This window comes from Planotetraspora mira, assembly GCF_016863275.1.
GTDB lineage: Bacteria > Actinomycetota > Actinomycetes > Streptosporangiales > Streptosporangiaceae > Planotetraspora > Planotetraspora mira.
The window spans coordinates 1-57387 of record NZ_BOOO01000040.1 but is presented as its reverse complement, the minus strand read 5'-3'; the positions used below and the strand labels follow the sequence as shown (position 1 = coordinate 57387).

53 protein-coding genes and 2 pseudogenes are annotated in these 57387 nt (G+C 67.2%); 37 read left to right on the top strand and 18 right to left on the bottom strand.

Annotated elements, in window-relative coordinates:
- Positions 1–887 precede the first annotated feature (887 nt).
- The 6 genes from Pmi06nite_RS33895 (at position 888) to Pmi06nite_RS33870 (ending at position 5603) form a co-directional block, all read left to right on the top strand.
- A complete protein-coding gene (locus tag Pmi06nite_RS33895) occupies positions 888–1760 on the top strand; it encodes an NADP-dependent oxidoreductase (RefSeq protein ID WP_239114387.1) in 873 nt (290 codons plus the stop codon).
- A 64-nt stretch (positions 1761–1824) separates the two neighbouring features.
- Positions 1825–2094, top strand: a complete 270-nt coding sequence (locus Pmi06nite_RS33890; protein ID WP_203957268.1) for a hypothetical protein — start codon at positions 1825–1827, stop codon at positions 2092–2094.
- 73 nt (positions 2095–2167) lie between these two features.
- Positions 2168–3112, top strand: coding sequence for an NADP-dependent oxidoreductase (locus Pmi06nite_RS33885; protein ID WP_203957267.1), 945 nt, complete (start codon positions 2168–2170; stop codon positions 3110–3112).
- A 65-nt stretch (positions 3113–3177) separates the two neighbouring features.
- Positions 3178–3651 carry a GNAT family N-acetyltransferase gene (locus Pmi06nite_RS33880; protein ID WP_203957266.1) on the top strand — a complete coding sequence of 158 codons (474 nt, stop codon included), beginning with the start codon at positions 3178–3180 and terminating at the stop codon, positions 3649–3651.
- Between the two features lie 101 nt (positions 3652–3752).
- Entirely contained in the window at positions 3753–4133 is a 381-nt protein-coding gene (locus tag Pmi06nite_RS33875; protein WP_203957265.1) for a nuclear transport factor 2 family protein, read from the top strand.
- A 108-nt stretch (positions 4134–4241) separates the two neighbouring features.
- Positions 4242–5603: an MFS transporter gene (locus Pmi06nite_RS33870; protein WP_203957264.1), complete on the top strand. Its 1362-nt coding sequence runs from the start codon at positions 4242–4244 to the stop codon at positions 5601–5603.
- A 295-nt stretch (positions 5604–5898) separates the two neighbouring features.
- Here Pmi06nite_RS33870 and Pmi06nite_RS33865 read toward each other — a convergent pair whose 3' ends face one another.
- Positions 5899–6567, bottom strand: a complete 669-nt coding sequence (locus Pmi06nite_RS33865) for a sigma-70 family RNA polymerase sigma factor (protein WP_203957263.1) — start codon at positions 6565–6567, stop codon at positions 5899–5901.
- An 856-nt stretch (positions 6568–7423) separates the two neighbouring features.
- On the opposite strand from Pmi06nite_RS33865, the gene Pmi06nite_RS33860 reads away from it, so the two are divergent.
- The gene (locus tag Pmi06nite_RS33860; RefSeq protein WP_203957262.1) at positions 7424–8095 is read left to right on the top strand and encodes a response regulator transcription factor; all 672 of its coding nucleotides are present in this window, start codon (positions 7424–7426) and stop codon (positions 8093–8095) included.
- A gap of 179 nt (positions 8096–8274) precedes the next feature.
- On the opposite strand, the gene Pmi06nite_RS33855 is transcribed toward Pmi06nite_RS33860, so the two are convergent.
- Positions 8275–10344, bottom strand: coding sequence for a sensor histidine kinase (locus Pmi06nite_RS33855; protein WP_203957261.1), 2070 nt, complete (start codon positions 10342–10344; stop codon positions 8275–8277).
- Between the two features lie 160 nt (positions 10345–10504).
- On the opposite strand from Pmi06nite_RS33855, the gene Pmi06nite_RS33850 reads away from it, so the two are divergent.
- From Pmi06nite_RS33850 to Pmi06nite_RS33840, 3 genes are all read left to right on the top strand, one after another.
- A complete protein-coding gene (locus Pmi06nite_RS33850) occupies positions 10505–11149 on the top strand; it encodes a hypothetical protein (RefSeq protein ID WP_203957260.1) in 645 nt (214 codons plus the stop codon).
- Positions 11150–11548: 399 nt separating this feature from the next.
- A complete protein-coding gene (locus Pmi06nite_RS33845; RefSeq protein ID WP_239114386.1) occupies positions 11549–12427 on the top strand; it encodes an FHA domain-containing protein in 879 nt (292 codons plus the stop codon).
- A gap of 14 nt (positions 12428–12441) precedes the next feature.
- A complete protein-coding gene (locus tag Pmi06nite_RS33840) occupies positions 12442–12813 on the top strand; it encodes a hypothetical protein (protein WP_203957259.1) in 372 nt (123 codons plus the stop codon).
- Between the two features lie 67 nt (positions 12814–12880).
- Here Pmi06nite_RS33840 and Pmi06nite_RS33835 read toward each other — a convergent pair whose 3' ends face one another.
- On the bottom strand, positions 12881–13270 hold the full coding sequence (locus Pmi06nite_RS33835) for a hypothetical protein (protein ID WP_203957258.1): 390 nt from the start codon (positions 13268–13270) through the stop codon (positions 12881–12883).
- Between the two features lie 458 nt (positions 13271–13728).
- On the bottom strand, positions 13729–14448 hold the full coding sequence (locus Pmi06nite_RS33830) for an IclR family transcriptional regulator (protein ID WP_203957257.1): 720 nt from the start codon (positions 14446–14448) through the stop codon (positions 13729–13731).
- 129 nt (positions 14449–14577) lie between these two features.
- On the opposite strand from Pmi06nite_RS33830, the gene Pmi06nite_RS33825 reads away from it, so the two are divergent.
- From Pmi06nite_RS33825 to Pmi06nite_RS33760, 14 genes are all read left to right on the top strand, one after another.
- A complete protein-coding gene (locus Pmi06nite_RS33825; protein WP_275409630.1) occupies positions 14578–16017 on the top strand; it encodes an aldehyde dehydrogenase family protein in 1440 nt (479 codons plus the stop codon).
- Positions 16014–17498 carry a sugar ABC transporter ATP-binding protein gene (locus Pmi06nite_RS33820; RefSeq protein WP_203957255.1) on the top strand — a complete coding sequence of 495 codons (1485 nt, stop codon included), beginning with the start codon at positions 16014–16016 and terminating at the stop codon, positions 17496–17498. Before Pmi06nite_RS33825 ends, Pmi06nite_RS33820 begins: the two co-directional genes overlap by 4 nt.
- Complete coding sequence (locus tag Pmi06nite_RS33815; RefSeq protein WP_203957254.1) at positions 17495–18505, top strand: ABC transporter permease; 1011 nt, start codon at positions 17495–17497, stop codon at positions 18503–18505. The genes Pmi06nite_RS33820 and Pmi06nite_RS33815 overlap by 4 nt, the downstream gene beginning before the upstream one ends.
- A gap of 104 nt (positions 18506–18609) precedes the next feature.
- Entirely contained in the window at positions 18610–19590 is a 981-nt protein-coding gene (locus tag Pmi06nite_RS33810) for a substrate-binding domain-containing protein (RefSeq protein WP_203957253.1), read from the top strand.
- Positions 19591–19636: 46 nt separating this feature from the next.
- Positions 19637–20626, top strand: coding sequence for a sugar kinase (locus Pmi06nite_RS33805; RefSeq protein WP_203957252.1), 990 nt, complete (start codon positions 19637–19639; stop codon positions 20624–20626).
- Between the two features lie 267 nt (positions 20627–20893).
- Positions 20894–23563, top strand: coding sequence for a DUF5107 domain-containing protein (locus Pmi06nite_RS33800; RefSeq protein WP_203957251.1), 2670 nt, complete (start codon positions 20894–20896; stop codon positions 23561–23563).
- A gap of 338 nt (positions 23564–23901) precedes the next feature.
- A complete protein-coding gene (locus Pmi06nite_RS33795; protein WP_203957250.1) occupies positions 23902–25323 on the top strand; it encodes a PepSY-like domain-containing protein in 1422 nt (473 codons plus the stop codon).
- A 361-nt stretch (positions 25324–25684) separates the two neighbouring features.
- Entirely contained in the window at positions 25685–26653 is a 969-nt protein-coding gene (locus tag Pmi06nite_RS33790) for an ABC transporter ATP-binding protein (protein WP_203957249.1), read from the top strand.
- Positions 26653–28008 (top strand): ABC-2 transporter permease family protein, encoded by a 1356-nt coding sequence (locus tag Pmi06nite_RS33785; RefSeq protein ID WP_203957248.1) that lies wholly within the window; start codon positions 26653–26655, stop codon positions 28006–28008. The genes Pmi06nite_RS33790 and Pmi06nite_RS33785 overlap by 1 nt, the downstream gene beginning before the upstream one ends.
- 4 nt (positions 28009–28012) lie before the next feature.
- Positions 28013–30760 carry a bifunctional YncE family protein/alkaline phosphatase family protein gene (locus Pmi06nite_RS33780; RefSeq protein ID WP_203957247.1) on the top strand — a complete coding sequence of 916 codons (2748 nt, stop codon included), beginning with the start codon at positions 28013–28015 and terminating at the stop codon, positions 30758–30760.
- 168 nt (positions 30761–30928) lie between these two features.
- Entirely contained in the window at positions 30929–32728 is a 1800-nt protein-coding gene (locus tag Pmi06nite_RS33775; protein ID WP_203957246.1) for an NHL domain-containing thioredoxin family protein, read from the top strand.
- A gap of 351 nt (positions 32729–33079) precedes the next feature.
- Positions 33080–33337, top strand: coding sequence for a hypothetical protein (locus tag Pmi06nite_RS33770; RefSeq protein WP_203957245.1), 258 nt, complete (start codon positions 33080–33082; stop codon positions 33335–33337).
- Positions 33338–33431: 94 nt separating this feature from the next.
- Positions 33432–34121 carry a hypothetical protein gene (locus Pmi06nite_RS33765; protein WP_203957244.1) on the top strand — a complete coding sequence of 230 codons (690 nt, stop codon included), beginning with the start codon at positions 33432–33434 and terminating at the stop codon, positions 34119–34121.
- Between the two features lie 191 nt (positions 34122–34312).
- On the top strand, positions 34313–34855 hold the full coding sequence (locus Pmi06nite_RS33760) for an RBBP9/YdeN family alpha/beta hydrolase (protein ID WP_203957243.1): 543 nt from the start codon (positions 34313–34315) through the stop codon (positions 34853–34855).
- Between the two features lie 157 nt (positions 34856–35012).
- Here Pmi06nite_RS33760 and Pmi06nite_RS33755 read toward each other — a convergent pair whose 3' ends face one another.
- Both Pmi06nite_RS33755 and Pmi06nite_RS33750 read right to left on the bottom strand, forming a co-directional pair.
- Complete coding sequence (locus Pmi06nite_RS33755) at positions 35013–35765, bottom strand: oxidoreductase (RefSeq protein ID WP_203957242.1); 753 nt, start codon at positions 35763–35765, stop codon at positions 35013–35015.
- A 142-nt stretch (positions 35766–35907) separates the two neighbouring features.
- Positions 35908–36522, bottom strand: coding sequence for a TetR/AcrR family transcriptional regulator (locus Pmi06nite_RS33750; RefSeq protein ID WP_203881039.1), 615 nt, complete (start codon positions 36520–36522; stop codon positions 35908–35910).
- Positions 36523–36713: 191 nt separating this feature from the next.
- Between Pmi06nite_RS33750 and Pmi06nite_RS33745 the strand changes: the two genes are divergently transcribed.
- The gene (locus tag Pmi06nite_RS33745) at positions 36714–37610 is read left to right on the top strand and encodes a polysaccharide deacetylase family protein (protein ID WP_203957241.1); all 897 of its coding nucleotides are present in this window, start codon (positions 36714–36716) and stop codon (positions 37608–37610) included.
- A gap of 238 nt (positions 37611–37848) precedes the next feature.
- On the opposite strand, the gene Pmi06nite_RS33740 is transcribed toward Pmi06nite_RS33745, so the two are convergent.
- Complete coding sequence (locus tag Pmi06nite_RS33740) at positions 37849–38061, bottom strand: hypothetical protein (protein WP_203957240.1); 213 nt, start codon at positions 38059–38061, stop codon at positions 37849–37851.
- A 523-nt stretch (positions 38062–38584) separates the two neighbouring features.
- On the opposite strand from Pmi06nite_RS33740, the gene Pmi06nite_RS33735 reads away from it, so the two are divergent.
- Positions 38585–39859, top strand: a complete 1275-nt coding sequence (locus Pmi06nite_RS33735) for an SMI1/KNR4 family protein (RefSeq protein ID WP_203957239.1) — start codon at positions 38585–38587, stop codon at positions 39857–39859.
- 341 nt (positions 39860–40200) lie between these two features.
- On the opposite strand, the gene Pmi06nite_RS33730 is transcribed toward Pmi06nite_RS33735, so the two are convergent.
- Positions 40201–40806 carry a DUF6461 domain-containing protein gene (locus tag Pmi06nite_RS33730; protein WP_203957238.1) on the bottom strand — a complete coding sequence of 202 codons (606 nt, stop codon included), beginning with the start codon at positions 40804–40806 and terminating at the stop codon, positions 40201–40203.
- Positions 40807–41026: 220 nt separating this feature from the next.
- On the opposite strand from Pmi06nite_RS33730, the gene Pmi06nite_RS33725 reads away from it, so the two are divergent.
- From Pmi06nite_RS33725 to Pmi06nite_RS33715, 3 genes and pseudogenes are all read left to right on the top strand, one after another.
- Positions 41027–41470 (top strand): hypothetical protein, encoded by a 444-nt coding sequence (locus Pmi06nite_RS33725; RefSeq protein WP_203957237.1) that lies wholly within the window; start codon positions 41027–41029, stop codon positions 41468–41470.
- Between the two features lie 275 nt (positions 41471–41745).
- Positions 41746–41925: pseudogene (locus Pmi06nite_RS33720) on the top strand (class I SAM-dependent methyltransferase); the annotation flags it as partial.
- Positions 41922–42194: a hypothetical protein gene (locus Pmi06nite_RS33715; protein ID WP_203957236.1), complete on the top strand. Its 273-nt coding sequence runs from the start codon at positions 41922–41924 to the stop codon at positions 42192–42194. The pseudogene Pmi06nite_RS33720 and the gene Pmi06nite_RS33715, both read left to right, overlap by 4 nt.
- An 11-nt stretch (positions 42195–42205) precedes the next feature.
- Here Pmi06nite_RS33715 and Pmi06nite_RS33710 read toward each other — a convergent pair whose 3' ends face one another.
- Together Pmi06nite_RS33710 and Pmi06nite_RS33705 are read right to left on the bottom strand one after the other, a co-directional pair.
- Entirely contained in the window at positions 42206–42658 is a 453-nt protein-coding gene (locus tag Pmi06nite_RS33710) for a GNAT family N-acetyltransferase (RefSeq protein WP_203957235.1), read from the bottom strand.
- 147 nt (positions 42659–42805) lie between these two features.
- Positions 42806–43696 carry a LysR family transcriptional regulator gene (locus Pmi06nite_RS33705; RefSeq protein WP_203957234.1) on the bottom strand — a complete coding sequence of 297 codons (891 nt, stop codon included), beginning with the start codon at positions 43694–43696 and terminating at the stop codon, positions 42806–42808.
- 136 nt (positions 43697–43832) lie between these two features.
- Between Pmi06nite_RS33705 and Pmi06nite_RS33700 the strand changes: the two genes are divergently transcribed.
- The 3 genes from Pmi06nite_RS33700 (at position 43833) to Pmi06nite_RS33690 (ending at position 45774) form a co-directional block, all read left to right on the top strand.
- A complete protein-coding gene (locus Pmi06nite_RS33700; RefSeq protein ID WP_203957233.1) occupies positions 43833–44294 on the top strand; it encodes a nuclear transport factor 2 family protein in 462 nt (153 codons plus the stop codon).
- Between the two features lie 37 nt (positions 44295–44331).
- Positions 44332–44874: a YceI family protein gene (locus Pmi06nite_RS33695; protein ID WP_203957232.1), complete on the top strand. Its 543-nt coding sequence runs from the start codon at positions 44332–44334 to the stop codon at positions 44872–44874.
- Between the two features lie 150 nt (positions 44875–45024).
- A complete protein-coding gene (locus Pmi06nite_RS33690; RefSeq protein ID WP_239114385.1) occupies positions 45025–45774 on the top strand; it encodes an SDR family oxidoreductase in 750 nt (249 codons plus the stop codon).
- 83 nt (positions 45775–45857) lie between these two features.
- Here Pmi06nite_RS33690 and Pmi06nite_RS33685 read toward each other — a convergent pair whose 3' ends face one another.
- Positions 45858–46289, bottom strand: a complete 432-nt coding sequence (locus Pmi06nite_RS33685; RefSeq protein ID WP_203957231.1) for a response regulator — start codon at positions 46287–46289, stop codon at positions 45858–45860.
- 154 nt (positions 46290–46443) lie between these two features.
- On the opposite strand from Pmi06nite_RS33685, the gene Pmi06nite_RS33680 reads away from it, so the two are divergent.
- Together Pmi06nite_RS33680 and Pmi06nite_RS33675 are read left to right on the top strand one after the other, a co-directional pair.
- Positions 46444–46824 (top strand): helix-turn-helix transcriptional regulator, encoded by a 381-nt coding sequence (locus tag Pmi06nite_RS33680; RefSeq protein ID WP_203957230.1) that lies wholly within the window; start codon positions 46444–46446, stop codon positions 46822–46824.
- 216 nt (positions 46825–47040) lie between these two features.
- On the top strand, positions 47041–49182 hold the full coding sequence (locus tag Pmi06nite_RS33675; RefSeq protein ID WP_203957229.1) for a serine/threonine protein kinase: 2142 nt from the start codon (positions 47041–47043) through the stop codon (positions 49180–49182).
- A 6-nt stretch (positions 49183–49188) separates the two neighbouring features.
- Here Pmi06nite_RS33675 and Pmi06nite_RS33670 read toward each other — a convergent pair whose 3' ends face one another.
- Positions 49189–50148 (bottom strand): Lrp/AsnC family transcriptional regulator, encoded by a 960-nt coding sequence (locus Pmi06nite_RS33670; protein WP_239114384.1) that lies wholly within the window; start codon positions 50146–50148, stop codon positions 49189–49191.
- A gap of 129 nt (positions 50149–50277) precedes the next feature.
- Between Pmi06nite_RS33670 and Pmi06nite_RS33665 the strand changes: the two genes are divergently transcribed.
- The 3 genes from Pmi06nite_RS33665 (at position 50278) to Pmi06nite_RS33660 (ending at position 53311) form a co-directional block, all read left to right on the top strand.
- Positions 50278–51663 (top strand): MFS transporter, encoded by a 1386-nt coding sequence (locus Pmi06nite_RS33665; RefSeq protein ID WP_239114383.1) that lies wholly within the window; start codon positions 50278–50280, stop codon positions 51661–51663.
- A gap of 179 nt (positions 51664–51842) precedes the next feature.
- Entirely contained in the window at positions 51843–51926 is an 84-nt protein-coding gene (locus Pmi06nite_RS43065) for a putative leader peptide (RefSeq protein WP_373317351.1), read from the top strand.
- A 95-nt stretch (positions 51927–52021) separates the two neighbouring features.
- Complete coding sequence (locus Pmi06nite_RS33660) at positions 52022–53311, top strand: dicarboxylate/amino acid:cation symporter (protein ID WP_239114382.1); 1290 nt, start codon at positions 52022–52024, stop codon at positions 53309–53311.
- A gap of 157 nt (positions 53312–53468) precedes the next feature.
- Here the strand turns inward: Pmi06nite_RS33660 and Pmi06nite_RS33655 are convergent, their stop codons facing one another.
- The 6 genes and pseudogenes from Pmi06nite_RS33655 to Pmi06nite_RS33630 form a co-directional block, all read right to left on the bottom strand.
- Positions 53469–54338, bottom strand: coding sequence for an LLM class F420-dependent oxidoreductase (locus Pmi06nite_RS33655; protein WP_203957226.1), 870 nt, complete (start codon positions 54336–54338; stop codon positions 53469–53471).
- 129 nt (positions 54339–54467) lie between these two features.
- The gene (locus tag Pmi06nite_RS33650) at positions 54468–55148 is read right to left on the bottom strand and encodes an alkylmercury lyase family protein (protein WP_203957225.1); all 681 of its coding nucleotides are present in this window, start codon (positions 55146–55148) and stop codon (positions 54468–54470) included.
- A gap of 146 nt (positions 55149–55294) precedes the next feature.
- Entirely contained in the window at positions 55295–55621 is a 327-nt protein-coding gene (locus Pmi06nite_RS33645) for a tautomerase family protein (RefSeq protein ID WP_203957224.1), read from the bottom strand.
- Positions 55622–55674: 53 nt separating this feature from the next.
- A complete protein-coding gene (locus Pmi06nite_RS33640) occupies positions 55675–56166 on the bottom strand; it encodes a helix-turn-helix domain-containing protein (protein ID WP_203957223.1) in 492 nt (163 codons plus the stop codon).
- 305 nt (positions 56167–56471) lie between these two features.
- On the bottom strand, positions 56472–57017 hold the full coding sequence (locus Pmi06nite_RS33635) for a hypothetical protein (protein ID WP_203957222.1): 546 nt from the start codon (positions 57015–57017) through the stop codon (positions 56472–56474).
- A gap of 152 nt (positions 57018–57169) precedes the next feature.
- A pseudogene (locus tag Pmi06nite_RS33630) lies at positions 57170–57387 on the bottom strand (hypothetical protein); the annotation flags it as partial.

Genomic DNA, 57387 nt, shown 5'->3' with positions numbered 1-57387 from the left:
AGGACATCAGAGCGATTGCCTGACGTCTTCATCCATCGTGGCAATCGCGCGAACATGGCCCTCGTCGGCCGAGCACCGCCGCGCTCACGTAACCGGGCGCCAACGTAGGCCGCCAGCTCGTTGACGTGCTCCTCGTTGTAGGCCCAGAGAATTTGGCCGACACTACGGGTCTGCAGCCACAGAGGTCGACGGAAGAACGGGTCCTCAGTGCCGCCCAATGCCACGCCGACCAACCCGGTCCCCCGCAGCTCGGGTGTCCAATCGGCGACGGCGCCGCACTCCCCGCAAGTCAGACGGCGCGGCCGGTACAACAGCTCACTGAAGAATCTGAGTTCAGGAAGACCCGGCCGGGGAACGACGACGGCACACCCACCGCACCGCGGGCACACTACGAGGATTCGGCCGGCGAACCGAGCCAACCACCGTCCCGAGTCGTGGTGGCGGTCCGGATCGATGCCCGGCTCAAGCTCCATGGCGGACACCATGACAAAGCAACCAGCCTGTCCGCAACCAAGTTGCGTGCCCGCGCACATTCCACCTTCCTGATCACCCCGTGTGCCGTCGACCCGCCCGCAGGGGAAGCGGGCCAAGGCGACCTGGTGGCCTCGGTCCGCAGGCAGTAGCGCTGGACCTCTATGTCCCCGGAGAACTCTAGGCACGAAGCTCTGCAGGGTGCAGTAGAACGGGCTCTTCGCACACGAGCGCCTACGGAGGCGCATAGGCAACGACGCTCTTGCGCCACAAGCCCTATCGATCAGCGTAAGAAGCCGCGGTCTAGGTGCCACGAACACTGGTGAACCAAAAATGTCATGCAGGCGAGGATTGGATACAGGGGGCGCCGGATGAAGGCGATTGTGGTGACGGATCAGGCCGCGGGGACGGCCGGGATGACGCTGGTCGAGCGGCCCGAGCCGGAGGCGGCGGTGAACGATGTCCTCATTGAGGTACATGCGTCGGGATTCACCCCCGGCGAGCTGACGTGGCCCGGAACCTGGACCGATCGCCTCGGCCGCGACCGCACGCCGTCGATCCCCGGCCACGAGGTTGCCGGTGTGGTCAGCGCGCTCGGCTATGGCACGAGGGGGCTGTCGGTGGGACAGCGGGTTTTCGGCCTCGCGGACTGGACTCGGGACGGCACCCTGGCCGAGTACGTAGCCATCGAGGCGCGCAACGTTGCGCCGCTGCCGGGCGATGTCGACTTCACGGTGGGCGCGAGCCTGCCGATCTCCGGCCTGACCGCGTGGCAGGGACTATTCGTGCACGGCCGCTTCCAGGTGGGACAGAGCGTCCTCGTGCACGGCGCGGCCGGCGGAGTCGGCTCTTTGGTGACCCAGCTCGCCAAAGAGGCCGGTGCCCATGTCATCGGCACCGGACGTGCCGCCGATCGGCAGACCGCACTCGACTTCGGCGCGCAGGAGTTCGTCGACCTCGACAACGACTCGCTGGACGACGTCGGGGGAGTCGATCTGGTCTTCGACGTGATCGGCGCCGACATCGGGAAGCGGTCCGCGAGCCTCGTTCGAGCCGGCGGAATGCTGGTGACCATCGCCGGCCCGCCCGAAGCGCAGCCGGCGGAGGGTTTGGCGGTCGACTTCGTCGTCGAGGCCGATCGCGCGCAGCTGGGTGAGATCGTCCAGCGGATCCGGGATGGTCGGTTGCGGACCAACATCGGCACCGTCGCGGCGCTCGACGACGCCGTCGCCGCCTTCAACCCGACCGAGCGGATCAAGGGAAAGACCATCATCCGCGTTCGTCCATAAGGACGCGGAGGCCACAGCCGATTTTCTAAGGCCACCTATTGGCTCCCCGACAGAAACCGTGACAATGACGATCAATCTCGGGGTCGAGGCCGCCACCCGCGAAGAGAACAACGCAGCGCTCACCGCTGCTCTGGACCAGACAGGTGCTCACCGCCTTCGAGCACGACCTGACGTAGCCGTCCGGCGTTCAGACGTAGCTCGAGTTGTTCAGCGGGTCCGGGATGGTCGGCTGCGGACGAACATCGGCACCGTCGCGGCTCTCGACGATGCCGTCGTCGCCGTCAACCCGACCGAGCCGGTCTGGGGCAAGGGCATCATCGGCGTTCGCCGATAAGGACGCGGAGACAACACAGACCCTCATTACGACGTGGCGGGTGTCTGTGAGCACTGTTGCAGAGAGGTATTCAATGAAAGCGATCGTGGTGACGAACCGGTCCGCGGGAACGGCCGGGATGAAGCTGGTGGAGCGGCCTGATCCGGATGCGGCGAGGCTCGCCAGTCTTGAGGGCGCGAACTACGGCGATGTCGTCGTTGAAGTTCATGCGTCGGGATTCACAGGGAATGAGCTGGAGTGGCCCTCGACCTGGATCGATCGCCTCGGCCGTGACCGCACGCCGTCGATCCCCGGACACGAGGTAGCCGGTGTGGTCACCGCCCTCAGCTATGGCGCCACCGGCCTGTCGGTGGGACAGCGGGTGTTCGGCCTCACGGACTGGACTCGCGACGGCACCCTCGCAGAGTACGCAGTCGTCGAGGCACGCAATCTCGCGCCGCTGCCGGACGATATTGACTTCACGGTCGGCGCAGGCGTCGCGATGACCGGCCTGACCGCGTGGCAAGGTCTGTTCGAGCACGGCCACCTTCAGGCCGGCCAGAACGTCCTCGTGCACGGCGCGGCCGGCGCTGTCGGCTCGATGGCAACCCAGCTCGCACGTGAGGCCGGCGCCCACGTCATCGGGACCGGCCGCGCCATCGGCCGGCAGACCGCGCTCGACTTCGGCGCGCACGAGTTCGTCGACCTCGACAGCGACACTCTGGAAGATGTCGGCGGAGTCGACCTGGTTTTCGATGTCCTTGGCGGCGACATCCAGAAGCGGTCTACAGGTCTGATTCGAGCCGGGGGAACGCTGGTGACCGTCACCGGACCACCGGAAGCACGGCCTGCGGACGGCCTGGCGATCGACTTCGTCGTCGTGTCCGACCGCTCTCAACTGAATGAGATCGCCCAGCGGGTGCGGGACGGACGAGTGCGAACGAACATCGGCACCGTCGCGGCCCTGGACGACGCCGTCGCTGCCTTCAACCCGACCGAGCGGATCAAGGGAAAGACCATCATCCGCGTTCGTCCATAAGGACGCGGAGGCAACACCCGTTGCCCAAAGCCCACTTCTTGGCTCCCCCGACAGAAAGCGCGACAATGACGATCAATCTCGAGGCCGAGGCGGCCACCCGCGAAGAGAACAACGCAGCGCTCATTGCTGCTCTGGACCAGACAGAACCCAGCGAGGTGGAATCCAGCTGGGAGCTCGATGTCATCAACGACACCGAGCACGGCCGATGGATCGCCACCCTCGGCGCCGACACGATCGCCGAACTCACGTACCGGTTCGTGGGCGGCCGTGTTGTGCTGCTGACGACCTGGGTCGACCCCGCGTACCGCAGAAATCGGGTGGCCACGGAGCTCGTAGCTCGCGTGCTGGACGAGATCCGCGAGAGCAGGAAGAAGATCACCATCATCTGCCCGTTCGTGGGGGAGTTCATCGACCGCAACCCCGAGTACGCCGACCTCATCGACAAGGTCCGTCCTGGCTCCGGCGCCCACCCCAAGCATGAACCCGCGGAAGTCGGTCACGACGAGGAGCTCACCGCGTTCCAGCGCGACCTGGCGTAACCGTCCGGCGGCTCAGCATCCTTAGCTGCACCGCGTACACGGCACCGAAACGACAACCCACCTGCAGCGAACGCCGAAACGCATATAGAAGGAACAAGAAAATGAACGACACCAAGCAGTCCACCGAAGATCTGGCGATCCTCGAGCAGCTTAACCTCGACTACAACCATGCGGATCAGGCCAGCGATGCCAAGCGCTTCAGTGAGTTTCTTGCTGACGATTTCATCGTGCAGACACCGGGCGTCACCCGCAACCGCGACGAGTACCTCGAGTACATCGCTAAGCCGCGCCCTTTCAAGGATCTCGCACTGCGCGAAGCCAAGATCCGCATCCTCGGCGATGTTGCGCTCATCCACGGCCGCGCCGCATACACCATGATCGCCGATGGAGTGGAGCAAGAAGCGCTGTACACGGACGTGTACCAGAAGCGTGAGGGCGCCTGGGTCTGCGTCTCCGCCTGCGCGATCGCCCCGGGCGCCTGACCCGAACAAGATCAGCGGAATCGACACCCCCAGGACGCGCTCAAGCAGGCCGGAGCGTCCACGACCGACATCGGCTCAGAGCGGACCTGGCTCACCGACACCTCCACGGTGCGCAGCTACGTCGACGTGCGCAATCCGAAGCCTCCAGAGACTCCGGGGTGGTTCAGAACAATGGAAAGGCACGGCTCGATGCAAAACGGGGCACCAGCGCTCAACCAGGCTCGTCGGGGCAGAACGCTCCGGCTGGCATTCGTATCTGCGGTCCTCTCCCTGGTGGCCGCGTTTGCCGCGGTGGGCTCGACGATCCCGCTTTTCAACATCTACCGGGCCGAGGACGGGTTCACCAACGCCGGTATCTCGATGACCGTCGTCGCCTACTCCGCTGCCACTCTCACCACACTGTTGATGATGGGACGGCTGTCAAATCATCTGGGCCGCCGACCCACCTCGATCGCGAGCCTCGGCCTTCTTGTGCTGGGCTGTCTGCTGCTGCTGAACGTGCACGACATCGGCATCCTGATCGCCGGCCGGCTCCTGATGGGCCTCGGTGCCGGGCTGGCCAGCAGCAGCCTCACCTCCTACATCGTCGATGCCGCACCGGCCAGGCCGGCCTGGTTGGCCTCCGTCGCCTCCAGCCAGACAGTCATGCTCGGCCTCGCCGTCGGCGCCATCGCGTCCGGAGCCCTGGTCCAGTTCGGCCCCTGGCCACGCGAGCTCATCTACCTGGTTGCCGTCGGCTTCCTCCTCCTGTCTGCCGCACTCGTCGCCGTAAGCCCGGAGACGGCAACTCCGTCGCCGGGCGCTTGGTTGTCACTGCGTCCCCGGGTCCGGCTACCGGCCCGGGTCAGGCATCTGCTCCCTGTCGCTGCGGCGGTGTTCCTGGCCACCTGGGCGACCGGGGCCTTCTACCAAGCTTTCGTGCCCGCACTGGTCGAAGATCAACTCCATACCCACAGCTCGCTCATCCTCGGGCTGGTGTTCGCCGCCTACATGGCTCCCAGCATTCTCGGTGCTCCCCTCGGCGGCCGGTTCACATCCGCGGCCGCCCAACGCCTCGGCATGAGCATCTTCCTGGCCGGATGGATCGGCATCATCACAGCGATCGCCACCGGCACACTGGTGCTGTTCATCGCCGCAACCATCGTCGCGGGCGCCAGCCAAGGCATCGCCATCAGCGCCGCCACCCGCGGCCTGCTGCACGGCAGCACCCTGGCCGACCGGGCACCGATCTTCAGCGCGATCTACCTCCTCTGCTACAGCGGCGCTGCCTTCCCCAGCCTCATCTCCGGGGAACTCTCGAGAACCTTTTCGCTACCGCAGCTCGCCCTCGGTTACGGCGGCCTTGCCATCGTCGCCACCCTGTTCACCGTCCTCGCTGCACGCAACCCGCACCCCGACACGAGCGGAATCAGCCGGCACGTGAGTAATCATGACGAACCTCACCGTCATCCAGACCTCACTCGACCCTGAGCAGAGCCCCGCCAGCGCTCGTCGATCGCCCGCCGGGGGTGTGCATCACGCGCTATCTCCGTAGCGGCCGCGGGCCGGTGTACGCATCTGTCGCGATCGGCGATGCCTGCACACGCACCGTCCACGACCTCAGGCACCGGTGCTCGCCTTCACCCTGGGTCCGGCGGCCCGATGGTCGTCCGCCACGTCGGCGCGATGCCCATCAGGCCCGGCTCCGACGCATGTGCCGCCGAACCGACGATCCGGGCCAACGGCGCTACCCGTGGCCCTGCAACCACGTCATCGCTCGCGATGACTACGCGCTCGACCCATCGGACAACGGTGTCGAGTCGCGTGCGGTCATCTGTGGCGTAGGGGGCAGGTAGCCACTCGCCACCAGCGCAGCGCGGAGCTTCTTCCGGGCGTCGAAGAGCACCTTGTACAGCGCGTTGTGGGTCGAGCCCAGCTCGTCAGCCAGGACATCCATCGGCATGCCGTTGAGGACCGTCGCGACGAACACAATGCGCTGACGCTCCGACAGATTCTCTTCGACCGCGGTCGAGACCGCCGCCGCGAACTCCCGGACTTGCGCCTCGTCGTCGGGGCCCACGTCGAACCTCGAGGCGATCCTGGACCAATCCTCTTGATCGTAGGGGACCTCGTGGCGACGCCAGAAGTGACGATTCATCTTGGTGGCCACGTTAAAGATCACGAATTTGCTCGCCCACGTGGTGAACCTTGCCTCACCCCGGAACCTATCCAGACGCTCGCCGATGGCCATCAACGCGTCAGCGGCGGCCTGGTGAGCAATGTCCTCGAGCTCCGGGCCGTCCAGCTCTAGGACCGGCGCACGCCGACGTGCCTCAGACTTCGCGACGCGAAGCAGCAACGGATACAGCTCCCTGCATGCCGCCTCTCTGACGGGGCCGGCAGCAGCGAGATCACGCACCCATCGGCGGTTCTCCCGATCAGTCTCTGGGTCCACTGCCTCCTCTTTCGCCAGAGCATCACAAGCCGCGCACACGCTGGTCAGGTCACTCCCACGCGGCACCTGAGCAACAAACTGGACGATTCAGTCCATCGATCGCCGTCGGGCGACAGCTGGCCGTGCTTACGCGGGGTGCACACCAGATAGCGGACCAGTTCTCACGGACGAACACTGATGATCGTCTTTTCCTGATCGTTACAGCGAGTTGTTGTAACGAAATCCGCTAGGCATTAGCATAGTGGACGCAATCGTCCAATCTCGCCAATGGGGCGGCTGTTCGTGGAGTTGTGCAGCCGGCTTGGCTTACCCCTCACGTCGAGGTGATGTACACGCTCAGCGAGACCATCAGGCTCCACGCCCTTCCGGTAGGCCTCAAGGGTGCTGATCAAACCGGCCCGGGACTGGGCGTTGAGGTGATACGGACGCCCGGGTGACATGCGTTCCCAGCGTTCGACGTGCGGTGCAGGTGCGACCCGCCATCGTGGCGTCGTTCCCGCTTGTCCGGAGTGAGCTACGACGATCTCAACCCGCCGTATTTCGGGGATCTCGACACCGAAGGACGGCTTATGCTCGCCGCGGCGCAGGTGCTGGAGCAGACGCTCTAAACGTCACGGATTAGTCCGGCATCTCGTGCCATGGCAACGACTGGGAACCTGTTCTCGCAGTTCAGGATGCTCGCTAAGTACCTTGCGTCACCCCGGCCGGTGGGAGTCCAGCACATCGGAGCGGCCAGTCACGTTAAGAACCATGATCACGTGACCTAAGTGCCACTTTTCGTTCCGATGTTCCTCAACCCCCATAACGAGCCCAACGAACTCAAGGGTTATTTCTTAGTACTACGGTGTTGCCTATTATGCGGATCCGCATCGTGGTAGCCGAGGACAGCTACCTCATCCGTGAGGGCCTGCGGCTGCTGCTCGCCACCCAGGACTACGTCGATCTCGTCGCCAGCGTGGCGAACCTGCCGGAGCTGACCGCAGCCGTCGACGAATATCTTCCCGACGTCGTCGTCACCGATGTGCGGATGCCGCCCGGCGACCAGGACGAAGGGATCCGGTTCGCTGAGGGGCTGACCCACTCGCATCCCCAAATCGGCGTCGTGGTGCTGTCCCAACACCTCGAACCGGAATGGGCGCTGAGACTGTTCGCCGCTCGAGCCTCCGGACGGGCGTATCTGCTCAAAGAACGCGTCGGTGACGCCGCACAGATTCGCAACGCCATCGAATCCGTAGCAGCCGGCGGTTCCTTCCTGGATCCGCATGTCGTGGACGCACTCGTGCAAACCCGCACTCGGCAGGCGTCGTCGCCATTGGCTCGGCTGACTCCACGCGAACGGGAAGTCTTAGCTTTGATCGCCACTGGCCTCTCCAACGCCGCAATCATGAACAGGCTGGTGCTCACCGAACGAACCGTGGAAAAGCACATCACCTCACTACTGGCCAAGTTCAACCTCGACCCCGACGACACCCGGGTACACCGTCGAGTCCAAGCCGTCCTGCTCTACCTCTCGTCACAGAACCCGTAACGGAGCCGCCATTCTCCAGAACACGGGAGAGCACACCCCTGCCGGGGAGTACGAACACCGAGAGAGGCGAGCCCTGGGCGAGGCCACGGGCAGGCGGTTACGACTACGGCGACAGCAGTGCGCGGCACACCGTATTGCCACCAGGGCCAGAGCAACCGTCATGAACACGCCGCAGCGTCTTAGGCGCCGGTGAGCGCCTGTGCGGGGATGGCGCCGTTGACGCGGGTGCCACGGCCGGGTCTGGAGTGGATGTGTGCCTGGCCGCCCAGGGCGGATAGTCGGTCGTCGATGTTGGCGAGGCCGGTGCCGGCGAGCGTGCGGGTGGGATCGAAGCCGATGCCGTTGTCGCCGACTTGGAAGCAGAGCCGGCTGTCGTCGGCGGTGAGGTCGATGGTGATGGTGGTGGCGCTGCTGTGGCGGATGGCGTTCTGGATGGCTTCGAGGCAGCAGAAGTAGGCCGCTGCCTCTATGGCGCGGGGGTAGCGGTCGACCCCTCGCGCGGTGACCGATACGGAAACGGGCAGGTCGCGGGCATGGGCGCGTAACGCGGCGGTAAGCCCTGCCTGTTCGAGCAGGGGCGGGTGGAGTCCGCGGGCGAGGGCGCGGAGTGATCGCACGGCTGCGTCGACATCGTTGCCGATGTCGTCGAGCTCGGTCGTGAGCCGGAGGGTGTCGCTGTCTCGGTCGAGATGGGCGCGCAGTGTGGCGAGGCGTATCCGTAGGGAGATGAGGCGGGTTTGGGCGCCGTCGTGGATGTCGCGTTCGAGTCCGCGGCGTGCGTGGTCGTGGGCTTCGACGAGGCGTCGGCGTGATGCCTGCAGTTCGTCGAGTTGGGCCTGGAGTTGGGTGGTGAGCCGGTCGTTGCGCAGGACGATGCCGAGGGTGTGGGCGACGTCGTTGAGCAGTTGCGGCGCGTCGGGGACGAGGTCGGCCCGCGCGGTCGCGTAGAGGCGTACCTCGCCGAAGGTCTCGCCCTGGTGCTGCACGGCGGCCCGAAGTACCGGCAGTTGGGAAGCGGCCGCGGTATCCGTCGATGGGGGATACGGGTCGGCCGCGAGGTGTACTTCGGCTCGCGCGGCCCCGGTGCTGCGCACGAGCAGCCCGGTCACCTCGGCCAGGACGTCGGCCGCGGAGGCCGCGTTGGCGTGGGCGGCCAGGCGCGACATCACCTCGGTGCGGTCGGCGCTTCGGCGGAAGATCAGCTGGTCGACCAGCTTCCGGGTCCGCCGGCGGGCGGGCTCGACGAGCAGCGCCGCGGCGGCCGCGGCGGCCAGCGTCAGCAGTCGGCTGTCGACGCGCTGGCCGACCAGGCTGGTCGCGCCGATCAGGACTGTGGCACAGACTGCGGCGACCAGCAACGAGACTACGGCAGCCACCGCTGCGCGGCCGAGTACTGGTTCCAGGTCGTGCAGGCGGTATCGGGCCACCGCGAGGGCGTAGCCGACGATCAACAGATTGAAGCTGACGAGGATGGCGGGGATCCATATGTGCTGCCAGGGGTAGGTGAGGACGGCGATGGCCGCGAACCCGATGGCGGTCACGCCCGCCACCCGGAACGGTTGCCGCTGTGTGCCGCCCGCCCGCCGCCACCGCCGCAGGAGGCTGCCGATGCTGGCGGCGACCGCGACGGCGACCAGCAGTCCTCCCGGGGCGAGCAGGATACGCACGATGGCCGGCGCCCCCTCTGGAGTGGTCCAGCCGGCCGTCGGCCACCTGTCGATGGCGAATGCCACCATGAGCAGACCCCCGCCCGTGGTGGCTGCCCCCACGATGGGCCGCCAGGCCCGGCCGGAGAGCGTGCCGTCGGGGAAGGCGAGCAGTAGGACGGTGGCGGCCAGCACGGGGGCCGGCACCCACAACCAGCCGGTCACCCACAGAGGGATCGCCGCGGCCGGCGGTAGATCCGCGGGTGCCAGCCCTTCCGCGATCTGGGTCACCGGTGCCGTGAACCCGGCCGCCACCAGTTCCATGTCGGCCCACACCGAGACCACCGTATGCAGTACTTGGATGACGCCGATGGCGACTAGAACCCACCCTGCGATGTTGCGCTGCTGCCGGCGCAGCACCAAGCGGCCCATCCACAGCAACACGACCGCCGACGGCCCGTTCTGGAACAGGAAAAGCCCGTACTGCACCTCGACCGACCGCTGCCGCAGCAGCATCGCGGTGAACGCCGCCACCACCACGGCCGTACCGGCCACCGCGACAGCGGTCACCGCCCGCAGCCACCGCACGTCGCGCTGCTCCATCCCCCGAGTATCGGCGCTCGCGCGTCGGTCTGATAGAGGAGCCGACCGCACCATCGGGGTACGGCTGGCCGCACCAACGGTTGGTCGGTCAGCCCCGCTGGTCGGCCCGTCCTGCGGCGGCGAGGCTGATGGACATGGGCACTACACACAAGGAGCAACCATGAGCATCGATGTCTCAGGCATCCTGAGCCCGGCCGCGTCCCGCGTTTTCGGCCTGGCCACGGTCGCCGGCCCCCTGCTGCTGCTCGGCAGCACCATCGCCTTCCTCACCGAGAACGGCATCAACGATGGGGTCGTCGGCGGGATGATCGGCATCTGGTCGACCTTCGCGCTGGCGATCGCGTTCGTCGGCATCTACCGGATGGTCGAACCGAGGGCACCCCGCATCGGGCCGATCTTCGGCGCCATCGCCGTCATCGGCTTCACCGCCGGTGCCCTGTTCAACCTTCAGGCCATGTACCTGGCCGTGTACGGAAAGGACCTGCTCGCCGACGTCATGGAGGGCGCGCTGCCGGACGTCTCGGCGGTCACCTTCTTCGCCTTCCTCCCGTGGGGCTGGCTCGTCCCGGTCTCGTTGGTCGCCACCGGGATCCTGCTCTGGCGTACCCGCATGGTGTCGACCTGGTCCGCGGCGCTGCTCGTGCTCGGCGGAGTCCTGTTCATCGCCTCCCGCCCAGCCCGCATCGAATCTCTGGCCGTCGCCTGCGACATCGCCCTGGTACTCGCCCTCGTGCCGATCGGCTGGTCCATGCTCGCCCGCCGTCGCACCGTCGCCGACGTGCTCCCAGCAGCATCGGACGCCTGAACACCGTTGGCGACGACGCCTCCACCATCGGCAGGCTGACCCTCATGGCCTGGATGCGCGCTTCGCCGCGCTAGGCCTGGCTTTCAGCCGCCGATGTTCGGGCTCGGAGCTGGCTGGGGTTTCATCTACGGGACGGCAAGGGAAAGGATTTCCCGTTCCCGGGCTTCACCTCCGCTCGGTCACATCGCGCCTCGTGGTGCACTACAGCAACCGATACAAGCAACATCGCCTTACTCGATCACACGATCGCGGGAATCGTTTCCGGATTCGCGACAGAAATTCCGGCAACCCCGCCCTCCCCGGTTCCGGAAAACTCTTTCTCCGGAACGACCAAACCGAGAGAAACTGTCGCGAAGCCGAGTCTGAAAAGGCTGGCGGAATGCGTTCGGACGACGCACCATGGATTTCGCCGCCGGTCGCCGAGGAGACGGCATGACAATGTCATCAGATGATCCCCGACTGGTCGTCATCCATCCGTCGCAGCTTGCGGGTACGGTGCTTCCTGTGAGCCCCGGACGGCGGTCGCTCGGCCGAGGGCAGGCTGCCGATCTACGGCTCGACGATCCTTATCTCAGTTTCATCCACGCCGCGCTGAGCCAGACGGGCGGCCAGACCAGTGTTGAGGACCTGGGATCGCGCAACGGCACGTCGGTCAACGGCGAACCGGTACGGCGGCCCCGGGTCCTGCACGACGGCGACGTGGTCCAGTTCGGCATGGTCCGCGCACGGTACGAGGTGCCTGGGAGCACCGGCATGATCCCGCCCGCCCGGCCCGCGCAGGAGCCGCCGGTCCGCTTCGACATCGACCGGCAGGCAGGCGGCCAGATCAACAACGTGGGCCGCGACCAGTACAACCACTATCCCCAGCAGCGGGAGAGCTTCCTCAGGGAGGTCGCGGCGGCTCGCACCCGTTCTCTGCGGTTGATCTGGCTGAGCCTAGCGCTGACGTTCAGCGGAGGCTTGGTCTACCTCTGGGGGACACACCTTGAAGATCAGGCCGTGAGGATCGCCGCCGATGCGTCCATTGAAGGTTGGGACTCCCTTAGGACTTCAGGGCCTGACCATATACCGGACATACCGGACCTCGGCAAGGGCTACGGCCCTGCAATCGAGGCGATGAGAAACGCATCGTCGGTCGAGAGGATCGGGTACGTCATCGTGGCGGTCGGCGTAATGCTCTTCTTGCTTGCATTGATCATGCACATCATCGCCGCCGCGCGTGGCAAGAAAGTGGACAGCGACCCACGGCACAGCTGGAACTCGGTTCAGCGCGGATGAGTCGGAGGACGGAATTGACTTTCAATATCGGCAACCAGCAGGCCGTCAACATCAACAACGTGGGCGGCGACCAGACCATCCAGGGCGGCCAGCAGGGCACGTTCCTCGGCGGGGAGCCCAGTGAGTGGGCCGCGTCGCTGGTAACCCGGCTCCATGCCCTCGGTCTGCCGTCCGAAGCGGCCGAGGCAGAGGCCGTACAGACCGAACTGGACCGCGCACGACCCGATCGTCAGAGCATCGCAACCCGCCTGGCCCGGCTGACCGAGGCCCTGACCTCGGCGGGGGCGATCGCCGCGATGGGGGAGTCCTTGCGCGGGCCGCTGATGGCTCTGGCGGGCTGGCTGGGGGCGCTCGGAGCTCCCATCCTGCACATGCTCGCGGATTGAGTCCAATACCAGCGAGGTGCCATCGCGGATGACGCGGGTCGTGCCGATTCGAGACGGTTTTCAGCATTTAGCCGAACTGCTCGGTATCAAAGTAGCGGGCCTTAGGAATTGGCCGGGCAAGTTCGTTCGCAATGCTTATCTTGCCCGTGCCGAATGTCCCGTTCAGGGGCCGAACTTCAATGCTGTCGGGGACTCGTCTCCGCGCGAACGCGCACCTACCCGCATTGAGGCTCTGGCTGCGTAGCCAGTCGGCGAGGGCGAGCAGGGAGACGGTCAGCGTGGGCTCGGTTGGGAACGCTGCGGAGATCGTGTCGAGCACCTCGAATGGTTCCCCGTCCGCCCAGATCGGCTCGTTCTCTACTGTCTCGTTGGCTAGAGCGTCCGCGATGAGCTTCGAGTATTTCGGACCCGTGAGCTTCGGGAGGATGGGCCTTGAAAGCGATATTTCCGTGGCCACGAGGAATTCGATGTTGGGCCAGAAGTTGCTTCAGCCGTTGCCCCTGGATCATTGCCATAGAGCTTCATCTATTCTGAGCGTCGAGGTGTCGAATCAAATTTCGGCACGCTCCCTGAACCGCGCGTTTGGTCTAACCGCATCTCGCATCACGGGGTTTCCATACGAAACTGCCGGCCCCCTGCTATCGGGGATCCCGGCAGTGGCTCGGACCGGATTCACATCGGCAAGCGATGGCGGGCTTACGAAGATACAGGTCAGTCGCTGTCACGGAGGCGGCTTCAACTCCTGCGCCGCTGGGCGCACGAAAGACGTTCAGCGTCACCTGCGCAAGATGGCTCCTGACCTGTGCTGCGGTGCTGAGTGAAGTTCCAAGCACGCCAATGGCGCTGCGCGACCATTGGGCCTTCACGGTCGAGTCTCGGTGGCCGGCGCTTTCCCTGAATGTGTTTGCGCTGCGATTAGAGAAGGTTCGTGAGAGAGGCGACAGCCGTTTGCAGGACGGGTGCGAAGGTGAGCAACTCCTCGCGGGGCAGGAGAAAGGCGACCGTCGAGATGCTGACGCCGCCGACGACGGCACCGGTGCGGTCGAAGACGGGGGCGCCGATGCACCGTATGGTCTTCTCGTTCTCCTCGTTGTCGATGGAATAGCCCTGTTCGCGGATTTGCGCCAGCTCTACGGACAGCCGCTTGAGGTCGGTGATCGTCTCGGACGTCTTCGCGGGCATTCCCGCACTGGCGACGATGGACACCAGTTCGTCCTCCGGCAGGTGCGCCAGGATGCATTTCCCGATGGCCGTGCAGTGCAGGGGCAGGCGCATGCCGACGCGGGAGGCCATCCGGTAGGGCTGGTCGGCCTCGACTTTGTGGACGTAGACGGCGTGGTCGCCGCTGTGCAGCGCGAGGTGGACGGTCTGGCGCACATCCCGGGAGAGCCGGGTGAGGACGTCGCCGATGCCGGTTGCGCTGGCGGCCTTGACCTCCTCGGCGAGGGCGAGCATGCGGGGGCCCGCGCGGTAGCTGCCGCCGCCCTCACTGGTGATGAAGCCGAGGTCGGTGAGTGTCGCGAGGATGCGATGCACGCTGGCTTTCGGCACGCCTGATTCGACGCAGATATCGGCGAGTCGGCGCGGTCCCTGTCCTGCGACGGCGGCCTCCAGCACGTTGAGCGTCTTGGTCACCGCGTTGCCAGCCGATGAAGCCCGGCCGCTGTGACGCACGTTTTCGGCTGGTTCGTAACCCATTGACAGCCCCTTTCCTTCCGTTTTACTGTGCTGACAATTCCACCATACGAAGTGTGATTCTACATAGTGGAACGACCGGCAAGGAGCTATACGTTGACAAATCCGTTGACCGACGGACGAGCTTTACCTGTTCACAACCCTGGGAGCGGCGCCGTGCTGGGCGAGATGCCGGTCGCGACCGAGGACGAGGCGCGCGCGGCGGTCCGGACGGCCCAGGACGCCCGGACCGCGATGGCCGCGACCCCCTCGCACGAGCGGGCACGGCTGTTGGCCAAGGTCGCAGACGGGATCGAGGCGCGGGCCGAGGAACTGGCCCGGGATCTGGCCGCCGAGAACGGGAAGCCGATCCGGCAAACCCGCGAGGAGATCGCAGCCGCGGTCCGGATCTTCCGCGGGTTCGCCGGGGAGGCGACCCGGATCTTCGGCCGGCAGATCCCGCTGGACGCCGTCCCCGGTCTTGAGAACCACTTGGCGGTAACGGTCCGGGAGCCGATCGGGGTGGTCGCGGCGATCGTCCCGTTCAACTACCCGGTCGAGCTGTGGGCGCACAAGGCCGCAGCGGCATTGGCGGCGGGCAACGCGGTGATCGTGAAGCCGCCGGAGAAGTGTCCGCTCACGTTGATGGAGATCGGCCGGATCGTCGAGGCGGCCGGGTTCCCCGAGGCGGCGCACCAGATCGTCCCCGGCGGCCCGGAGCTGGCGCGGTTCCTCGCGTCGGCCGACGGCGTGCAGATGATCAGCCTTACCGGCAGCACCGCCGCGGGCAAGGCCCTGGCCGAGCTCGCCGCCGGGACACTCAAGCGGACCCATCTGGAACTCGGCGGCAACGACGCGCTGATCGTGTGTGCGGACGCCGACGTGGAGCGTGCCGCCGAGGCCGTCGTGCTCGGGCGGCTGGCGCGCGGCAACGGACAGATCTGCTGCGCCGTCAAGCGCGTCTACGTCGAGGACGGTGTGTACGACGCGTTCGCTGAGGCCCTGGAAGCGCAGGCCGGAAAGCTGGTCGTGGGCGACCAACTGGACGAGGCCACCGACGTCGGCCCGCTGATCACGGAGCCTGCCGCCGTCGCCGTGGACCAGGCGATTCGGGCAGCCGTAAATGACGGCGCACGCGTCGTGGTCGGCGGACCCCGGGACGGGGCGTTCGTGCCGCCGACCGTGCTGGTGGACGTCGCACCACATGCGGAGGCCGTGGCCGAGGAGATCTTCGGGCCCGTCGCACCGCTTTTGCGGGTGACCGACGCCATGGAGGCGGTGCGACTGGCCAACGAGTCCGCCTACGGGCTACAGGCGGCGATCTTCACAAGGGACATCGGACGGGCCTTCTCGGTGGCCCGGCGCCTCCAGGTCGGGGGCGTCGTGATCAACGGCTCCACGGCACTGCGCGCGGAGAACCTTCCGTTCGGCGGCGTGAAGCTGACCGGCGGAGCCCGCGAGGGACTGCACGACACTCTGCTCGACATGACCGAGCAGAAGACCATCATCGTCATGGACGGCCTGGCATGAAGCTGGAACTGCGGGGCGTCCGCAAGAGATACGGCGGCGTCGAGGTCCTGCACGGCGTCGACCTGACCGCCGAGGGCGGGCGGGTTCTCGCCATCGCGGGCGCGAACGGCGCGGGCAAGTCGACCCTGATCAAGGTGCTGGCGGGGGCCGTGCCGCTGGACGACGGAGAGATCCTGCTGGACGGCGAGCCGCTCACCCTGCGCGGCCCCGAGGACGCGCAGGGTCTGGGGTTCCGGACCGTCTACCAGGAGCTCAGCCTCGTGCCCCAGATGACGGTGACAGAGAACGTGTTGCTGGGGGCGCTGCCCACCAAACGCGGCCTGGTCGACTGGTCGGCGGCGCACGCGCGGGTGCGGGCGCTGCTGGAGGAGATCGGGTTCGCCGACATCGATCCGCGCGTGCGTGCCGGCAGGCTGTCGGTCGCGCGCCAGCAGATGGTGGAAATCGCCAAGGCGCTGGCGGTCGAGCCGCGGATGCTCGTGCTGGACGAGCCGTCCGCCGTGCTGGCAGGCACCGACCTCGACCGGCTTTTCGACCTGATTCGCAGGCTGCGGGAGCGTGGCGTCGCGATCCTGTACGTCTCGCACCGGCTGGCCGAGGTGATGGAGATCTCCGACTCGATCACCGTCATCAAGGACGGCCGCGTGGTGGATACGCTCACCCCGGCCCGCACCAGTGAGGACGAGATCATCGCGTTGATGGCCGGGCGCCGGCTGGAGCAGATCTACCCGGACCGGGTGCCCGAGCCTGGCAAGCCGTTGCTCAGCGTGCGGGGCCTGAGCCGGGACGGAGTGTTCGACGACGTTTCGTTCGATCTGGCAGCGGGCGAGATCGTCGGCATGTTCGGACTGGTCGGCAGCGGCCGCAGTGAGGTCGCTCGGTGCGTGTTCGGCGCCGACCGGCCGACGTCCGGGACGGTTGAGCTGGACGGCGCCGTTACGCGGTTCCGCACACCCGGCGACGCCATCGGCGCCGGGGTGGCGCTTGTCACCGAGGACCGCAAGCACAGCGGGCTCGTCCTCGGCATGGACGTCACCGACAACACGACGTTCGCGACGATGGCCCGGATCTCACGCGCGGGCCTGCTGGACACCAGGCGGCGGGCCGCGAACGTTCAGGACATGATCGAGCGGCTGGGCATCCACCCGCCACGTCCGGAGATGCCGGTCCGCCATCTCAGCGGCGGCAACCAGCAGAAGGTCGTGCTGGCCAAGTGGCTCCTGACGCGGCCGCGGGTGCTGATCCTGGACGAGCCGACCCGCGGGGTCGACATGGCCACCCGGGTCGACATCTACCGCATGATCGACGAGCTGACCCGGGAGGGGGTCGCGATCCTGTTGATCTCCTCCGACCTGACCGAGGTCCTCGGCGCCACGGATCGCGTGCTGGTGATGCGCGGCGGACGGCTCGTCGCCGAGGTCGGCTCGGCGGATACGACCGAGGACGAGGTCCTCGCGCATTCGGTGGGAGTCGCGGCATGACGGAGCAGCAGACATCAGCGGTGCTGGACACGGTTTCGGGTGAGGCGGCGGGGGTCACGGCACCGGCGTCCGCCCGGTGGCGCGCGGCCGTCCCGTCGCCGACCGTCCTGGTGCTGATCGGCGCCGCGGTCGCGATCGTCGTGGTAGCGGGCGTCACCAATGACTCGTTCCTCACCGAGGGGAACATGACCAACCTGCTCCGGCAGATGGTCTCCACCGGACTGCTCGCCCTCGGCATGCTGCTGGTGATCCTCACCGGAGGGATCGACCTGTCGGTCGGATCCGTGGTCGCGCTGACGGGCATCATGTCGGCCGGCCTGGTGAGCGGGCTGCCGTTGCCGCTGGCGATCCTCGTGGCGATCGTCGTCGGCGTGCTGTGCGGAACGGTCAACGGCGTCATGGTCGCGCGGTTCTCGCTGGCCCCGTTCGTGGTGACCCTCGCGTCCATGACGACGTTCCGGGGCCTCACCTACGTCTACTCCAAGACCCCGATCACCCCGACTTCGCCGGACTTCCTGACTCTCGGCTCGCAGAATGTCGGCCCGATCCCGATCGCGGCGATCATCACGCTGGTGATGTTCGCGCTGGGCTGGGTCCTGATCAACCGGACGTCGGCGGGCCGGGCGCTGCTCGGCATCGGCGGCAACCGGGAGGCGGTGCGGCTCGCGGGCGTCAAGGTGCAGCGTCACCTGGTGCTCGCGTACGCGCTGTCCGGGTTGTGCGCCGCGGTCGCGGGCGTCATCCTCGCCTCCCGGGTCGGCATCGCGCAGCCGAGCGTCGGCCAGGGCTTCGAACTCGACGCCATCGCCGCCTGCGTGATCGGCGGAGCCAGCCTGTCGGGCGGACGCGGCACCATCGGCGGCACCCTCGCAGGTGTCGTTCTGCTCGGGCTCATCGACAACCTGCTCAGCCTCTACGACGTGCAGAGCTACTGGCAGCAGGTGCTGAAGGGGCTCATCATCGCGGTCGCGATCCTCGTGCGCCGAGGCGAACGGCAGAACACCTGACTCCTCCGCCGCACCGGTCCCTCACACTCTCCTCTCTTACGCCCTCATCCCCGTCGCCTCGTTCGCCATGTCGTGAGGCGTCCAATCCCCCCGAAGGAAGAACCATGAAGAAGATCGCCGGTTGTGCCCTCGTGAGTGCGCTCGCATTGTCGCTCGCAGCGTGCGGAGGCTCCGATGGCAGCGGAGGTGACAGCGGCGGAGGCGCCGCGAAGAAGACCCTGACCATCGGCATTGCGAACTACAGCCTCCAGGCGCCGTATTTCATCGCGATGGCCAAGGCCATCGAGACCGAGGCCAAGACCTACAGCAACGTCAAGGTGATCAGCACGGATGCGCAGGGGGACGCGGCCAAGCTGACCACGAACGTCAACGACCTGCTCACCCAGAAGGTGGACGGGATCATCATCTCCGGCGGCCCGCTGAACGCCGCGCCCGCCGCGATGAACGCCATCGAGCAGAAGAAGGTCCCGTCGATCCTGGTGGACCGCAAGTTCGCCGGCGGCCAGTACACCAGCTGGATCGGCCCCAACAACACCCAGATCGGACAGGGCGACGGCCAGTACATCGCCGACCGGCTGAAGGGCAACGGCACTCTCGCCGTCATCACGGGCGGCCCGGCCGACAACACCATCGGTCTGGACCGGACGAACGGCCTGCTCGGCGTGGTCAAGCAGTCGCCCGGCATCACGGTCGTGACCGCCCCGGACTTCGGGGGGTGGAGCTCCGACGGAGGCCTGAAGGTGATGGAGAACCTCCTCGCCAAGAACAAGCACATCGACGCGGTGTTCTGTGAGAACGACGCGATGTGCCTCGGCGCGCAGAAGGCGATCTCTGACGCCGGGCGGACCAGCGAGATGTTCCTCGTCGCGGCCGACGGCCAGAAGGAGGCGTTGGCCGCCATCAAGAGCGGCTCGAACTACGCCGCCACCGCGGTCAACAACGCCGACACGATCGGCCGCGCGGGCCTGGACCGGATGATGGCCGTGCTCGCGGGGGCCGAGCCGAGCAAGGACACCCCGTTGGAGGCCCCGCTGGTCACCGGGGACAACGTGGACCGGTACAGCAACCCGGACAGCATCTTCTGATCCGCTCGCCGCTGTGCCGTACCGAATCGGGAGTGAGGAAGCCGGCGTGATCCAAGACAACACCGATCCCGCGAGCAGCGAAGGGACGCCCGTCCTCGTCGCTGTGGGCGAGGGGCTGCTGGAGGTGGGAGTGCGTGACGACCTTCCCTCCGACTACCTCGGCCGGGGTATCGGCGGGGACGTCGCCAACGTGGCCGTCATGGCGGCCCGGATGGGCACCCGAGCCAGGTTGCTGACTCGCCTTGGCGCGGACACCCCGGGCCGCCTGCTGCTGGACTTCTGGCGGCGTGCGCACCTGGACGTCGACCGGGTCGCCGTCGATCCGTCCGCTCCCACCGGGCTGTACGTCAATGCGGTGCGGCACGGAGGGCACACCTTCGACTACTACCGGTCCGGCTCGGCGGCGACGCGGCTCAGCGCGGCGGACGTGGACGAGCGCCTGCTGGACGGCGCCGGGGCGCTGCACGTCAGCGGGATCTCGCTGGCGATCTCCGGCAGTGCCGCCCGGGCCGCCGAGCGGGCGGCCGAACTGGCTCGCGACAGTGGCGTCACGGTGACCTTCTGCGTCAACCACCGCCCGATGCTGCGCCCCGACACCGACCAGAACCTCGCGTTCGCCCGCGCCGCCGACATCGTGATCCTGTCCAGTGAGGACGCCCGCGCGATGCTCGACACGGACCGTCCCGACCGGATCAGGGCCGCGCTGGGGGAGGGGCCGCAGGAGATCGTGCTGACCGACGGCCCGGCCGGGGCGGTGGTGCTGACCGACGGTGAGATCCATCGCGTCGCTGCGCCACAGGTGGTGGTCGTCGACACGGCGGGGGCCGGCGACGCGCTGGCCGGCGCCTACCTGTCCGGACGGCTCGCCGGTACGGCGCCGCCCGACGCGCTCGAACTGGCCGTGATCGCTGGGGCGCTGTCGTGCCGGTGGGCCGGCTGCGCCAGGTCCTATCCGAGCGCGGAGGAGGTGATGCGGGTGCGGGCGGGCGCGTCCCCGGACGTCGAGCCACAGCCCTCCTCCAGCGAATCCGCCTGACCGCCGCAGCGTCCTCCGTCCACCGGCCGCCCGTCTACCCAACTGTCGGCTCTGATCCGTATCCCCTAGGTCGAACTTCTTCAGCGGAAGTGCTCGGCTCCGGTGCCTGCCAGGTCTGGGCGACGCCCTGCCGTCGTGATTCCCGCCCACTCCACACAAGGACAGACGCGGACATCAGTCCACATTCCGAAGAAGTCGGCTGAAAAAGCCACCGGAGCCCGGTCTGCACACCGGGCTCCGGGACCACCCCTCATAGGAGAGGACTACATGAACACGCAGTTTAACCGGACGCGCCCACGTGGCGCTGCCCTCGCCGTGGCGCTGGCCTTGACCACGGTGGGCGGCGCGGTCGTGTCGCTGCCCCAGCCGGTATTGGCCCAGTCCCAGCACTCGGCGCAGCCGTCTCTGCGCGTCAGCAAGGTGTCCTCGGTCGACGACAAGTCGATCGACATCACCTTCAACAAGGCGCTGGGGTCGGACATCCTGCAGTTCTCCGCAGCCAACCTGGCGTACGCGGCGCAGTACATCAAGGTCAGCGGCGGCGTCGCCGGCGGCGCGGACGCGGCGCTCGACGGCCGGCCGCTCTCGCAGGTCGCGGGCACGACCGTCCGTCCCGTGGACACCCCTGACCATCGGACGCTGAGGGTGGTGCTGGGCGCCGGCGCCACGCTGGAGGGCCACACCTACGAGCTGTGGTTCGACGGCGGGAGCGACAAGCTCGGCGACCTGTTCTTCCGATCCGCGGACGGCGGCGTGCTGCCCGGCTCGTCGACGAAGCAGTCCAAGTTCCGCGGCACCACCCAGGACGCCGCGCTCGCAAGCGTCTCGTCCGCCCAGCAGGTGGACTCGCGCACGGTGGACGTCACGTTCGCCGGGACGGTCTGGTCGGGGATGCCGACCGGCGCCTACACCGGATCGGACATCACGCTCACGAGCGGCGACTCGTCCGTCCACCCGGTGTACGTGGAAAGCCTCACCGGGACCAACCAGCGCAGATACCGGCTGTACTTCGGCGCCGACCTGAACACCGACGCCTCGTACCAGTTGACTCTCGGCACCCGCCTGAAACTGACCACGAACGCGGGATCGGCCACCGCCGACGTCGGCGCGACCGTCGCGGGCGGCGGAGGCGCCTACGCGGCTCCGGGGATCGCCGGTGCCGAGGTCGGGGAGTCCGGCGACAGGATCGAGATCCGGTTCAACCATCGGATCGCCAAGGCCGGCGACCTGGCGGTGAAGGAGACCAAGACCGGCGTGAGCGGCACCAACGTCACTGCCGACCAGGTCCGCGGACTGCTGCGCTTCACCGGCCTCACCACCACCTCGGGCAAGGACGTGAACCAGGCGCTGCGCGACGACGCGGCGTACTTCTCCGACGCGTCCACCCTCGTGATCAAGCTGGACAGCGGGCAGACCTTCAAGGCCGGCGCGCGCGGCTCGGTGGCGCTCGCCCAGGGGGCTGTCACCGACGTCACCGGCACCGCCAGCACGGGCACCGCGTCCGTGTCCGTCCAGGCCCCGAGGCACTTCACCTCGCCGGGTGCCGGCTTCAACTCGAACGGCCCGGATTACCTCAAGGTCGACACGCACGCCACCACCGTCTTCGAGCGCTACGACTACAAGGTCAGCGACGACGGTGTGTCCGTCCGGTCGGACGGCGTGGCCAACAAGGTGGTCGGGCAGACCATCAAGACCATCGAGGTGGAGAACAAGTACATCAAGGCGACGTTCGCGCCCAGCTACGGCGGCCGTCTCCTCTCGATCATCTACAAGCCGACCGGGCACGATCTGCTGTACACCAACCCCGTCGGCACCCCGTACGGGTTCTCCAGCGCGGCGCCCGGGACCCCCGGCAACTCGCCGTTCTACCAGAACTGGCTCATGGTGTACGGCGGTGTGTTCCCGACGCTCACCGAAGCCGAGCACGGCAAGTACTGGAATGTGCCGTGGGACTACAAGATCGACCAGCGTGACGGCAGGTTCTCGCTGACCATGACCAAGACCGACGACGTCGACTACCCGTTCAAGCCGTCCAAGTACGTGCACGGCGCCACCGGCATCAAGACGTCCGTCACCTACTCCGTGGACGCGGGCAAGCCGACCGTCGACATGGCGGTCAGCCTGAACAACCCGAACGCGGAGGACAAGCAGTTCGAGTACTGGACGTGCACGACGCTCGCGCCGGGCGCCCCGTCGAACTCGGGATCCCCGACGATGTCGGTCGTCTCGCCGGTCAAGACGGTCTACCGCGACCCGGGCTACAAGTGGATGGAGAGCGTCGAACAGCCTGCCGGACCCGCCGGCTCCGGCCTGCTCAAGCTGGACAAGCTCAAGCAGATGTCCAACTGGACCAACTCGGGCATCGCCTACGGCCAGGACCTGGCCACCATGCAGCAGGGCAACTGGTGGGGCGTCGTCAACCATGAGAACGACGAGGGCGTCATCCGGGTCGGCGACAACACCAAGACCCCCGGCATGAAGTTCTGGGAGTGGGGCCAGAACGGCTCCTTCGACACCAACGTCTACAGCAAGGGCAACTCGGCCCGCCCCTACATCGAGTTGTGGGCCGGCGCGTCCTTGAAGTTCTTCACCCCCGCCACGCTCAAGGCCGGGCAGACCCTGTCGTGGACGGAGACGTTCCTGCCGACGATGGACCTCGGCGACGTCACCAACGCGAACACCGACGGCGCCGCGGACGTCAAGGTGGACGCGTCGGGCAACGTCACCAGCAGGCTGTTCTCGACCAAGATCGGGCAGCGGCTGCACGCGACCCTGGTCGACGCCGCGACCGGCAAGACGCTGGACAAGAGCGCCTTCACCGGGACGGTGAACACCGCGGTCAAGCTCAAGGGCAAGGTCGCGCCAGGCGCCCAGGCCCGCCTCGTACTCACCGACGCCAAGGGCGCCACCCTGCTCACGGCCGAGTCCGGCACCTGATCGCAGTCGCCCGCCGGCGCGATCCGCGGCGGGCGACGCATCGTCTGAATCTATGCCGTCACCAGGGTGAACAGCGCCGACCAGATCGGCCGCCTCGGGCTCGACCAGGCCATCAAGGTGCTCTGACGGCGAGGAGGTGGACAAGGACACGCTGGTCGAGTCGTCACAGACCACCAAGGAGCACGCAGGAGCACATCCACAAGGGCACGTTCCGACGGTTGCGCCGGACGGGGCGGCAGTGACTGCGCCGGCAACGATCCGGCGGAACGGGCCCTGAGCAAGGCAAGCACCTGAACCTGGGCTTGTACGACAACAAGCAGGATTTCTAGGAGATGCCAATGCGTAGTAAGCGAACACTGAGGACCGGTATCGCCGGACTCGTCATCGCGGCGACCGCGATCCCGGGCGTGAGCGTCCCGGCCACGGCGGCCACGCACAGCGAGTCGGCGGCGGCCGCCACCAAGTGGAAACTGAAGTACTCGGAGGATTTCCAGGGCCACGAGAAGAACCTGAACACGGACTCGAGTCCGTGGATCCGCTTCACCGGTGACCAGCCCTTCGACACGATCATGGACGACTACGGGGACTGGTGGAAGAACGACTACGGCCCCGGCATGCAAGCTGCGCTGAGCAGCTACGCGACGTACCGCAAGCAGGTGCCGTTCGGCAAGGACGGCTGGCTGACCGCCTCATTATCGGCCCGCGACTGGGACAAGAACGGCACTCCGGAGCGGCCGCCGACAATCTCGACCGAGAAGGCGAAGGGCGGCAACGTTCTCAAGATCAATTCACCGGATTCCTACGACGGCGCGCTCATCACCACCACGCAGAAGCTGCCAGCCGAATACCGTCTCGAGTACCACCTCAAGACGCTCGACTTCGGCGGGGAGCGCAACGGCAGCGTCATCTACGACGGCAAGGAGAACGGCTACTCGACAGTGGCCGGCGAGTGCAAGACGCAGTTCCCGTACGCGGAAGGCATCGGGACCCGTGGGTGGAACAGCGAGATCACGACAGATCCGTGTGACTGGCAGAGCGTGACGAACGGTCCCTTCGGATATAACGCCTTCCACCTGCTCGGCATCGTCGACTTCTCGAACCCTCAGCCGGCGAACCTGCACTTCTGGCACTACCGGCGGAAGATTCTCATGGACTCGTTCGCCCAGCACCCCGACCGGATCGGCACGGGTAGCGGCGGGCGCGTCTGCGACCCGACGACCAACACGTACTACCCATACCGCGACAGCACCAAGAACGTCGTGGACATGTGGATCAACGGCCTGCCGAACTTCCACCCTGGCAAGGGCGGAATCACCGGCAACTCGCAGTGGTTCATGACCACCTGTTCCGACGGCGTGGCCTCGGCGCAGGTGTCGCCGTCCGCGGCGGCGGAGATGGTCCCCGAACTGATGCCGAACAGCGACTACGTCTTCGCCGTCGAGCGGGACAAGACCGGCTACACCGAAGAGGTCACCGGAACGTTCCTGCACGGCGGGCACCAGACGATCCGCTTCCACCGGGACTTCGTCGTCGACAACGTGCCCATCTGGCACTACAACAACACGCCCGATCAGTACGACGGCCGCTACAACGCCACCCTCGTACAGAACGGCGTCTACGACCAGCAGGAGTGGCCGGACCAGTGGCCGTCCGGCTCGGGTTACCCCGACTTCCCCGTGATCGGCGACCCGTACACCGACGCTGGTGAGGGCACCGCGACGATCGACTCGATCAAGCTGTACGTCCCCAAGCAGAAATAGCCCCAACGAGGAAATCGAGCAGGAGGGTCGGGTCGCCCGGCCCTCCTCTCATGCCACCGGGCAAAACCCGACGCGCGGAGGGGGTCCAGATCAATAGGGACCGGGCGCGGTCGTCGGGGGAGCGGTCGAGGCTTGTACCCGCGACTCCCTGACTGAAGGTCGTGATGGCGGCCGTGTCACTCCGTGGAACGCCTGCTAATCGTTGCCGTGGGCTGCCGTCTAAGTGGAAAGGTTATCGCCCGGTTAAATGGCAAATGGCAGGTTAATCAGCATTGTTCCAATGTTTGACTGCATGCCTTACTGAGGCAAACCGTGATCTCTAGGTTCTTCTTGCTGCTGATCAAGCAAAGAGGAGACCGACATGGACAGGAGCCCCGCAGTCCGGGGTCGCGGGATCAGGAAGTCCTTCGGTGACGTGGTCGCACTCGACGGCATCGACCTCGACGTGGGGGGCGGACAGGTCCACGGCCTGGTCGGCCCGAACGGCGCGGGCAAGACGACGCTCCTCGGTCTGCTGCTGGGCCTGGCGGTCGCGGACAGCGGCAGCCTCGAGATCCTGGGTACGCCGGTCGGGCGGACGCTCGCCGTCCCCGACGGTGTCGCGGGCTTCGTGGACGGCCCCGGGCTCTATCCCTCGCTCACCGCGCGGCAGAACCTCTCGGCCCTGGCCTCATTGCGCCGGTACGACGCCGGCCGAACCAGCGGCGTCGACGACGCACTGGAGCAGGTCGGGCTCACCGACGTCGCCGACGACCGTGTCCGCGGCTTCTCCCTGGGAATGCGCCAGCGGCTCGGGCTGGCCGCCGCGCTGCTCACCACACCGCGGCTGCTCGTTCTCGACGAGCCGGCCAACGGCCTGGACCTCGCCGGCAAGCAGCATGTGCACCGCGTCATCACCGGACTCGCCGCGGAAGGGACCGCGGTGGTCCTGTCCAGCCACCGGATGGACGACCTCGCCGCGCTGTGCTCCGAGGTCACCATCCTCGCCACCGGACGGGTCGTCTTCTCCGGGCCGCTGAGCAAACTCGCCGCCGAAAGCGGCGAGCTCGACTACCGGCTGCTCACCTCTGATCAGGAGGCCACCCGCCGGCTGGCAGCAGAGACACCGGGGCTCCGCGTCGTGCCCGGCAGCGACCCCGGTCAACGGGCGGACGCCGACATCGTCGTCCGCGGACCGGTGCCGGCCCTCGACGAGCTGGTCGTGCGGCTCGTGCAAGCCGGCGTGGCGCTCCGAGAGCTGGGGCCCGTGATGACGCCGCTCGAGGCCGCGTTCCTGGCCCTGACCGGGACCGGCACCGAGCCCGCGCAGACCGACCAGGAGGACCTGTGATGACCGCGACCGTCACCCGACCCCGGGCCGACGCCAGGCCGGCGCCTGTGCTGCACGGCTACCGGTTCGAGCTGGTCAAGCTGCTCTCCCAGTGGCGGATCCGCCTGCTGCTGCTCGCCTGCTGGATCGCCCCGGCGGCCTTCGTGGCCGTGGTGAGCCTGCAGAGCTCGCTACCCGCCGACACGGTCTTCGGCCGCTGGATGAACGCGACCGGCTGGGCGGGGTCGCTGGTCGTGCTGGACTTCTCGTGCAGCTGGGCGCTTCCGCTGCTGACGGCGCTGGTCGCCGGCGACGTCTTCGCCGTCGAGGACCGGCTGGGCACCTGGCGCCACCTCCTCGTGGCGGTCCGGTCCCCGCGGCGGATCTTCGTGGCGAAGACCCTTGCCAGCCTCACCGTGATCCTGTTGCTGGTGGCCGGGCTGACCGCGTCGGGCATCGCCGGTGGTCTGGCCGCGGTCGGCAACCGACCGCTCGCAGGTCTGGACGGCCATCTCCTCGCCCCGGCGGACGCGGCCGGCACGGTCCTGCTCGCGTGGGCCTGCGCGTTGGCGCCGACGCTGGCGTTCGCCGCGGTCGGCCTCCTCGGCTCGGTCGCCCTGGGCCGCTCTCCGATGGGGCTGCTGATGCCCGCGCTGCTCGCCTTCGTGCTTCAGCTCGCGCAGTTGCTCCCGCTGCCGGTGGCCGTACAGCTCGCCCTGCCGAGCCACGCGTTCCTCGCCTGGCGCGGGCTGTTCACCAGCCCGGCGCAGGCGGGCCCCCTCCTCATCGGCCTCGTGGTGAGCCTCGTGTGGGCGGTCGTCGCCACCGTGCTGGCCTACCTGCTGTTCCTGCGCCGCGACTTCACCGACCTGACATACGACGGGTCGGGCCGGCGGGCCCTTGTGGCGGGGGTGTTGCCGCTGGCGGGCGTGGTCGCCCTCACCATCGGCGTGATCGCCGTCGCGACCCCCGCGACGGGCTCGGGGATCGAGAAGGTGAAGCTGCAGGACTCGCTCGCCACGGCGTACTCCCACCTCTACCGGCTGCAGACGCAGGAGCTCCATCGCCCCGACGTCCCCGAGGCCCAGCTGCAGGCCACCGCGTCCTGCGACAAGGGCGACTCCCGGGACCTCGACGAGGGGCCGGGCAACGACTGGCGATGCGTCGTCACCTGGCACGTCCCCGGCGCGACCGCCGTGGGCAACGCCATCTACCAGCTCGACGTCACCGCGGACGGGCGGTACGTCGCCGACGGAGACGGGCCGAAGGAGGTGAACGGCTACTTCCAGGTGCGCACCCCGAACGGGGACGCGCCCAACCCCCTGTGGCAGTTCGACGGGAACGTCGACCTGCTCACAAGCACCACGAAGGAATAGTTTCATGCACGTCACGCGCCAGCGCGTCACAAAGGACCGTTTCGGACTCCGACCCACCGGGCGCCGGGTTCAGCTCCTCGCGGCCGCCACCGCCGCTCTCGTCGTCGCCGGCGGGGGCATCGCCTACGCCTCGACCGGCATGTTCGGCACCGACCAGGTCGGCCAGACCACCGACAAGGGCCTGGTCGTGTCCGGCGACCAGTACATCAAGCCGATCGGTGACCGGCTCGTCATCAACAACGGCAAGATCATGTCGTCCACGGTCAGCCCGGACGGCACCCACCTCGCGGCCGCGGTCACCGACGGTGGGGCGGCGCTCGCCATCGTCGACCTGAAGACCTACACGGTTCAGCAGGTCGTCAGCAACGCCGCGTCGTCCACCCCGCGCCTCAGCGGCGCCGACGTGGGCCAGGAAGGCCCCACGTACTCGCCCGACGGCAAGCACCTGTGGCTGGGCCGGACCGACGGCTACACCCGGCTTGACGTGAACGCGGACGGCAGCGTCACCAACCCGGTCGACATCAAGATCCCGGCGGACGGCTCCAAGCACGCGCTGTCGGCCGCGGCGGTCTTCTCGGCGGACGGCTCCACCGTGTACTCGGCGGTCAACGGCCAGAACCGCGTGGTCGCGCTCGACGCGGCGACCGGCGCCATCAAGCAGAGCTGGGCCGTGGGCAACGCCCCGCGCGGCATGGTCCAGGTCGGCAACAAGCTGTACGTCAGCAACGAGGGCGGCCGCCCGGCCAAGCCCGGCGAGACCACGATCAACTCCTACGGCACCCAGGTTCCGGCCGACCCGAAGACCGGTGCCACCACCACCGGCACGGTCAGCGTCATCGACCTGGCGAACCCGGCTGCCGCCCCCGCGAGCATCGACGTCGGTCTGCACCCGACCGCCGTGTACGCCAAGGACGGCGCGGTGTTCGTCACCAACACCGCCACCAACGGCGTGTCGGTCATCGACACCAAGCGCGACAAGGTCGTCCAGACCATCGCGACCCAGCCGTGGCCGGAGGCCTCGGTGGGCTACGAGCCCGACGCCGTGACGCTCACCCACGACGGTCACCTGCTGGTGACGCTCGGCCGCGCCAACGCGGTCGCCGTCTACCGCTACACCAAGCCGCAGGAGCCGGTCAGCTACGTCGGCCTGCTCCCGACGGACTACTTCCCCGCGGAGATCACCACCGTCGGCGACGACGTGCTCGTCTCCAACACCCGTGGCATCGACGCCCGCCGCCCCACCACGGCCGCCGGGCACGGCACCCACGACACGACGTCGAGCCTGACGCGGTTCAAGCTGCCGTCCGACAAGGAGATCGCCAAGTACACGAACACGGTCTTCGAGCAGAACGGCTGGGGCAAGAACGACCTCAAGGAAGCCCACGGCAACAAGCAGAAGGCTGAGGCGGTCCCGAAGCGCCTCGGTGACCCGTCGACCATCAAGCACGTCTTCCTGCTGGTCAAGGAGAACCGGACCTACGACCAGGTCTTCGGTGACATCCCGCAGGGCAACGGCGCCCCGGCGCTGGCCCAGTACGGCGAGAACGTGACGCCGAACCAGCACGCGTTGGCTGAGCAGTTCGGTCTCTACGACAACACCTACGACATCGGCACGAACTCCGCCGAGGGTCACAACTGGCTCATGCAGGCCGACAACCCCGAGTACACCGAGTCCTCGGCCGGTGAGTACCTGCGCAGCTACGACACCGAGGACGACGCTCTCGGCCACCAGCGGACCGGCTTCATCTGGTCCGGTGCGCAGGCGGCGGGCAAGACCGTGCGGGACTTCGGTGAGTTCCAGCAGTTCCTGACCAAGCCGGCCGGCGCAAGCTGGCAGAACCTGTACTGCGACACCAAGAACATGCAGGCGACCGGGCAGAACACCGCCTACACCCTGGACTCGTCCTCGCCGATCCCGTCGCTCAACGACGTGTCCGTGCACGGCTTCCCGAAGTTCGACACCAGCGTCCCGGACATCTACCGGGAGGAGATCTGGAAGCAGGACTTCGAGAAGAACGGTCCGGCGAACCTCAACATGTTCTGGCTCTCCAGCGATCACACCGGTGGTCCGGTGAACGGGGCCGCTCAGGTCGCCGACAACGACCTGGCCGTCGGCAAGATCGTTGACGAGATCTCGCACAGCAAGTACTGGAAGGACTCCGCGATCTTCGTGGTCGAGGACGACTCCCAGGCCGGCACCGACCACGTCGACGGCCACCGTGCCCCGGTCCAGATCATCAGCCCCTGGGCCCAGCACGGCAAGGTCGACAGCCACTACTACACGCAGATCACCATGGTCCGCACCATCGAGCAGATCCTCGGGATCCACCCGATGAACCAGAAGGACACCGCCGCCACCCCGATGACCGCGGCCTTCACCAACAAGCCCGACTACACGCCGTTCACCGCCCTGCCGAACCGCACCTCGCTGACCCTGGGTCTGTCGACCGCGAACCTGCCGTCCTGCGGTGCGGACGTCCCGGCGCCGCAGGACCCGGCCGCCGCGGCCGCGCCGACGGCGAAGGTGCCGGCGGCCGAGCAGGGGACCGCGGCGAAGTGGGGGGCCTGGAAGTCGCAGCAGAAGTTCACCGGGCCCGACGCCAGGGCCGACTCCGCCAGCCCCGAGCAGATGAACCGCTTCTCGTGGTACGAGGCGCACGACTTCAAGAAGCCCTACCCGGGCGAGACCGAGATCTACACGCCGGACCAGGTGCCGGGCGCCTACATCCCGTCGTCGGAGAACGACGGCTGACCTCCGACTAAGTCACCATTTACACGACGGCCCGCCGGGATCCCGGCGGGCCGTCCGCCTCTACCGTCAAGGTGCCCGCCGTTCGCACCGGTCACTTGAACGGCATGGTCACGAGTAAGCCGACCTCCGGCGTGATGAGCGGTCACATGCGAGTGGCATCCTTGCGTCATGAACGACGCAGCACCCGCTCCCCGCCGTGCCCGGCTCCGTGCCCCCGAGCTGACAGGCAGGGGCGGCTGGCTGAATACCGGCGGCAAAGAGCTGACTGTCTCCGACCTGCGGGGATCCATCGTCATCGTTGATTTCTGGACCTTCTGCTGCATCAACTGCCTGCACGTTCTGGACGAGCTGCGCGAGCTGGAGGACAAGCACCGCGACACCGTCGTGATCGTCGGCGTGCACTCGCCGAAGTTCGTGCACGAGGCGGAGCACCAGTCGGTGGTCGACGCGGTGGAGCGGTACGGGGTGCGCCACCCCGTGCTGGACGATCCCGACCTGGCCACCTGGAAGCAGTACGCGGTGCGCGCCTGGCCCACGCTTACCGTGATCGACCCCGAGGGGTACATCGTCGCCCAGCACTCCGGGGAGGGCCACGCGCACGCGCTGGAGGCGCTCGTCGCGCAACTGGAGGCCGAGCACGGCGCCAAGGGGACGCTGCGGCGCGGCGACGGCCCGTATGTGCCGCCGGAACCAGTGGCGACGAATCTGCGGTTCCCGGGGAAGGCGCTGCGGCTGCCGTCCGGCAACCTGCTCGTGTCGGACTCGACCCGGCATCAGCTCGTGGAACTGGAGGCGGACGCCGAGACGGTCGTGCGGCGGATCGGCGAGCCGGGTGACTTCAACGAGCCGCAGGGGCTGGCGCTGCTTCCGGACGGAAAGGTGATCGTCGCCGACACGGTCAACCACCGGCTGCGGATGTATGACCCGGCGGACGGCGCGATCGAGACCGTCGCCGGCACCGGGCGGCAGTGGTGGCAGGGTTCGCCGACGGCGGGGCCGGCCCTGGAAGTGGACCTGTCCTCGCCGTGGGACGTCGCCTGGTGGGACGGCAAGGTGTGGATCGCGATGGCGGGCGTCCACCAGCTGTGGACGTACGACCCGCAGGCCGGGACGGTGGGACTCGCGGCAGGGACGAGCAATGAGGGGCTGGTCGACGGCCCGGCGGCCGACGCGTGGTTCGCCCAGCCGTCCGGTCTCGCCGCCGCCGGCGACCGGCTGTGGGTCGCGGACTCCGAGACCAGCGCGCTGCGCTGGGTGGAGCAGGACGGTGACGGTTACACGGTCCGGACGGCCGTCGGCCGCGGCCTGTTCGACTTCGGGCACCGGGACGGCGCGGCCGGACAGGCGCTGCTGCAGCACCCGCTAGGGGTGACCGCGCTGCCCGACGGCTCGGTCGCCGTGAGCGACACCTACAACCACGCGCTGCGCCGTTTCGACCCGGTGGCCGGCGAGGTCGCCACGCTCGCCACCGATCTGCGCGAGCCCTCCGGCGCGGTGCTGGACGGCGCGGACATCGTCGTCGTGGAGTCCGCCCGGCACCGGCTGACCAGGCTTCGGCTGCCGGAGGAGTCCGTACGAGTTGAGGGCGCGGCCCACCGCACTCAGCGGCCCGCCACCGCTGTGGCGCCGGGGGCCGTGCGACTGGACGTGGTCTTCACCGCCCCCGCCGGCCAGAAGCTGGACGGGCGCTACGGGCCGTCCACCCGGCTGCTGGTCGGTTCCACCCCGCCCGAGTTGCTGCTCCAGGGTGAGGGCAAGGGCACGGATCTCTTTCGGGATCTCGTTCTCAACGGCGAGGTCGCCGAAGGGGTGCTCCACGTGTCGGCGATGGCCGCCTCATGCGACGACGACCCGGACAACGAATATCCCGCCTGCCATGTCCACCAGCAGGACTGGGGTGTTCCCGTCCGCCTGAGCGGTGACGGGGACACCCGCCTGGCCCTGGTTCTGGCGGGTATGGACGCCTGACCCGCGAGCCCCGGCGCCTCGCGGCGACAGGACCGGCCTGATGGGACGGGCGCGCACACCGCCCGTCACCGAGGCCCGAGCCATTCGGCGAATGCCGTCCAATCTGGTCACCGACGTCGTGAGGAGGCTCGGGTACGGTCCGACGTATGCACGATGAACGCATGCGGGCCGCGCAACTGCTGGACGCTCAGGCCAAGGCCGTCGAGTTGTTCGCCGAGGTGGGTGAACGCGGCCTGATCTCACCGGGAGAGAGCGAACCTGGCCGAGTACTGTCCCGAGCTCGTCGCCGCCGAGCGCCGTCGATACCCCGAGATCGACTGGATCGCCGAACAGATCGGGACGACGAGCCGCGTGGAGACGGTCCCGATCCCACTCGACTGCGTGGACGGATTCACCGAGGCCTACTACGGCCGTCCGGAACGCTTCCTCGAACCCGAAGTGCGCAGATCCCAGTCGGCCTGGGGTTTCGTGGACCACGACGCCGAACAGTGCGCCGTTGACCGCCTGCGCGCCGACCTCGAAAGCGGAGCCTGGGACGCCCGCTTCGGCCACCTGCGCGACCAACCCGAGTTCCACGGTTCCCTACGCCTGGTCATCGGCCTTCCCTGACCCCTGCGGCCATGAACGGTGAAGGATCGGGCGACTCTAGACGCGCCGCGCGGCATGGGATTTCCTGTGATCATCGACAGCCGAAAGGGATCCGATGCCGCCGAAGACCGCCAAGTCCAGCTACACGCCCACCCGGCCCATCCCAACTCCCAAAGGGAGCGGAATCCGCAAGCTTTGGCTGGTCATCGGCATCGTTCTGGCCTTCGCCATCGGTGTCCCCGTGGGAATGGTCGTCGCCAACGCGGGAACCGGCGACTCAGACCGAGCGGTGGCGGAGATGGAGCGGGCTGAAGCTCGCCGAGACGCTGCTCAGATCACTGAATTGACTTCCCTGGCACGCGAAACCAAGCAGGCGCTCGCGCCCGTCGTCGACGGCTTGGGCAAGGCGGCGCCCGGCGACGGGACAGCAAGGCAACCCGCGACGGACGCCCAGCTCGCCGACTGGAAAAAGATCATGGAGCAGGAGCGGCAACGGTACGCGGAGACGGTCTCGGGCTCCACGGGAACCAATGTCGCGCGGAACGCCCTGCGGACTGCCGTGAACCTGTTGTCCACCGCTTTGGACACCTACACCACGGCCGCAGTTCTGCCGGAGGAACGGCGACCGATGGTGATCGAGTTGGCCGGCCGTCAGAGGTTGCTCGCAATCGACACCTGGTCGGTCGCCGCCACCCAGCTTGACCAGCTCAACGTCGACTCAGGCAACGGCCATCAGCATGTGTACATGACCGATGCCGAGAGCGCTGTGATGGATGACGGGGTACCGGAAGGTTCGCAGGGCTGAACGGCGAGGTCATGACGGTCCACGTCGCTCAGACAGGCACTCCGACGTGTGGACTACTCCCATGCCGTCCCGTGTGAGCTCAAGCCTCCATCCCGACGGCAACGGTGGCCGTCTACGGCGGCGGTCGCTCTGGCCGTCTCCAGCTGTGGGGTATTCGACGACGGTGAGGCGGAGGCATTACCGTCTCCGCCATGGGGAACATGATCGTCGTGCCGGGCTTGGGCGGTTCCGGGCGTGACCACTGGCAGTCCTACTGGCTCCGGGAGCGGCGCGGTGCCGTTCGGGTCGAGCAGCGGGACTGGGAACGGCCGGACCGGGATGAGTGGGTTGCCGAATTGCACGACACGGTCCAGCGGGCCACAGGACCGGTCGTGCTCGTGGCACACAGCCTCGGCTGTCACACCGTCGCCCATTGGGCTCACCGACACGACGCCCAGGTCCGTGCGGCGCTGTTGGTGGCGCCGCCCGATATCGACTACTCGGCATCCCGTGGCGCGCCGATCGCCGGCTTCGGCCCGCCCGCAGCGAACCCGTTGCCGTTCCCGACTGTCCTGGCGGCCAGCAGCACCGACCCCTGGGCAGGAATCGACTGGTCCCGCCTACTGGCCAAACAGTGGGGCGCAAGGTTCGTGAACCTCGGCGACGTCGGCCATGTCAACACCGAAGCCGGCTTCGGTCCATGGCCCCAGGGCGAGGAACTGCTCCGAGACCTCCTCGCCGAGACCGCCGATTGAGGTCACACTCGTTCGGGTGCCGGCTTCGCTGCCATGATCACCCTTTTGACTCCGCACCCGGAGGCCGGCCACCGATCACCCGCGTCAACAACCCTGCGGGTCAATACAGCTAGGGCGCGCGGCGCGTTGATGGCAAGGCCTTCGGAGGCGCTGAGCATCAGGCTCCTCCGTTGATATGGAGGTCGGCCCCGGCGATCCACTGCGCTCGGTCGGAGGCGAGGAATGCGACGGCCTCGGCTACGTCTTGGGGGGCGCCCACACGCCCCAGAGGAATGGCGGAGTACGCCTGTTCCACACCGGCTCCCATGGCTTCCATCACCGACTGCAGCAGTTCGGTGCCGCCGGGCGTGGCCACCATGCCGAGCGTGACGACGTTGACTCGAACGCCGACCGGGGCGAGCTGAGCGGCCAGGCCCTTCGACCAGCTGGCCAGTGCGGCCTTGGCGGCTCCGTAGTGGAGCAGGGGCGCGGGCGGATTGGCTGCGACGCCGCTTGAGATGTTGATGACGGTGGCTCGGTCGGCCTCCTGCAGCGCCGGTAGAGCCGCGTTCGTCACGCGTACGGCGGACAGGAAGTTGATGGCGAGGGAGTCTTCCCACTCCGCGTCGGGAATCTGGCCGAAGTGTGCGCGTGCGGCTCCTGCATTGTTCACCAGGATGTCCAGTCCGCCGAGTGCCTCATGGGCGGCGTGGACCAACTGGCGTGCGCCGTCGTCCGTCCGGATGTCCGCGCTGATGAACGTGGAGTTCTTGGGGGTTTCGTCGTGCGAGCTCCTAGCGCTGGTGACGACGGTGGCGCCGCCATCGATCAGGCGTTGGGCAATGGCGGCTCCGACTCCTCGCGAGCCGCCGGTGACGAGCGCTCGCCGCCCGGCGAACTCTCCAGGGATGGAGGTGGTGGGGATGTACATGGTCTTGCCTTCCCGGACGTGATGCCGACCCCTCTGGTCGGCGGCAATGCCGAGTACTGGCATGCGCGATCCAGAATTGCTCGCGAGGATTGGCATCGCAATGCCAATCCTCAGCCGACGAGCCGGAGCGTTCGGGGGATGCCTATGGCACGGTCAGGGATTCGATGTAGGCAAGCGTGGAGTCGAGCGCCACCTCAAGAGGCCTGGTGTCGCGGTTGAGCTGCGTTATCAGCATCCCGCCCTGCAGCGAGGCCAGGAGTGACAGTGCCAGCGCCTCGGGGTCGGCGTCGGGATGCAATCTGCCGGCTGCATGCATGGCGGCCAGTCCCGAACGGAGGCCGGCCGACCAGCGCGCGAAACTGTGGGACAGCTGGAGCCGCGCTGCCTCGTCGTGCTCGGCGAGCTGGCTGGTCAGCGAGGCGATCGGGCACCCACCGCGGCAGTTGAGCTCGCGTTGGCGGGCGACTGCGAAGTTACGCCACTCGCGCAGGCCATCCAAGGTGTCCAGCCGGGCAAAGAGCTGCTCCTGGGGCTCGATGACGGCGTCCGTCTGGTACTCGATCACCGCACGCACCAGGGCGGTCTTGTCTGCGAAGTAGTGATAGACCTGCGAATTGCTCACCTGGGCCAGCGTGCGGACATCCTCGATGGTGGTGTCGGCCACGCCGCGCTCGAACATCAGCTGGGCAGCGGCGGCCACGATGCGCTGCCTGGTCTCCTGCCCCTTGGCGGTCATCGTTCCTGGCTTGATAGGCATGCCCACAGCCTACGAAGTCTGGCATGGGCGCTCCACTCCTCGATCGGGGCGGACGTTGGGCTGGTCAGAGGGCCGAATAGGGCCGCGTAGGCAGGGGATGGCCTGTGTATGAGGCAGCGCTCCAGAAAGAGCCCGCAGATCGGGCCGCGTCCGAACGGGACCGCCGAGCAGGCGCACAGGGGGACGAAGCCATGACAACAGCGAACGCCTTCTGGCCAGAGGGGGCGCGGCTGGCCTTCTCGATCACCGTGCAGTTCGAGGCGGGCGGTCAGCCGATCAGCGGCGCCCCGGGGCCGATCAGCGAGCCGATCCTGCCCGGCTTCCCCGATCTCGGTCAGAACAGCTTCTACGAGTACGGCGCCCGCGAGGGTATACCGCGCCTGCTGGATCTGTTCGACAAGCACGGCGTCAAGGTGAGCGTCTACATGATCGGCGAGGCGGTCCGCCGCCATCCTGCCCTGGCCGCTGAGGTCGTACGGCGCGGGCACGAAGCGGGCGCGCACGGGCTCCGCTGGCAGCGCCAGTACCACCTGCCGCGCCCGGAGGAGAAGTCGTGGATCGCGGGCAACGTCCAGATCATCGAGGAGGTCACCGGCACGCGGCCCACCGGCTACACCAACTACTGGATCCGCCCCGGCGTCAACACCCTGGAGATCCTGCAGGAACTGGGGTTCCGGTACCACATCGACGACCTGTCGGCCGACGAGCCCTTCCTGCAGGCCATTAACGGCGAGCCGTTCGCGACGGTCCCGTACACGGTGCACCTCAACGACATCGTCAGCTACGACTTCGCCGGCTTTGACCCGAACGCCTACGAACGGCAGCTGATCGACGAGTTCGAACAGCTTTACGAGGAAGGCGCGCGCCGACGCCGGATGATGGTGATCGCGCTGCACGACCGGCTGTCCGGGCATGCCTCCCGGGTCCGGGTCCTCGACCGCGTGCTCACCAGGCTGCGCCGGTACGACGACGTGTGGTGGGCCCGCAAGGACCAGATCGCCGACTGGATCCTCGCCCACCCTGAAACCGCCGCCTGGGTCGAGCGTGCCCCCGCCCCGGTCAGCGGTCTGCCCGGATCCAGCGCCTGACCTGGCTGCGGGCACCCCTGCCAACAACGCTCGTGGTCAACACAGCTAGTCGGCGACCGACTCGACCCACCAGTCGCCGTCGTGCCGCAAGATCAGCTCCAGTGCGCCGTCACCCGTTTCGACCTGTGGCGGGGAGGTGGCCGACGCATCGAAGATTCGGCGCGTCGGCCACGGACCTTGCGACTTGCTTCACTTGATGACGGAGACCAGCATGAAGGCGGGTCGGCCCGATCAAGGCTTACTGCCAGATCAGCAGCGCCCATGTAGCTGAGACGTGCAGGCATTTGTAGGGCCAGCCTTCACGCTGATATTGCTGGCCGGCGTCTATGCAGAGTTTTTGGGTGCCATAACTTCCGACATCCCACCAGGTCGCCGCGAGGGCGGGGGTGGCGATTCCGCCGACCAACGAAGCGGCGATTCCCGCGCCCGCGAGCGCTGTACGCAACCGCATCTACATTCCTCCCTAGAAGAGCGGTAACAACGAGTCCCCACGTATTCACGTCAAGCTCGACACAGATCGAACCCGCCCGGATCTGCAATTGGAAGCCGGGTATTGTGAAATGTTCGCGGAAAAGATTGGTGAAACCCCGGGGGCCATCTAAAATCATCACAACCTTAAGTGCTGAAGTAGACGCCTGACAGAGAAGGATGACTCAACTGAGGGACGCCCGGACTCGGTACGACTAAGTCATTTGACTCAGTGGGCTTAATCCGCTCGGGGGTGCCACGGTCGTGCGAGGTCGCGCCGCGCCGGGCGAGTTCGTCGTAGGCGAGCGGAAGGGCTGGATACGACCCGGCCGCGCACCTACTTCTTCCCCTGCGGCGCTGTAGGCGTCCGGGCCGTGGCCGAGGTAGAAGGTCTGCCTGTTGGGTAGCGGCCTGAATCTGTTTGCATGCAGTGGGCGGTCTGCTCCCGCGCCTGGGTATGGGGGATCTTCCCGAGATGTCGTGTGGCAATGGCAAAATCACCAGTCATGGACGCGAATGCTTACCTCGGCCTCCTTTCTCGTGTGGAAGCCGACCCGATCGAGGTTGATTGGGAGGTGGTGGAGTCTCACGTCGGCATCGCGCTGCCCTCGGACTACAAGGCCCTCGCTGCCTACGGCCCGCTCGACATCGGCGACTTCGTCTGGCTTTACACGCCATGCGTTCAGGAGTACGAGTTCAACCGGCTGGACGCCTTTGACTACGTCGGCTGGTTGCAGGAGACGCACCGCCACTGCCGCATCGTCGCCCGAGACGTGCCGCCGCACGTGCCGCCGCCATTCCACCCCCTGGAAGGTGGGCTGCTCGCCTGGGGACGTACGCGACGCAGCTCTTACCTGTTCTGGGACACCTCCGCGTCCGAGGATCCGGACCGATGGCCCGTCGTGGTCTTCGAACAGGACTCCGCCCTCAAGGGCGACAACCCCTGGCTCACCCTCGACACCCCCCTGCTCGAGACCTTGACGCTCATCCTCAGCGAGGGGATCTGTCTGCCGAGCGGCCAGATGCTCGGCCCGCTTCCGCCGATTGCGCGCAGGACCGCCTTCCTACGGGCGGCCACGCCCTGGACCCCAGCCGAGAAGTCGCCCGAACGGGTCCCGGAAAACGAGCGCCGGGCCGCACTCACCGAGGGAGCCGGCCTCGCAGCTCTCCGCCTCCTTGCCCCGCCGCCCGAAGATCCCTACCTCGGCGAGCTCACCTGGGAAGAGGTGTTCGCGGCCCTCGGCACGCGGCTGCCGTCCGAGTACGTCGAGCTGATGGACGTCTACGGAACCGGCTGCTTCAGCAGCTGGATGCGGTTCGTCGCACCCCTGCGCGGCGACCGGTACGGTCTCATCCAGACGGCGTCCGTGGTCAGCGACGGCTACCGCGACCTCCGAGAATCGTTCCCTGAGAACTATCCACTGGCCGCCTGGCCGGAGCCCGGAGGCTTCCTGGCGTTCGCCAACTCCATCGACGGCGACGAACTCGGATGGCTGACCCAGGGAGACCCCGACCAATGGCCGGTCATCGTCTACCCGCGCCACGCTGACCAGGGCTCGCCGCTGCCCGGTACTCTCACCGAGACCCTCCTCGACTGGATGCGCGGCCGCCTCGAAGAAGCAGGCTTCGCGGCCCTCGACCCGGACGACGACCCGCTCGAGTTCCTCGGATTCGTCCCGAACACCGCCGACGATTTCGCCGGGCTGGAACGAGAACTCCGGGAGTGGGAGGGCCGATTCACGGCTGACACGTTGGAGCCACCAGCGCCAGAAACCGCGTGACCGCCCTAGCCATGTGCGTGGATCTGCAGGATGGCTACCGTCGCGACTCTGCCACAGGCCGGAGGGGTCTTTGTGGTCTCGATCTTCGCAGCGCGGCCAGGGGTGCATCGGCCAGCCATAGAAGCGGGCGAGCCGGACCTCCACGACCTGGCGCCTGATCGCTCGGTGAAAACTGGCGGAACACCGTGCTCGACGGCCTTGCGACCGGCTCGTGACGGAAGCGCAGACCCGGGCCGTCTGCGGCGAGCAGGTCCGCCGCGGGCGAGGACGCTTCGGCGCGTACGGCGATCAGCCACATGATGGGCCGGTCGATAAGGAGTCTCGAAGGTCTTACAACGCAGCTATGGATTCCTGACGATGCCGCAGATGTAGGTGGTCGATTCCAGTAGTTCGGGCGTCAGCCGTACTCCGGTCAGCTCTTCGGCCAGGGCGAAGGATGCGGGGACTGAGATGTCGGTCTCAGGCGCGTCGGTACCGAAGTGGAAACCGATGCTGTGCATGACGTCCAGGACGTCGTCCGGCGTGCTGCCGTAGCGGTCGTCCGGGAACATCGGTTCGAAGGCCAGGCGATTCGTAGCGTCCTCTGCCCAGAGGAACGAATCCAGACCCTTGATGTTCGTGAAATGGGACACCCACGTCGTGCCCGAGGAGGCGGGGAGCGCTTGCTCCTCGGTGACACCGAGCCAGCCGTTCGGCTCGATCATCAAGGTCCATGATCCGATTCGGGTCATGGCGGCGAGGTGCCAATGGAAGTCGTAGCGGTCCGTCACGTCGAAGGCGGCATCGACGATGGCTGTCACACCGGTCAGTGCGGGATCCTGGCGGCCGCCCAGCCTGTCGAGTAGATCGGCGGGGGAGAGGTCGTGCACGAGGGTGATGCAGTAGGCCTCAGCAAGGTCCGGGAAGCGCTCCTCGAACCACAGATAGTCAGCAGCGGTAGCCGTCATGGCCGGCATCCTTGCCTACGGGGCCGACAAATCTTGGCGCCGACGCAGCTCAGAGGGCTGATCCGATTGCTCCCCGTCGAGCGATATCAAGCTTGATCACAGAGCCCTTTTCATTCTGAAGCCGCAGCTCACGACAGGTGAACCGGGAAGTCCAGCGATCGCCGGGGTCCTGGCCGAGCTGACCACAAGCAGTTCAGCACCGGCCTGGGATGCTGAAGTCATGACCGACCTTGTGCACGTGGACCTGGAGTTGCTCGCCGGACTCACGGCAGAGCTCGACCCACTCATGTGCGGCATCCTCGCCAGTGGTGACGTGAAACAGGCAGGCGACTTCGTCGACGACGTGACGCGCCACTGTATGGAATCGCCCTACTGGGAGCACCTGTCGAGTGCGAGCAGCATCTACTGCATTTGGATGGACATCGACGACATCCTCGACGGCTGGCCCGTCGACTACGGACCCGACAGCGAGGCCCTCGCCCTACGCGAGTTCAAGCGCGCGGCCCAGGAGTGGCTGGACATGCCGCGGACGCAGACCGGCCTCCAGGACTACCTGGATCGGTGGCGGATGCGAATGGCAGACACCTGGCCGGCACCCGGGGGTGTCCACTGGCGGCAGCGGCGAGCCTCGCCGGGCGCTCACGACGACCCCCGGCAGCCTTGATCATTAGCCCCTGCTTTCCATACACATGAGCTGCTACTTCAGGATGAAAGGAGCTCACAGCTGAGTCTTGGTTCAGTCTGGATCATCTGCGGCAAACCCGCCGCCGGCGATCCAGCACGTCCTTGAGGTGACGGAGTGACGAGTCATGGACTGTTCGCAGGAACGAGTGAGTCTTATGCACGGTTTCGTCCCGGCTATCCAGGAGAGTTTTTCGACGATCTGATCCGGCGCTTCCGCCTCGACGGTTCCGGACGTCTGTTGGACCTGGCTGTGGCACAGGCCAGCTCACCATCCCGCTGGCTCAGCATTTCAGCGAAGCGACCGGCATGGATCCCGAGCCCGACATGCTCACTGCGGCCGCTCAGCATGCCGTCGCCGGCAAGGTCGGCAACGTGACCTGGGTGCGCGGCGGCTCAGCGGACCTGCAGGCCAGTTGGGACGATTCCGTCTGGTGACCATGGGCCGCTCGTTCCACTGGATGGATCGCGAGCAGGTGCTGGAAGTGCTGGCCAACATGGTGGACGGCCATGGCGGTCTCGTGATCGCCAATGACGGGTGTCTGGTGCGACCCATCACACCGTGGCAGCACATCATCGAGGAAGTGCAGCACCGCTTCCTGGGGCCGATTCCCGGCACCAGTTCCGGAACGCCGGCCGACCCGCATGAAGTGGTCTTGGCTCTCGAACCGGTGGCACTCCAAGTTCTGATAGCTCGCATTCCATGATCACACGGGCCTCAGCTCACAACTTTGCCGATTTCGCCCGTCATCCAGATCAGGCGCTCACCGTTGTGATCGATCTCGTACCGGCTGACCATGCCCATCCGCTGGTAGAAGCCCTCGGCGCGGGGTTCCGCGCCGACGCCGAGCAGGCGCGCGCCCAGTGAGGCCGCGTGCTGGACCAGGTGACTCCACAGCAGGCGTCCGACCCCCGTGCCGATGATGTGCCGATCAACGAACAGCAGACCGATTCCCAGGTAGTCGTCGTGTTCGTTGAGTGTGTAGAAGCCGATAGGGATGCCGTCTTTCTCCGCGACCGTGGCATGGCGAGACACGATGTCCTCTGCTGTGAGCCTCGGCATCACGGCGGGAACCTCCTCCACGCGTCCGCCCACCCAATGCGACTTCGACCGCAGGACCAGCTCATCCAGGAACGGGAGTTCGTCCAGCCGGACTGGGCGGATCGACACATGTTCCACACCACGAGCGTGGCATTCACCAGTCGTGATGTCATCGGGAATTCTCGTCCCGCACGAGAACAGGAGGCCCCCACGGTGACCCGAGTGGAGCGCAACGCGGCCGCGACCCAACAAGTTGAGCGCTACCCGTCGTCGCCGTTACATCGAGATGGGGCCGAGGTCGGCGGCGGTCTGGGCCAGTGCGCGGATGGTGGGGTTGTCGGCGGTGGAGCGCCACGTCAGGGCCCATTGGATGGGAGGGGCGTCATGGATGGGCAGAAAGACGATGCCGGGGGGCTTGTTGTAGCGGGCGGCGATTTCGCCGAGTGGGTGGACGCAGTGTCCGGAGGCGACCAGGGAGAGGATTTCGTGGAAGGTCCGTGCGATGGGCCCGCGTGGGATCCGGCGGCCGAGTGGTGTGCGTGTGGGGACCATTGACGCGACCCAGTACTCGGGGGCTTGGGGGCCGAGGTCGACGACGTGGTTGTCGGCGAGGTCTTCCAGGGACGCGGTGCCGCGATCGGCTAGCGGATGGTCTGCCGACACGGCCAGCACGCGGCCTCCGGTGAGCACGATGGGGCCGACCGTGAGGTCCGGTTCGGCGACGGGCAACCACAGCACGTTCACGTCATGGTCTCCGGTGCGCAGGGCGGTGAACGGGTCGCTGCCGCTGATTTCGCCGAACTGGACGTCGCTGCCGGGGTAGCGGGTGCGGAACGCGTCGAGGAGGGGGCGTAATTCGTATCCGGCATGGCCGAAGACGCCTAGCCGTAGGGTCTGGCCCGTGCCTGGGCCGGCTGCTTCGGCGCGGGCGAGTCCTGCCTGGAGGAGGTCGAGGGCCTGTTGAAGGTCTTCGCGGAGGCGCCGGCCGACAGGGGTGAGGGCTACGCGTCGGCTGGTGCGATCGAACAGGGCCACGCCCAGGCGTCGTTCCTGTTTGCCGATGGCTTGGCTGACGCGGGCCTGGGACACGTGAAGCCGTTCGGCGGTGCGGCCGAAGTGCAGTTCCTCGGCCAATGTCAGGAAGATCTCGATGTCGCGTAGCTCCACAAATAATCCCTGTGTTATCGATCGCCCCACGAAGCTTACATTGTTCCGCCGCTGACCTGCCTGGATGCTGAGATTCATCACCCTTCGGACAGGCGGTACGCGCCTGATCGGCACATCCATAAGGCGGGGGAAATCAATGAGCGACATGCAGGCCATCGCCGATCGCTTCGAGATCGAGGCGCTGCGCGCCGAGCTCACCGACGCGGCGATGATGCGCGACTACGACCGCGTCGAATCGCTGTTCACGCCCGAGGGCGCAATCCGGTGGCCGCACATCGACAAGGAGTTCGTCGGCCGCGAGGAGATCCGCGCGGGGATCGAGTGGGGGCAAGGGCTGTGGGAGTTCTTCGTGCAGCATGTCCACCCCGGCATCATCCAGTTGGACGGCGACATTGCGGTCGGTCGTGCATACATCCAGGAGTTCGGGCGGATGCGTGACGGCAGTTCGCACTTGAACTACGCGGTGTACCACGACCGCTACCAGCGCACCCCCGGCGGCTGGAAGTTCAGCGAACGCGTCTACGAGGTCAGATACCTCGACGCCACCCCGCTGGCGGGCTCGCCGCCCCCCACAGCGCAAGAGCCCCGTCGGAGCTGAACGATTCCTCCTGCCCTTTTCTCTAGGAGCGACCCGCATGACAACCACGCCCATGCGCGGCGAGTTGACCGGCGACTACGTCCTCGACATCGTCCGCACCCGGATCGGCTTCGCCGCCCGGCACACGATCGGCCCCAAGGTGCGCGGACAGTTCGAGGAGTTCGAGGGCAGCGCGCACCTGGACGGCGACGACCCGTCCAAATCGAGCGTCAGGCTCACGATCCAGGCCGGCAGCTTCGAAACTCACAACCGGCAACGCGACAACCTGCTGCGCGGCAGGTTCCTGAACATCGGCGAACACCCGACCATCACCTTCATCTCGACCGGGGCACAGCAGGTCGACGAGACCACCTTCAAGCTCACCGGTGACCTGACCATCCGCGGCGTGACCAAGCCGATCACCGTGGCCTTTGAGCAGACCGGCGCCGAGCACGACCCGCAGGGCAATGTCCGGATTCATTTCAAGGGCGGCGCCACGATCAACCGCAAGGACTGGGGCGTGAACTGGAACGCCGCCGCGGGCCTGGTCGGCACGAAGGTGGCGCTGGAGATCGACGTCGCCGCGATCCGGCAGACCTGACAAGGCCGACCCCCGTCGACGCGATGCCCAGCCCTGTCGCGATGTGCACCGTCGGCCCGTACGGCCATGCCGCGAGGCTGCTCACACCGGAGCGCAGGGATGGGGTCGTCGGCAGCTCATATACGACCAGTTGCTCAATTAGGAACCAATATGGATATAGCGAGCTCGGAACGGACTTCGGTGTTGGTCACCGGAGGCAACAAGGGACTCGGTTTTGAGGCGGCCCGGCGGCTCGGGGAACATGGTTGGACGATCTTCCTCGGCTCGCGCGACGAAGGGCGCGGCCGGGTGGCCGCCGAGAAGCTGACCGCCGGTGGCGCCGACGTGGTCATGGTCCCGCTGGACGTGACCTCGGACGAATCAGTGGCCGACGCCGTACGGCTCGTCCGGGAGCACACCGACCGGCTGGATGTGCTGATCAACAACGCCGGCGCGCCCGGAAGGGTCATCGCGCCGGCGGACGCGACCGTTGACGAGATTCATTCCGTCTACGACACCAACGTGTACGGGCCGATCAGGGTCACGCATGCGTTCCTTCCGCTGCTGCAGGCGGCGGACCATCCGCGGGTGGTGATGGTGTCCAGCGGTGGCAGTTCCTTCGCGGTCGTGACCGATCCAGAGCAGCCCGTCTCGAAAATGCACGAGCTCGCCTACAGCTCGTCGAAAGCGGCTCTGAACATGATCACCGTCCGGTACGCGCAGGCGCTCCCGGAGATCAAGTTCAACATCGCCACTCCCGGAGAGGTCGCCAACCGCAAATTCGCCGCCACCGACATGAACCACCACACCGGCGAGCTGACGGTCACCGAGGGCACCGACTCGATCGTGAAGCTCGCGATGATCGACGCCGACGGGCCGACCGGGACCTTCATCGATCGCCTCGGCCCCGTCGTGTGGTGACCGCCGCGCTGGCGGATCGGCGTTCATGGAAGACGACGCTGTGCGCTAGAGCGAGGTCCAGCTCCGGCTCTGCGCGTTCACCGTCAGGCTTGAGGGATGCGGGCGGCGATGCTGCTGTAGAAGGTATCGATCCTCTGCACCGCCTGGGTGAACTCATCCAAGTCAGCCGGCTTTATCACGTAGGCGTTGGCGTGGCGCCGGTATGCGTCGGAGATGTCGTCGGGGGAGGCGGAGGTGGTGAGCACGACCACGGGGATGGTTCGTAGTCGGTCATCGGTTTTCAGGATGCTCAGAAATTCGGCTCCGCTCATCCGAGGCATGTTCAAGTCCAGCATGATCAGGTCCGGGTGCCGCTCAGCGGTCCGCAGGTGGTCCAGTGCGGCCAGGCCATCAGGAGCCTGCACGATCTTGCGGGGCTGCCCCTCGGCAGTGAGCGCCTCTTCGATCAGTAACTGATCTCCAAGATCGTCCTCGACCACCAAGACGTCGTAAGGCCTCTCGTCGTGTGCGGCCATGCCTGATTGCCCTCCTTGGAACGGCAGGCGCGTCGTGCCAGGCGGGTTCCACGGCATGAGCACACGCGTAAGTAGTTACGCGAAATGTTATTCGCTAATTCCGGTTCTAGACTAGCCCCGTCCAAGGAAGTCCATCGGGACGGTGAGGTGGTCCGTGAAGCCGGCAGGTGACACCGAAGATCGCAAGACGTGGACCTTCCTGACCAACCATGCACGCGTGCTGATCTCCATCGCGCGCTTCCCTGACATCCGGATCCGCGACATCGCCGACGAAATCGGCATCACCGAACGCGCCGCCCAGCTCATCATCGCTGACCTGGAAGACGCCGCATACCTCACCCGGCACCGAGTAGGTCGTCGCAACACCTACTCCATCGATCCCGCCCGGCCGTTTCGCCATCCTGCCGAAGCGGACCACGATGTTCGAGCGCTCATCGCCATCTTCGCCGCTCATGATGTCGACACGACAGACGATGCAGCCGTCCAGGACGCAGGAGGCCACGACTCTTCGCCTTCTCCGCTACGCGGACCTTGATCAGGGGACAGGGAAGGGTGCCGTTGCCGTGGTGCCCCCTGGCCTCGCCGTCGGCTCCCGGGTCCTGCCGTACCTGGAAAGAGGGTGACCAAGGTCCACAACACTGTCCCCCTGCCGGCGACACATGGATAGTCTTTCGATGCTCCAGATCCCTTTGCTGGTGACAGGTCCCACTGGCGGCTGAATTGTCGCGAGAGCCATTGAAAGGATTGGCGATTGTCCAGTTCGCGCCTCCTCGAACCGGAGCAGCCAGAGCGGATCGGCGCCTATCGGCTCGCCAGTGTCGTCGGCGAGGGCGGACAGGGCACGGTATACCGGGCCGAGTCGCCCACAGGGACCCAGGTGGTCATCAAGGTGCTGCACGCCCGGATGGCCGCCGACGACGACGAGCGCCGGCGGTTCGCCCGCGAAATGGACATCGCCAGCCAGGTGGCGACCTTCTGTACCGCCACGGTCATCGACATGGGGGTGTTCCGTGAGCGTCCCTACATCGTCAGCGAGTACATTCCCGGTCCGTCCCTTCATGAGCTGATCCAAAGCGATGGGCCACGAACCGGCAGCGGTCTGGAACGCCTGGCGGTGGCCACGCTGACCGCGCTGGAAGCGATCCACCGGGCGGGGATCGTGCACCGCGATTTCAAGCCGGCCAATGTCATCATGGGCCCCGAGGGGCCGGTGGTCATCGACTTCGGGATCGCCCGGCTGCTGGACCAGGCCACCACTCGGTCGGGGATCGTGGGCACTCCCGCGTACATGGCCCCCGAGCAGTTCGACGGGCGTACCGCCAGCCCGGCCTCCGATGTGTTCAGCTGGGCCGTCACCATGGTGTACGCCGCCACCGGTAACCGCGCCTTTCCGGGAGCAACACCGTCGGCGGTGATCCACGGGATCATGACCGGCGAGCCCGAGGTCGGCGGCGTGCCCGAACCTTTGCGGCCGCTGGTGCTCTCCTGCCTGGCCAAGGACCCTGATGCACGTCCCACCGTTCAGGAGTTGCTGGCCAGCCTCACCACCAGGTCTCAATCGCCACGGCGCGCCCCTGGCGCCTCCGCCGCTCCCTCCGCCGGGCCGGCGCCCCTTCATGAGCCGGGTCTCGAAGCCGGCGCCGTCAGTCCGGCCTCACCGGCGACCGAACGTGGGATGACCGGGCTCTACCTGCGCGGGTACCTGCGGTCGCATACCCCGCTGGCACCTCGGCAGGCCGCTCTGTTCGTCGCTGACCTGGCCGGGCAACTGGCCGCACTGCACGCAGAGGGAAAGGCGCACGGAGCGCTCGACGCCGGCGTGCGGGTGGAGACGGCGGACGGACACACGCGTCCTGTGATCGTCGCATCCGGGATGCCGGCCGGACGAACCGGCAGACCCGACGACGTACGTGCGGCGGGCATGTTGCTGGCTCATCTGCTCGGATCGCAGTCGGACGTTGAGTCGGGGGCGCCACAGCGCGCGGGAAACGTGCCTGACGTGCTGTGGTCTCTGATCACCGCCTGCCTTGAACCTGATCCGGCCGGACGGCCGACCGCGGCGAATCTGGCACGGCGGCTCGGCGACGCCGCAACAGACCTGGCACAGCCCGCACTGACCGGCGCGCCCCTTTCCTCTGGGCCCACCGCTGACGGCGGGGATTCGTCGCCTGCCTCCGTTCCCCGGCCGGGCGTCACCTCTGAGCCGACGTCTCCGGGCCGATCGCGTGGCCGGAGCAGGACAGTGGCCGCTGCCGGCGTGGTGCTCGTCGGCGTGGGCGTCGGAATCGGATTCGTGGTCGTCGGGCCACCGGGTGACGGCCGCACCGCGGCCGGCACGGTGGCCTCCACCTCGGTCACGGCGTCTTCCGGCACGAGTGCCGCGCCTGCGACCCCGCCTGCGCCCAAGCCGACCTCGTCGCCCCGGAAGACCGCTCGGGTCGGATCGACCACATCACCCGAGTCGACCAAGGCCAAGGCCGGGCACTCCTCGCCTGCCGTGTCGGTCTCGCCGGAGCAGCCGGGATCGTCGCAGCAGCCGGGATCACCGCCGCGAACGCCGCCGCCGCTGCCTTCGGGTGGCTCGACCTTGGACGTCAGCACCAACTACGCATGGGCTCGCGGGTCCGTTTCCTGGAACGGGACGGCGGGAACCGCGAGCGGCAGGCTGCAGGACACCAAGCAGTACGAGTCCCATTCCTGGCTGCGGATCGCCTACAGGGTCGACGTGGGCGGAGTCTGGAAGCTCCGCTACGCGCAGCCCGATCCGTACGTCGAAGTGTCGAACGGGCAGTACGAGGACTTCGAGTTCTCGGTCGGCGGCCCGGCGAAGGACGTGCAGTGGGACGTGTGCTCCAGCCGGAACGACGACACGTATTGCACCGGATGGAAATAACCGCGATCAGACGACGGCCATCGGGCTGGTCGCCTTGACGGTTCGGAGCACGGGCGCGGTCTCGATCGTGTGGATGCCCTCGACTGAGCCGAGCCTCTGGGTCAGGTAGCGGTGCAGGGCGGCCGGACCGGTGCACAGCGCGTTGGCCACCAGGTTGGTGGAGCCGGTGGTGGCGGCGACGAAGGCCAGTTCGGCGTGTCCGGCCAGGGTGGTGGCGACCCGGTCCAGGTGCGTCGGGGCTACCGACATCCACAGCAGGGCCTGGACGGCGATGCCGAGCACTGCCGTGTCGAGTTCGATGTCGAAGAAGAGCGCGCCGCCGGCCCGCAGTTCGGCCAGGCGGCGTGCGACGGTGGCGGCCGACCAGCCGGTGGTCTTGGCCAGGTCGGCGTGGCTGGCCCGGCCGTCATGGCGGAGCGCGGCCAGCAGGGCGGCGTCGGAGCGGGTGACGGCGTGCCGCTCGCTGTGAGGCTGGACGACGGGCTCCAGCAGCCGTTGCTGCCGCTCGTCCAGCACGTTCGGGCGCCCGCGCCAGGCGGAGGGACCGCCATGGTAGAGGTGCAGCAGGCAGTGCGCGGAAACCGCGGTGATGCCCGCGGTGCGCGGGATGTCGTGCAGGAGCAGCGCGCGATCGGGCTGATGGTCCGGGGTGGTGACGATCGTGAAGATCTCCGTGCCGCCGGAGATGAGCTTGACCCACGAGGTGTCGGCCCGCCGCGCCAGGGCCCGGGCGAGATTCTGTGCGCTGTGCGGGGCGGCGGTCAGGCGCAGTATCCACTGCGCCTGACCGGAGTGCCGGGTGTCGGGGAGCCCGACGACGCGCAGCGCGACCTCGGCGGTCAGCCGCCGGTAGCGGCGGGCCACGGTCTGGGTCGAGACGCCCAGGACGGTGGCGATCCTGCTGAACGGCGTGCGACCGTCGATGTGCAGCGCATGGATCAGAGCCCGGTCGACGTCGTCAAGCACGTGACATTCCCTCATCCCTCGCCCTGTTCGTGGAAAGTATCACCTACCTCCCGGCGAAGAGTGGAACCGATCCCACTCTCGACCGCAGGATCGACCGCGAAGAACGGAACCTGCTTGAGGGAGCTTTCTGTGCTGACGAGTCCGACGTTGGCCTACCGGTGGCGGTGGGCCGCACTGGCGGCGCTGCTGGCCGCCGAGGCGATGAACCTCCTCGATGCGACGATCGTCCAGGTCGCGGGGCCGGCCATCCATGCCGACCTCGCCGGTCCCGCTTCCGACATCCAGTGGTTCGCCGCCGCGTACACGCTGCCGTTCGCGGTGCTACTGATCACTGGCGGGCGGCTCGGCGACATCGCGGGGCGCGCCCGGGTCTTCCGGGTCGGCGTCGCCGGGTTCGTGATCGCCTCGCTGGCCTGCGCGCTGAGCGGGTCCGCCGGAATGCTGATCGCCGCGCGAGCGGTGCAAGGGGCCGCGGCGGCGCTGATCATTCCGCAGACCCTCGGGTTGATCCGCGCCATGTTCGACGGTGCGGAACTGCCCAGGGCGCTGGGCAGCATCGGCCCGGTCATGGGCCTGTCGGCGGTCTGCGGCCCTGTGCTCGGTGGCTTCCTCACCCACGCCGACCTGCTCGGATCGTCATGGCGGTCGGTCTTTGTCGTGAACGTCCCGCTCGGCCTGGCGGTCCTCGCCCTCGCCCCGCTGCTGCGCGAAGACCGCGCCGCCCACCGTCAACGCCTCGATCTGTCCGGCACCGCGCTGGTGACCTTCGGCACGGGCCTGCTGGTCTACCCGCTCATCGAGGGCGACGCCGCCGGATGGCCTGCCTGGACCTGGATCGCGCTCGCCGGTGGCGTGGTGGTGCTGGTGGTGTTCTGGCTCCAGCAGCATGGACGATCGCGGCGGGGGCGAGCCGCGCTGGTCGAGCCCAGCCTGTTCGGCAACCGCGGCTTTCCCGCCGCGCTGGTGAGCTCCACGCTGTTCTTCGCGGTGATGAACGGCGTCATGCTGACCGTCGTCCTGCAGGCGCAGCTCACTCGCCATGTCGACGTCTTGACCTCGGGTCTCACGCTGCTGCCATGGTCGTGCGGGATGGCGGTCTCCTCGTGGGTGTCGGGTGCCTATCTGTTCCCACGGTTCGGGGCGAAACTCATGTTCGGCGGGCTCACCGCGCTGCTGGCGGGAACCCTGCTCCTCATCGCCGCCTACGCGACCGAGTCCGGTTACTCCTGGCCGGCCGTACCCGCGCTGGCGCTTGGTGGGCTCGGGCTGGGGATGTTCACCACGCCGTTCTTCAGCACCGCGCTCGAACGCGTCCGCCCGCACGAAACGGGCTCGGCCGCCGGGCTGCTCAACGCCGTTCAGCAACTCGGTGGCACGCTCGGCATCGCCCTGCTCGGCACGCTGTTCCTCCGCACGGGCGCGGCACCCGCCGCTCTGTGGGCCGCCGTCGCACTTCTGATCATCAACGGCCTGGCCACCGCAGTCATGATCGGTGCGACCGTTTCGAGACGTTGACCGGGTGGGCTGCAGGAGTTTCAGCAGGCCCTGCAGAGCCCGGTCGCGCACCTCACGCTGGTGCTCACGGCTCGAGCCCAGCCCTGACCCCGTCATGTCACACCAGGAAAGTCTGGATTGTGAGCTAGATCACTTTTGTGATTGGAATACTGTCCTTTTGACTGCGGTTCACTGATCGCGTGAGGTTTTCCGTCCTGTCTGTGTGGCTTGTTGAGCGGCTGCACATCGATCTCTGTCGTCTGACCGGCTCCCTCTGTCGCTGATCGCGTTTCGACGAACGCTCGATCCCCCCGACCCCTCACCCACCCCCCTTTCGCATGCCCTCTCCGGCATGCCGTCTTTCGGAGCCTTCCTCATCGTGAAGAGATTCTCTTTCTCCCTGCAGTTGCTGCTGGGCCTGGTCGTGGGCGTGGCCCTCGGCTTCGCCGCCCGCATCTGGGACGTCGCCTGGCTTGCCACGACCCTCACCGAAGTCGGAAAAATCTTCGTCCAGCTGCTCAAGCTGGCAGTGCCGCCGCTGGTGTTCACCGCCGTGGTGGTCAGCGTCGCCAACCTCCGCAACGTCAACGGCGCGGCCAGGCTGGCGGGTAAGACGCTGTTCTGGTTCCTGGCCACCGCGCTGATCGCCGTCATCGTCGGCATCGGCCTCGGACTGATCATCAACCCGGGCCAGGGCGTCACCCTGAGCACGGCGGGCGCGAAGGCGCCCGAGAACGTCGGCACCTGGGTCGACTTCCTCACCGGCATCATCCCGACGAACATCGTCACGGCGTTCACCGAGCTCAACGTCCTCCAGATCGTCTTCCTGGGGATCGTCCTCGGCGCTGCGGCCATCGCGATCGGCGAGAAGGCCGAGCCGTTCCTCGGCTTCAGCCGCTCGATCCTCGAACTGGTCCAGAAAGCGCTGTGGTGGGTCATCCGCCTGGCCCCCATCGGGACCGCCGGCCTGATCGGCAAGTCGGTCGCCACGTACGGATGGGACCTGCTCGCGCCGCTGGCCAAGCTCAGCCTCGGCGTCTACATCGGCTGCTTCATCGTCCTGCTGGCCGTCTACCCGGCGCTGCTCGCGCTGGTCGGCAAGGTCAACCCGATCACGTTCTACCGCAACGCGTGGCCGGCGATCGAGTTGGCCTTCGTCTCCCGTTCCTCGGTCGGCACGCTGCCGCTGACGCAGAAGGTCACGATCGAGCGTCTGGGCGTCGACCGTGACTACGCCTCCTTCGCCGTGCCCTTCGGCGCGACCACCAAGATGGACGGCTGCGCCTCGATCTACCCGGCGCTGGCGGCGATCTTCGTGGCGCAGGTGTTCAACGTCCATCTGGGGGTCGGCGAGTACCTGCTCATCGCGTTCGTATCCGTGGTCGGGTCGGCCGCGACGGCCGGTCTGACCGGCGCGATCGTCATGCTCACGCTGACACTGAGCACGCTGGGACTGCCGCTCGAGGGGGTCGGCCTGCTGCTGGCCATCGACCCGATCCTCGACATGATCCGCACCGCGACCAACGTCGCCGGGCAGATCGTGGTGCCGGTCCTCGTCGCCCGCAGCGAGGGCCGTATCGATGAGGCGGTGCTCAACGCTCCTCCGCAGCCGCTCGACGAGGCTCCGGTGAGCGCGCCGCGCTCCTCGGGCGAACCGGCGATCGCATAACGTTCTCACCCGAATGAGATGGCGGTGCGGCCCCGCGCGGGGTCCGCGCCGCCATCTCGTGTTTTAGGGAGGCGGTCACCCAACCACGTCGTACAGCCCTCGCTGCGGGCGACGAGGACGCCTGATCTCTTGAGCCCGTTTCCCGGGAACCGGCCTCCTAGCCTTTCCGTGGTTCGAGCGTCTCGGCCGCGGTCTCCAGCGCGGACAGGTGCTCGTCGACCGAGCGCAGTCCCGCTTTCATGGTGTTGACGGCGATGTGAGTGGCGCCGGACTCCCGCCACCGGCGGGCCAGATCGTTCAGCTCCTCTGCGTTGCCTGTCCAGTTGACCCGGCCTTCCATGCCGAGCGTGGAGGGGTCGCGTCCCGCCAGCACGGCGGCCTCGTCCACCATCGCCTTGGCCTCATCCAGCTTCGGGCCTGGGGACATCTGCGGGAACCAGCCGTCGGCGAGTCGTCCAGCACGGCGGTACGCCGCGGGCGACTGTGCGCCGAACCAGATGGGGATCGGCCGCTGCACCGGCAGGGGCGCCAACCCCGCTCCGGTCACCCGGTCATAGGTGCCGTCGAAGGTGACCGATCGTTCGGTCCACAACTGGCGCAGCAACTCGACCTGCTCCTCGACGCGCTTGCCCCGGGTGGTGAATTCCTGGCCCAGGGCTTCGTACTCGACCTGGTTCCACCCCAGGCCCACGCCCAGCCGCAACCGGCCGGCACTGAGCAGGTCGACTTCCGCCGCCTGCTTGGCGACCAGGGCCGTCTGCCGCTGGGGCAGGATGATGATGGCGGTGACGAGTTCCAGTGAGGTCAGTGCGGCGAGGTAGCCGAACAGGACCATCGGTTCGTGGAACGTGGTCCGCACGTCGTAGACACCTTGCCAGCCCTGGTGGATCGCCGGGTCGGCTCCGACTACGTGGTCATAGGCCATCACGTGCCGGAAACCGAGCTCCTCGACCCCTTGCCCGTAGGCGCGCACCGCGCCCACGTCCGCGCCGATCTCGGTCTGGGGAAAGACGACACCGATCCGCATTCATGGCTCCCGTCAACTCTCAGGCGAACTCGCCGACCATCATTCCGTGCGCCGCCGCTCAACCGCGTCAGGCGCTCCTGTGCGCACGATGGTCAGTCTGGGGAAGCTCGGTCGAGGACTCGTCACGACTCAGGGGAGTTCCCAGAACGTTCCCGTCAGCCCCAACTCTGCGAGTGTCATCTGGTTGGCAGCCGCAGTGTGCGGTTGATAGTCGGGGTCCAGCCGATCTCCGTACCACGGTTGCGAGAGTCTCCAGACGATCTCCGCAGAGACGATCTCACCGATGGCAGTGCCGGTCGCGGTCATCCAACCCGCAGCGTGGTCGGTGCTGCAGAAGAGGCGAATGTCGGTGCACGTAGCGACAACGTCGTCCCACCACTCGGCCGCCGGTCGAGGGAAGCGTACGACGGGCCCGGACGATGGCGGTCGCTCAGGTCCCGCCTCGATGCGCAGATGAGTCCCGCAGAAAGGACATGTCGTGTCGATCAGTACGTCGAGGTGCAAGCAGGCGCTGATCCCGAACGAATCCCATGCGCATCCTCCCCACCAGCGACGCTCGTCGTGCCCGTCTGCCGGAGCCACGACGAAGGCCATCGGTGCCGCGGAGAAGGGGTGCGCCATGCGGATCGCGTCCCCGTCCCGGTTCAATACGAAGAGATGCCGCTCCGCGAGCTCGATGAGTGCGCGACGAATCGTCCTGTCGCTGGTGCCCAGCACTCGAGCGAGCTCAGCGATGGAAGGAGCGCGGCCCTCTGTCGCCAGGGTCGAGTAGATCCTCGAGCGAATTCGTTCGCGTGGTCCCTCACTCATGCCGATTCCTTCCATTCCTCGCGTTGATTGCGAGCGATGATGTCGAAACCTGCTCGCGAGCGCGGCGAGCCGGTGCGTGATGGCATCTCGCGACAGCCGTACGCCGGCCTGTGTTCTCCCTCCTCGCAGAGCTGCCCGCCCACGCGCTATGAGTGATCCGGTGACCGTTCCCTTGCTGGGAACGAATCCGCAGCGACCGCGGCTTCAGCGAGCAGATCGGACTGGAGGCGTCCTCCGATGCCCCAGTGCTCGGCGGGAATCTCCACGATCTCGACCCACACGCCGTCGGCTTCGCCTCCACACGTCTCCACGAATGCGTCCGTCACCCGCCGCACGAGTTCGCGTTTCTGGTCGATCGTGCGTCCGGTGCGCATGGCGACGGTGATGACAGGCATCGCTCTCCTCTTGAACGTATTGCGGCCCGTCCATCGTCTGATGACACAGCCGGCCCCCGCCTGAACGGATGTGCTCACAGATGGACGCCGTTCTCGAGTCACTCATGGGGCGGTGTCTCGCTCACCGTCCGTCAAACCGGATCAAGCCCACCCGAGCCGGGGGAGTCGAGTGAGCCGGTGTGGAAGCGGCGCCGCAAGCTCGTGGGAATCGATCCAGTTGCGCCGACTAGGGAACGGGAAAGGTGGGCGTGGTCGGCGAAGCCGGTCTCTGCCGCAATTGTCGCCAGGCTGTCGTCACGTGACGCAATGGCTCGCACGGCGGCGGCGACTCGCATCCGTTGTCGATAGCGGGACAACGTCATGCCGGTGGCACGAGTGAAGACTCGGCTGGTGTGATTGCGCGAGGCGGCGGCACTCGAGTCGATGCGAACGCGCTCAGCGAGGAGCCGCTGCGAAAGCGGCATGTCGTGCCGCCGAGCCGCCGCGACCGCCAGGTCTGCGACCGCAGCGTCGACGAGTCGTTCGACCCTCCCATTGATGACATGAACGGGCCGCTTCGCGCTCCGCGCCGCGATCAGATCAGCGTGAGCGAGCGTGGAATCCAGAGACAAGAACGCTGTCATGTGCCTCCCCGAGCGGAGGATTGCCGGCAACTGGACATCGCGGGGAAGCCAAATGGTCTCGTATCCATCGTCGTGTGCCCTCGAATGCGCGACCCACAGGGCCGATCGTGCCGGCCGGAAGGAGACAGTGAGCGCGTCGACCGCCACGGGGTCCCAAGCCGTTTCGGCTCCGATGGCGCTTGACCTTCTGATCCGTAGTACAAGGTAGGTACCACGTCGACGGCGTTCCCTGTCCTGCTTCGGTTGATGCTTGACACTGCCGCCTCGGTTGACGGTTGACATGATCAATCCGGAGGCGTGCCTGATCAGTAGTGAGCGAGGACCTGGGTAACGGGGTGGCCGACAATGCTGGCCATGTCGGCGAGTTCCTGGGCGTCGAGTTCGTATTGGGCGCGAGTGGGGTTCATGGCACTCACCTCGAATCGCGCGAAGCCGACCGGCCAGTCGTAGTGGAGCGTATCCAGCCCGACCACGGCGCCACAGCAGGGCACCGTCATGTCCAGGTGCTCGAAGCTCACGCCGCCATTTTCTCTGACCACGTCGCCCAACCAGTCCAAGCTGATATCACTTCGGCAGCGCGAGCACGTGATCTGGCTGGTGTTCTCGCCAGCGTCTATCAGGGTGATCCGGTCGTAGAACTCATAGTCGACATGCTCCACGGCGTCGCCGGGACCGGAGAAGAGCCCGGCGACGTAGGCCACGGCAGCGCTGGCGGCCTCGCGGCTCGGCTGCCAATTCAGGTCGGTCGGAATCAGACGGATGTACATATCACTCACGGCGCCCAGAATGCCTGATGGCTCCACGAAGGCCCGAGCTTGGGGGGTCAGCCTTGTTGTGATCATGTAAAGCATCACCCGAGACCAATTCGTCAACCATCAACCGAGGTCCGACAGTCGACGGCGTTCCCTCCTGTTCTGGCGGTAGGTGCTGGCCGGTGGCGTGTGATCGTGTAAAGCGCTGTTGCTGTATCGGTTGCTGTACAGCAAACGCCCAAACGGCCGCGTCACTGGAGAACGAGCGTGACACCGAAGCGTTCGAGGAGTTGCACGATGTCCTCGAAGTATGGGAGCCGATCATCGGGGTCGTATACGACGTCGGCCAGCGCGCGACGTGCGATGTCGTGGTCGTGCCAGATCAGGGTGAAAGGCACTGTGACGCCGAATCCGCCGTTCAGGCAGTCTTTGAAGTCCGGCGGGGTGCTCGGGTCCCGCCCGTCACACA

Excerpts from the sequence above, each read along its gene's own strand:
- Pmi06nite_RS33895 (WP_239114387.1), top strand. The coding sequence starts at position 888 with ATGACGCTGGTCGAGCGGCCCGAGCCGGAGGCGGCGGTGAACGATGTC.
- Pmi06nite_RS33890 (WP_203957268.1), top strand. The coding sequence starts at position 1,825 with ATGACGATCAATCTCGGGGTCGAGGCCGCCACCCGCGAAGAGAACAAC.
- Pmi06nite_RS33885 (WP_203957267.1), top strand. The coding sequence starts at position 2,168 with ATGAAAGCGATCGTGGTGACGAACCGGTCCGCGGGAACGGCCGGGATG.
- Pmi06nite_RS33880 (WP_203957266.1), top strand. The coding sequence starts at position 3,178 with ATGACGATCAATCTCGAGGCCGAGGCGGCCACCCGCGAAGAGAACAAC.
- Pmi06nite_RS33875 (WP_203957265.1), top strand. The coding sequence starts at position 3,753 with ATGAACGACACCAAGCAGTCCACCGAAGATCTGGCGATCCTCGAGCAG.
- Pmi06nite_RS33860 (WP_203957262.1), top strand. The coding sequence starts at position 7,424 with ATGCGGATCCGCATCGTGGTAGCCGAGGACAGCTACCTCATCCGTGAG.
- Pmi06nite_RS33855 (WP_203957261.1), bottom strand. The coding sequence starts at position 10,344 with ATGGAGCAGCGCGACGTGCGGTGGCTGCGGGCGGTGACCGCTGTCGCG.
- Pmi06nite_RS33850 (WP_203957260.1), top strand. The coding sequence starts at position 10,505 with ATGAGCATCGATGTCTCAGGCATCCTGAGCCCGGCCGCGTCCCGCGTT.
- Pmi06nite_RS33845 (WP_239114386.1), top strand. The coding sequence starts at position 11,549 with ATGGATTTCGCCGCCGGTCGCCGAGGAGACGGCATGACAATGTCATCA.
- Pmi06nite_RS33820 (WP_203957255.1), top strand. The coding sequence starts at position 16,014 with ATGAAGCTGGAACTGCGGGGCGTCCGCAAGAGATACGGCGGCGTCGAG.
- Pmi06nite_RS33815 (WP_203957254.1), top strand. The coding sequence starts at position 17,495 with ATGACGGAGCAGCAGACATCAGCGGTGCTGGACACGGTTTCGGGTGAG.
- Pmi06nite_RS33810 (WP_203957253.1), top strand. The coding sequence starts at position 18,610 with ATGAAGAAGATCGCCGGTTGTGCCCTCGTGAGTGCGCTCGCATTGTCG.
- Pmi06nite_RS33800 (WP_203957251.1), top strand. The coding sequence starts at position 20,894 with ATGAACACGCAGTTTAACCGGACGCGCCCACGTGGCGCTGCCCTCGCC.
- Pmi06nite_RS33795 (WP_203957250.1), top strand. The coding sequence starts at position 23,902 with ATGCGTAGTAAGCGAACACTGAGGACCGGTATCGCCGGACTCGTCATC.
- Pmi06nite_RS33790 (WP_203957249.1), top strand. The coding sequence starts at position 25,685 with ATGGACAGGAGCCCCGCAGTCCGGGGTCGCGGGATCAGGAAGTCCTTC.
- Pmi06nite_RS33785 (WP_203957248.1), top strand. The coding sequence starts at position 26,653 with ATGACCGCGACCGTCACCCGACCCCGGGCCGACGCCAGGCCGGCGCCT.
- Pmi06nite_RS33780 (WP_203957247.1), top strand. The coding sequence starts at position 28,013 with ATGCACGTCACGCGCCAGCGCGTCACAAAGGACCGTTTCGGACTCCGA.
- Pmi06nite_RS33775 (WP_203957246.1), top strand. The coding sequence starts at position 30,929 with ATGAACGACGCAGCACCCGCTCCCCGCCGTGCCCGGCTCCGTGCCCCC.
- Pmi06nite_RS33765 (WP_203957244.1), top strand. The coding sequence starts at position 33,432 with ATGCCGCCGAAGACCGCCAAGTCCAGCTACACGCCCACCCGGCCCATC.
- Pmi06nite_RS33760 (WP_203957243.1), top strand. The coding sequence starts at position 34,313 with ATGGGGAACATGATCGTCGTGCCGGGCTTGGGCGGTTCCGGGCGTGAC.
- Pmi06nite_RS33755 (WP_203957242.1), bottom strand. The coding sequence starts at position 35,765 with ATGTACATCCCCACCACCTCCATCCCTGGAGAGTTCGCCGGGCGGCGA.
- Pmi06nite_RS33750 (WP_203881039.1), bottom strand. The coding sequence starts at position 36,522 with ATGCCTATCAAGCCAGGAACGATGACCGCCAAGGGGCAGGAGACCAGG.
- Pmi06nite_RS33745 (WP_203957241.1), top strand. The coding sequence starts at position 36,714 with ATGACAACAGCGAACGCCTTCTGGCCAGAGGGGGCGCGGCTGGCCTTC.
- Pmi06nite_RS33740 (WP_203957240.1), bottom strand. The coding sequence starts at position 38,061 with ATGCGGTTGCGTACAGCGCTCGCGGGCGCGGGAATCGCCGCTTCGTTG.
- Pmi06nite_RS33735 (WP_203957239.1), top strand. The coding sequence starts at position 38,585 with ATGGACGCGAATGCTTACCTCGGCCTCCTTTCTCGTGTGGAAGCCGAC.
- Pmi06nite_RS33730 (WP_203957238.1), bottom strand. The coding sequence starts at position 40,806 with ATGACGGCTACCGCTGCTGACTATCTGTGGTTCGAGGAGCGCTTCCCG.
- Pmi06nite_RS33725 (WP_203957237.1), top strand. The coding sequence starts at position 41,027 with ATGACCGACCTTGTGCACGTGGACCTGGAGTTGCTCGCCGGACTCACG.
- Pmi06nite_RS33700 (WP_203957233.1), top strand. The coding sequence starts at position 43,833 with ATGAGCGACATGCAGGCCATCGCCGATCGCTTCGAGATCGAGGCGCTG.
- Pmi06nite_RS33695 (WP_203957232.1), top strand. The coding sequence starts at position 44,332 with ATGACAACCACGCCCATGCGCGGCGAGTTGACCGGCGACTACGTCCTC.
- Pmi06nite_RS33690 (WP_239114385.1), top strand. The coding sequence starts at position 45,025 with ATGGATATAGCGAGCTCGGAACGGACTTCGGTGTTGGTCACCGGAGGC.
- Pmi06nite_RS33685 (WP_203957231.1), bottom strand. The coding sequence starts at position 46,289 with ATGGCCGCACACGACGAGAGGCCTTACGACGTCTTGGTGGTCGAGGAC.
- Pmi06nite_RS33655 (WP_203957226.1), bottom strand. The coding sequence starts at position 54,338 with ATGCGGATCGGTGTCGTCTTTCCCCAGACCGAGATCGGCGCGGACGTG.
- Pmi06nite_RS33650 (WP_203957225.1), bottom strand. The coding sequence starts at position 55,148 with ATGAGTGAGGGACCACGCGAACGAATTCGCTCGAGGATCTACTCGACC.
- Pmi06nite_RS33640 (WP_203957223.1), bottom strand. The coding sequence starts at position 56,166 with ATGACAGCGTTCTTGTCTCTGGATTCCACGCTCGCTCACGCTGATCTG.
- Pmi06nite_RS33635 (WP_203957222.1), bottom strand. The coding sequence starts at position 57,017 with ATGCTTTACATGATCACAACAAGGCTGACCCCCCAAGCTCGGGCCTTC.